The organism is Cytobacillus oceanisediminis (genome assembly GCF_004366035.1).
Taxonomy (GTDB): domain Bacteria; phylum Bacillota; class Bacilli; order Bacillales; family Cytobacillaceae; genus Cytobacillus; species Cytobacillus oceanisediminis_C.
Window position 1 is genome coordinate 115,343 of record NZ_SOEE01000005.1, and the last position, 57,671, is coordinate 173,013.

47 protein-coding genes (2 of these 47 running past the window's edge) are annotated in these 57,671 nt (G+C 42.9%); 4 read left to right on the forward strand and 43 right to left on the reverse strand.

The genetic code is table 11. The features are described from left to right. From codB to DFO72_RS13850, 7 genes are all read right to left on the reverse strand, one after another. Positions 1–34 carry the beginning of a cytosine permease gene (gene codB, locus DFO72_RS13820; RefSeq protein ID WP_113882509.1) on the reverse strand. It extends 1,235 nt beyond the left edge of the window, so 34 of the gene's 1,269 nt are visible here — the first part of the coding sequence; the start codon lies at positions 32–34; its stop codon lies off the left edge, out of view. A gap of 309 nt (positions 35–343) precedes the next feature. Beyond that, positions 344–1,228: an alpha/beta hydrolase gene (locus tag DFO72_RS13825; RefSeq protein WP_113882245.1), complete on the reverse strand. Its 885-nt coding sequence runs from the start codon at positions 1,226–1,228 to the stop codon at positions 344–346. A 645-nt stretch (positions 1,229–1,873) separates the two neighbouring features. Beyond that, positions 1,874–3,304: an amidase gene (locus DFO72_RS13830; protein WP_113882246.1), complete on the reverse strand. Its 1,431-nt coding sequence runs from the start codon at positions 3,302–3,304 to the stop codon at positions 1,874–1,876. Positions 3,305–3,389: 85 nt separating this feature from the next. Next, entirely contained in the window at positions 3,390–4,103 is a 714-nt protein-coding gene (locus DFO72_RS13835; protein WP_113882247.1) for a small-conductance mechanosensitive channel, read from the reverse strand. Positions 4,104–4,118: 15 nt separating this feature from the next. Further along, positions 4,119–4,826, reverse strand: coding sequence for a DUF5058 family protein (locus tag DFO72_RS13840; protein ID WP_113882248.1), 708 nt, complete (start codon positions 4,824–4,826; stop codon positions 4,119–4,121). A 20-nt stretch (positions 4,827–4,846) separates the two neighbouring features. Then, a complete protein-coding gene (locus tag DFO72_RS13845) occupies positions 4,847–6,061 on the reverse strand; it encodes a M20 family metallopeptidase (RefSeq protein ID WP_113882249.1) in 1,215 nt (404 codons plus the stop codon). An 81-nt stretch (positions 6,062–6,142) separates the two neighbouring features. Continuing rightward, positions 6,143–7,399, reverse strand: coding sequence for a Zn-dependent hydrolase (locus DFO72_RS13850; RefSeq protein ID WP_113882250.1), 1,257 nt, complete (start codon positions 7,397–7,399; stop codon positions 6,143–6,145). A gap of 232 nt (positions 7,400–7,631) precedes the next feature. Here DFO72_RS13850 and DFO72_RS13855 point away from each other — a divergent pair, with 232 nt between their 5' ends. Further along, entirely contained in the window at positions 7,632–9,020 is a 1,389-nt protein-coding gene (locus DFO72_RS13855; RefSeq protein WP_113882251.1) for a sigma-54 interaction domain-containing protein, read from the forward strand. A gap of 125 nt (positions 9,021–9,145) precedes the next feature. On the opposite strand, the gene DFO72_RS13860 is transcribed toward DFO72_RS13855, so the two are convergent. The 19 genes from DFO72_RS13860 to DFO72_RS13950 all read right to left on the reverse strand — a co-directional run bounded on the left by DFO72_RS13860 (position 9,146) and on the right by DFO72_RS13950 (position 32,935). Then, positions 9,146–9,502: an STAS/SEC14 domain-containing protein gene (locus DFO72_RS13860; RefSeq protein WP_113882252.1), complete on the reverse strand. Its 357-nt coding sequence runs from the start codon at positions 9,500–9,502 to the stop codon at positions 9,146–9,148. 265 nt (positions 9,503–9,767) lie between these two features. Continuing rightward, the gene (locus DFO72_RS13865; protein ID WP_113882253.1) at positions 9,768–10,658 is read right to left on the reverse strand and encodes an acyl-ACP desaturase; all 891 of its coding nucleotides are present in this window, start codon (positions 10,656–10,658) and stop codon (positions 9,768–9,770) included. 553 nt (positions 10,659–11,211) lie between these two features. Then, positions 11,212–12,261 carry a LacI family DNA-binding transcriptional regulator gene (locus DFO72_RS13870; protein WP_113882255.1) on the reverse strand — a complete coding sequence of 350 codons (1,050 nt, stop codon included), beginning with the start codon at positions 12,259–12,261 and terminating at the stop codon, positions 11,212–11,214. 37 nt (positions 12,262–12,298) lie between these two features. Then, a complete protein-coding gene (locus DFO72_RS13875) occupies positions 12,299–14,422 on the reverse strand; it encodes an ADP-ribosylglycohydrolase family protein (RefSeq protein ID WP_113882256.1) in 2,124 nt (707 codons plus the stop codon). Between the two features lie 32 nt (positions 14,423–14,454). Next, the gene (locus DFO72_RS13880; protein WP_113882257.1) at positions 14,455–15,603 is read right to left on the reverse strand and encodes an ADP-ribosylglycohydrolase family protein; all 1,149 of its coding nucleotides are present in this window, start codon (positions 15,601–15,603) and stop codon (positions 14,455–14,457) included. A 74-nt stretch (positions 15,604–15,677) separates the two neighbouring features. Next, positions 15,678–16,568, reverse strand: coding sequence for a carbohydrate ABC transporter permease (locus tag DFO72_RS13885; RefSeq protein WP_113882258.1), 891 nt, complete (start codon positions 16,566–16,568; stop codon positions 15,678–15,680). Positions 16,569–16,579: 11 nt separating this feature from the next. Continuing rightward, positions 16,580–17,479: an ABC transporter permease gene (locus DFO72_RS13890; protein ID WP_113882259.1), complete on the reverse strand. Its 900-nt coding sequence runs from the start codon at positions 17,477–17,479 to the stop codon at positions 16,580–16,582. Continuing rightward, complete coding sequence (rbsK, locus tag DFO72_RS13895; protein ID WP_113882260.1) at positions 17,451–18,377, reverse strand: ribokinase; 927 nt, start codon at positions 18,375–18,377, stop codon at positions 17,451–17,453. Before rbsK ends, DFO72_RS13890 begins: the two co-directional genes overlap by 29 nt. Before the next feature lie 10 nt (positions 18,378–18,387). Beyond that, on the reverse strand, positions 18,388–18,699 hold the full coding sequence (locus tag DFO72_RS13900; RefSeq protein WP_113882261.1) for a DUF4387 domain-containing protein: 312 nt from the start codon (positions 18,697–18,699) through the stop codon (positions 18,388–18,390). A gap of 12 nt (positions 18,700–18,711) precedes the next feature. After that, entirely contained in the window at positions 18,712–20,070 is a 1,359-nt protein-coding gene (locus DFO72_RS13905) for an acyclic terpene utilization AtuA family protein (RefSeq protein WP_113882262.1), read from the reverse strand. Between the two features lie 272 nt (positions 20,071–20,342). Further along, positions 20,343–21,383: an ADP-ribosylglycohydrolase family protein gene (locus tag DFO72_RS13910; protein WP_113882263.1), complete on the reverse strand. Its 1,041-nt coding sequence runs from the start codon at positions 21,381–21,383 to the stop codon at positions 20,343–20,345. After that, a complete protein-coding gene (locus DFO72_RS13915) occupies positions 21,383–22,375 on the reverse strand; it encodes an ADP-ribosylglycohydrolase family protein (protein WP_113882264.1) in 993 nt (330 codons plus the stop codon). The genes DFO72_RS13910 and DFO72_RS13915 overlap by 1 nt, the downstream gene beginning before the upstream one ends. 69 nt (positions 22,376–22,444) lie before the next feature. Continuing rightward, positions 22,445–23,923 carry an extracellular solute-binding protein gene (locus DFO72_RS13920; protein ID WP_113882265.1) on the reverse strand — a complete coding sequence of 493 codons (1,479 nt, stop codon included), beginning with the start codon at positions 23,921–23,923 and terminating at the stop codon, positions 22,445–22,447. 622 nt (positions 23,924–24,545) lie between these two features. Next, positions 24,546–25,856, reverse strand: a complete 1,311-nt coding sequence (locus DFO72_RS13925) for a hypothetical protein (RefSeq protein WP_113882510.1) — start codon at positions 25,854–25,856, stop codon at positions 24,546–24,548. Positions 25,857–25,878: 22 nt separating this feature from the next. After that, positions 25,879–27,117, reverse strand: a complete 1,239-nt coding sequence (locus tag DFO72_RS13930) for a M20 family metallo-hydrolase (protein WP_113882266.1) — start codon at positions 27,115–27,117, stop codon at positions 25,879–25,881. A gap of 63 nt (positions 27,118–27,180) precedes the next feature. Continuing rightward, positions 27,181–28,455, reverse strand: coding sequence for a M20 family metallo-hydrolase (locus DFO72_RS13935; RefSeq protein ID WP_113882267.1), 1,275 nt, complete (start codon positions 28,453–28,455; stop codon positions 27,181–27,183). A gap of 20 nt (positions 28,456–28,475) precedes the next feature. After that, on the reverse strand, positions 28,476–30,023 hold the full coding sequence (locus tag DFO72_RS13940) for an AbgT family transporter (protein ID WP_113882268.1): 1,548 nt from the start codon (positions 30,021–30,023) through the stop codon (positions 28,476–28,478). Between the two features lie 172 nt (positions 30,024–30,195). Further along, on the reverse strand, positions 30,196–31,623 hold the full coding sequence (locus DFO72_RS13945) for a M20 family metallopeptidase (protein ID WP_113882269.1): 1,428 nt from the start codon (positions 31,621–31,623) through the stop codon (positions 30,196–30,198). Positions 31,624–31,639: 16 nt separating this feature from the next. Beyond that, positions 31,640–32,935: an amidohydrolase gene (locus tag DFO72_RS13950; RefSeq protein ID WP_113882270.1), complete on the reverse strand. Its 1,296-nt coding sequence runs from the start codon at positions 32,933–32,935 to the stop codon at positions 31,640–31,642. 228 nt (positions 32,936–33,163) lie between these two features. Here DFO72_RS13950 and DFO72_RS13955 point away from each other — a divergent pair, with 228 nt between their 5' ends. The 3 genes from DFO72_RS13955 to DFO72_RS13965 all read left to right on the forward strand — a co-directional run bounded on the left by DFO72_RS13955 (position 33,164) and on the right by DFO72_RS13965 (position 37,386). Beyond that, positions 33,164–34,066, forward strand: a complete 903-nt coding sequence (locus DFO72_RS13955; protein ID WP_113882271.1) for a DUF1672 family protein — start codon at positions 33,164–33,166, stop codon at positions 34,064–34,066. Between the two features lie 317 nt (positions 34,067–34,383). Further along, complete coding sequence (locus DFO72_RS13960; protein WP_243856167.1) at positions 34,384–35,256, forward strand: DUF1672 family protein; 873 nt, start codon at positions 34,384–34,386, stop codon at positions 35,254–35,256. 15 nt (positions 35,257–35,271) lie between these two features. Beyond that, on the forward strand, positions 35,272–37,386 hold the full coding sequence (locus DFO72_RS13965) for an SA1320 family protein (protein ID WP_113882273.1): 2,115 nt from the start codon (positions 35,272–35,274) through the stop codon (positions 37,384–37,386). Between the two features lie 104 nt (positions 37,387–37,490). On the opposite strand, the gene DFO72_RS13970 is transcribed toward DFO72_RS13965, so the two are convergent. From DFO72_RS13970 to DFO72_RS14050, 17 genes are all read right to left on the reverse strand, one after another. Then, positions 37,491–37,982 (reverse strand): hypothetical protein, encoded by a 492-nt coding sequence (locus DFO72_RS13970; protein WP_113882274.1) that lies wholly within the window; start codon positions 37,980–37,982, stop codon positions 37,491–37,493. Between the two features lie 144 nt (positions 37,983–38,126). After that, positions 38,127–40,109, reverse strand: coding sequence for a bifunctional metallophosphatase/5'-nucleotidase (locus DFO72_RS13975; protein WP_113882275.1), 1,983 nt, complete (start codon positions 40,107–40,109; stop codon positions 38,127–38,129). Between the two features lie 78 nt (positions 40,110–40,187). Beyond that, positions 40,188–42,968 carry a DUF6359 domain-containing protein gene (locus tag DFO72_RS13980; protein ID WP_113882276.1) on the reverse strand — a complete coding sequence of 927 codons (2,781 nt, stop codon included), beginning with the start codon at positions 42,966–42,968 and terminating at the stop codon, positions 40,188–40,190. A 218-nt stretch (positions 42,969–43,186) separates the two neighbouring features. Next, positions 43,187–43,753 carry a 3D domain-containing protein gene (locus DFO72_RS13985; RefSeq protein ID WP_113882277.1) on the reverse strand — a complete coding sequence of 189 codons (567 nt, stop codon included), beginning with the start codon at positions 43,751–43,753 and terminating at the stop codon, positions 43,187–43,189. Between the two features lie 198 nt (positions 43,754–43,951). After that, positions 43,952–44,569 carry a cell wall hydrolase gene (locus DFO72_RS13990; protein WP_113882278.1) on the reverse strand — a complete coding sequence of 206 codons (618 nt, stop codon included), beginning with the start codon at positions 44,567–44,569 and terminating at the stop codon, positions 43,952–43,954. Between the two features lie 220 nt (positions 44,570–44,789). Further along, positions 44,790–46,526: a methyl-accepting chemotaxis protein gene (locus DFO72_RS13995; RefSeq protein ID WP_113882279.1), complete on the reverse strand. Its 1,737-nt coding sequence runs from the start codon at positions 46,524–46,526 to the stop codon at positions 44,790–44,792. A 650-nt stretch (positions 46,527–47,176) separates the two neighbouring features. Then, positions 47,177–48,484, reverse strand: coding sequence for a M14 family zinc carboxypeptidase (locus DFO72_RS14000; protein ID WP_166672488.1), 1,308 nt, complete (start codon positions 48,482–48,484; stop codon positions 47,177–47,179). Positions 48,485–48,960: 476 nt separating this feature from the next. Continuing rightward, positions 48,961–49,149, reverse strand: a complete 189-nt coding sequence (locus DFO72_RS14005) for a hypothetical protein (RefSeq protein WP_113882281.1) — start codon at positions 49,147–49,149, stop codon at positions 48,961–48,963. Beyond that, entirely contained in the window at positions 49,146–50,339 is a 1,194-nt protein-coding gene (locus tag DFO72_RS14010; RefSeq protein ID WP_113882282.1) for a phosphopentomutase, read from the reverse strand. Before DFO72_RS14010 ends, DFO72_RS14005 begins: the two co-directional genes overlap by 4 nt. 2 nt (positions 50,340–50,341) lie before the next feature. Beyond that, the gene (locus tag DFO72_RS14015) at positions 50,342–51,502 is read right to left on the reverse strand and encodes a YhfX family PLP-dependent enzyme (protein WP_113882283.1); all 1,161 of its coding nucleotides are present in this window, start codon (positions 51,500–51,502) and stop codon (positions 50,342–50,344) included. 27 nt (positions 51,503–51,529) lie between these two features. Then, positions 51,530–52,672 (reverse strand): aminotransferase class V-fold PLP-dependent enzyme, encoded by a 1,143-nt coding sequence (locus DFO72_RS14020; protein WP_113882284.1) that lies wholly within the window; start codon positions 52,670–52,672, stop codon positions 51,530–51,532. Beyond that, positions 52,672–53,589 carry a phosphotriesterase family protein gene (locus DFO72_RS14025; RefSeq protein ID WP_113882285.1) on the reverse strand — a complete coding sequence of 306 codons (918 nt, stop codon included), beginning with the start codon at positions 53,587–53,589 and terminating at the stop codon, positions 52,672–52,674. Before DFO72_RS14025 ends, DFO72_RS14020 begins: the two co-directional genes overlap by 1 nt. A 33-nt stretch (positions 53,590–53,622) precedes the next feature. Next, positions 53,623–54,915 carry a YhfT family protein gene (locus DFO72_RS14030; protein WP_113882286.1) on the reverse strand — a complete coding sequence of 431 codons (1,293 nt, stop codon included), beginning with the start codon at positions 54,913–54,915 and terminating at the stop codon, positions 53,623–53,625. 27 nt (positions 54,916–54,942) lie between these two features. Continuing rightward, complete coding sequence (locus DFO72_RS14035) at positions 54,943–55,302, reverse strand: DUF2620 domain-containing protein (protein WP_113882287.1); 360 nt, start codon at positions 55,300–55,302, stop codon at positions 54,943–54,945. A 1-nt stretch (position 55,303) separates the two neighbouring features. Further along, positions 55,304–55,678 (reverse strand): PRD domain-containing protein, encoded by a 375-nt coding sequence (locus DFO72_RS14040; protein ID WP_113882288.1) that lies wholly within the window; start codon positions 55,676–55,678, stop codon positions 55,304–55,306. A gap of 68 nt (positions 55,679–55,746) precedes the next feature. Next, positions 55,747–56,679, reverse strand: coding sequence for a GntR family transcriptional regulator YhfZ (gene yhfZ / locus DFO72_RS14045; protein ID WP_113882289.1), 933 nt, complete (start codon positions 56,677–56,679; stop codon positions 55,747–55,749). A gap of 408 nt (positions 56,680–57,087) precedes the next feature. Then, positions 57,088–57,671: the 3' portion of a YwqG family protein gene (locus DFO72_RS14050; protein WP_113882511.1), read on the reverse strand. It continues 223 nt past the right edge of the window; the window shows 584 of its 807 coding nt (coding positions 224–807); its start codon lies off the right edge, out of view; the stop codon is at positions 57,088–57,090.

Below are 57,671 nucleotides of genomic sequence, written 5' to 3' on the forward strand. Positions count from 1 at the left end.
CCTCTAACGAAAAATCCAAATCTATTTTTTTCATACCAATTCCTCCATTCATTTTTTTGGACTGGTACCGAAGGATTTTCGATAGTAAGTGGATGGAAAAAGAAAAAGGCTTCTCGCCGTTTTCCGACAAGAAGCCTTTTTTCTGCATGAATAACCCCTGGGCAGGCTGCACCTCACCCATTGGCATCATACTTCCGCTGTCCTTGTCAGCCTCACGGGACTGATTTAAAGGTACCAGTATTTAATTGTTTATTATTATTTCAGAAATATAGGAACCTGTCAACTGTAAATTACCGGTCAGCGCTCATAAAATAAAGGTGCTGACCCTGTCAGCACCCTCATCTTACTTTTGTACAAATTGATACATGTACTCCATCGCCTCAGGCAAGGATTCTCTCCATACTTTCCATTCATGGTCGCCATCTACCACTCTAAACTCAACCAGCTCAGGCTGGTGCTCTCTTAGATTCTGGTAAAGACCAGCAGCATGGTAAGCGATATCAAATGTATCATGGTCTCCGGAGTTGATGTATAAAGGAACCTTAATACCCTTTTGCTTGTAGGCATCGATATATTGTGTATAGTTCAATTCAGCCCATTTCTCAGGGTCAAACTGACCATCCTTTTGGAAGGTGGGGTGCGTTCTTCCTGATGAATGGCTTGGAGGCTCAGGTACATAAACCGCAGGGCTTAAAGCTGCTCCTGCAGCAAACATTTCAGGATATTTTAAAACAAAGTTAACGGTTCCATAACCACCGGCTGATAGACCCGCAACCAGCCGGCCTTCTTTTTCCTCAATCGTTCTCCAGGTTTCATCAATATGAGGGATCAAGTCATTCATGAATGCAGTTTCAGCTGCTTCATTATATCCATTGACCCACCAGCTTTTGCTGCCCGGCATAACGATAATAGATGGCGGGATGACTCCCTTAGCGATCAGCTTATCAGCTGTTTCTTTTACATTTCCGCTTTCAACCCAGTTATGTTCATTTCCGCCGGAGCCATGCAGAAGATAAAGAACAGGGTACTCCTTGCCGGAGGTTTTATATTCGGACGGCAAATAGATATTGTAATTATAGTCACGTCCAAGCGTTTCTGAACTGAAGCTTTGGTGGATGATTTGGCTGTTGCTCGACTTTGGAGGTGTTATATTATCCGCGAAAGAAAGACTAGGAATCAACATGGCTAATAATAAAACGAAAATAAACAATGTTTTTCTTTTAAACATGGTTATGCCTCCTTAAAAAACTTTCGAATTTTCACTGCAAAACGATGAAATTGATAAAATCCTCTATAGAGGTTCATTGTTAAGAGATTCGGCTGATAAAATCCAAGGTTCACCGTGAGATGAATAGAAGGCTGATGTGACGCGAACTGACCGATAAACCTAACAAAGTGACCGATGAATCCACTTACAAACAATCTTGATTTTCTGAACAAACAAGCCAGCCGCAAATAATATGCCTAATAAAAACGATTTGTCTTCATCCACCACCTTACTTTTTGATTATTCAAAATAAATCGAATATTGGATACAATATTCTTTATTCTCTTTTTTCACTCTTCAACCTTTTAAAAAGGGGAAAATAAGTAAGAATAATCAGGGGAAATCAAGACTTATAGTCCTTTAGAACGAGGTTCCAGCATCTTTGACAAGGGGGCTAGCTGATTTATTAATAAAGGCAGAAAATTCGACATAGTCTTCTTAAATTTCCCAGGAAAAGATTGTGTTCTCCAAGGTTTTACAGCAAAGGAAATAAGTCAACAAAAAACAGAGCTAGCCGCCCTAAGACGTTTGCTCTGTTTTCATGCTACGAGTCAAATCACCCATTGCAGCTTTTTAAAATGTGAAAGAAGTAAATTTACCTGGTACTTAATTTATTTTCTGCCCCAGTGCTATGTCAGGGCGTCTTCTCCCGTACCCTGTAGCCTGTTCGAAGGCACGGCCGATTCTTAGGACCTCAAAGTCAGCTCTGTGCGGTCCGACAATTTGCAGACCAATCGGGATGCCTGCTGCAGTAAATCCGCTCGGGATGGAGACAGATGGGTTACCTGCTGCGGAAATGTAATAGCAGGACCTCATCCAGTCAATGTAATTTTCCATCTTCACTCCATCGATTTCTGTTGGATATTCAATATTCACATCAAATGCCGTAACCTGGCTCACTGGGAGGATCAGAGCATCATATTGTTTAAAAAATTCACTCATACGGTTATATAAAAGCGCCCGGAGCCGCTCGGCACGTCCCACTTCCGGACCACTCAGGCTTCTGCCCTTTTCAATATTCCAGATGACACTCGGTTTAATCATTTCCCGGAATCGGTCAAAGATTTCGGAATAAGAAAGCTCGAACTCCCATGCTCGGAGCACCTGGAAAACTTCGTCTGCTTCCTTTAAATCCGGGCATGCTTCATCCACTATGCAACCTAGGCCCTCAAAGACTTTTACCTGTTCTTCAAGGTTGCTTCTTACCTCCGGATCGGTTGGAAGAAGGCCTCCAAAATCAGCAGAATAAGCAATGCGCAGGCCCTTTATATCAGACTGAGCCTGCTTAAGAAACCTGGAGCCTGGCTCCTCAATGGCAAGTGGGGACCGGCCATCAGGTCCGGCAATTACGGAGAGCATAAAAAGAGCGTCATCTACATTGCGTGTTATCGGGCCCTGCACAGCCAGAGGCGAGTAGAGCGCCGTTCTGGAAAATGGAATACGCCCTGGGGAGGGCCTCAGCCCAACCACATTGTTAAAGCAGGCAGGATTTCGCAAGGATCCTCCCATATCACTTCCATCCGCAAAAGGGATCATTCCGCTTGCCACTGCAGCCGCTGCTCCCCCGCTGCTGCCGCCTGCTGTTTTGCTTAGATCATAAGGGTTTCTGGTAGAGCCAAACAGCTCATTGAAGGTATGAGAGCCTGCTGCAAATTCCGGAACATTTGTTTTTCCAATCACGATGGCTCCTGCTTTTCGCAGCCTTTCAACAATCAGGTCATCCGCACTTGGATAATGGTCCCGGAAAATCAAGGATCCGCTTGTTGCGGGAAAACCAACAGCATTGTGAGTATCCTTAATAGCGATCGGGAGTCCGTGGAAAGGGCCGGACGGCTTGCCTGCATCAAGGATTTTATCCGCCTTATCTGCTTCCTTTAGCGCCAATTCCTCATTAAGAGACACGATTGCATTTACCTTCGGATTTACCCGCTGAATTTGTGCCAGGTGTGCTTCCATCACTTCCCGGACGGATAAATCCCGGTCTTGAATCATCCTGGCAAGATCACGCGCAGAATTAAAACAAAGATCTTTCTCCATATCAATAACCGCTCCCCAATATTCATATTTGACTCAGAAAATCCCTCTCCAATCCTTAATCGAAGGGGATTACAGCTGTGAAAGCTTACTCCGGCACACCGCTTTTTGATTTTTCAATAAAGAGAACGACAATAATGGTAATGGCTACACAAAGAACGATTTTGATCAAGCTGAAAATCGGCGCAAACAGCACAGCCATACCGATTACGAAAGCAACCAATCCATACAGAGGCTTTTTAAGGGCGAATTGCCCTAAAACCCCTCCGTAAATTGCAGGCAGAATAAATTGAAGGGCATTTTGAACGGATTGCGGGATGATAGTCAGGATATACGAACCGCTTAACACAACCGCGATGATAATGACAATGTTTGTTAAGGAAGCGACAGCAATTCCCAGCGTACCAGCAACCTCTGCTTTTTTTGTACCGGGCTCTGCTCCTATCGACTCCTGAGCGGCAGCTGAACACGGAAGGCACATATTGGCGATATTACCGGTCAAAAACGCAATATAGGTTCCGGATTTCCCAAGCACCGGATAATAAGTAATGGGCTCGAGAAACCACATGATCCCGATAAAGGCTGCATATCCGATCAATCCCCCTGCAATGGCTCCCCAGCCTGGATGGTAGCCCAGTATGAATGAAAAATAGATCGGCGGCACCAATGACATTACAATCAGCATCCAAAGAGTGGTTTGCCCCCAAAAATCGGCCTTGCCATGGAATCCCTGCATGCTCATGGTTGTTTCTCTTACTTCAAACTTCGCTTCCGTTACTCCAGCTTTCGTCGGTACTGACATAGTACATCCCCTTTCCTAAATAAGTGTTGTCAGATAGCTGATAGTCAATGCGATGACAAGTGAAATGCCCAGCGCCCATTCCTGCAGCCAGCGAATTTCCCGTTTTTTTGCAAATGTAAGAATAACCATCATCGATACACCTGCAGCTATGGCAGCAACCGTCTCACTATACCCCTTCACCATTTGCTGACTGGCAAGGTAAGCAAATGCTCCGAGCATTGCAGCTGTCGACACGATGGTCATCATTTTGGCATTTGTGCTGACAATTTTCTTTTCCACTTTCCCCAGAGATTTTGTCGCAAGAGCAGTAAAAATCAGCCAGCCTGTCCCCCCAAGGCACATGGTCCAAACAACAGTCGTAAATGCCTCCAAACCAAAATTAGGGGAATTCAGTTCTACACCATATGCATTTGCCCCAATACCAGCTGCGGTCAATTCAGTTGCAGCTGAGCCTATGATTCCTATCCTCATCAATGTGAACGGACCGCCAAGGACGGCAATAAGAGAGATAATGACCACTGCAATTCCAAAAGAAGGTCCTAAACTGCTGATAAAGCCTGTTCTCAAAGCCCTTTTTGTTTCATCCTTTGTCATACCGATGTTTGGGGCTGTCTGGGAAGCGATCCGGATGAAAATCAGAGCCTGAAAAATAACAATAGCTACAACTATGCCGGCAAAAAGCCATACCGGAGTGCTATTGGCAAACCTTAAAACATCATCCATATCCATGACCTCCTATTTTTTCAATTAGACTGAACTTTAGCAGGCTTGCGTTCAGCAGCGGCTTCATCAGACAGATAATCGAACACTGCGGAAATAAACACTTTCCCAATATCAATCATGGAACGTTCATCCACATCAAAGCGTGGATGGTGATGCGGAAATTCCTCAATTCCTTCTGAATTTCCTCCAACAAAGAAGAAGGTTCCGGGAACCTTTTGCAGATAATATGCAAAATCCTCCATGCCCATTTGCGCCGGCATGTGAATGACATTTTCTTCGCCCACAATCTTTCCGGCCAGCCTTTCAATCCTTTTTGTTTCATCGGGATGATTTTTTACAGCCGGATAGCCTCTGACATATTCATACTTGGCGGTTGCCCCTACAGCCTTACAGGTCGAGTGGGCCATTTCCCCAATCAGGCTTTCAATCATGCTGCGGACATCTTCATCAAACGTCCGGACTGTTCCGGTAATCCTGGCTTTGTCTGGAATGACATTAAACCCGGTGCCGCTGTTAAAAGCAGCTACAGACACGACTGCTGTTTTCACAGGATCCACCTTCCTTGCCACAACCTGCTGAAGATTTGAAATGAGCTGGCTTCCTGCTGCAATTGGATCAACAGTCAAATGCGGCGTCGCAGCATGTCCGCCCTTTCCAAATATATTAATCTCAAAGGTATCTCCCGCTGCCATGGCATCGCCTTCCCTTACTCCGATCGTGCCTGTCCGATTCGTGGACCAGACGTGAGCGCCATAGATGACGTCAGCTCCATCAAGACAACCGTCTTCAATCATCGACTTCGCTCCGCCTGGAATCACTTCTTCAGCAAATTGGTGAATAAACAGGACATTTCCTTCAAGCTGATCTTTCACTTCTGATAATATTTTGGCCACACCCAGGAGAGCTGCGGTATGAACATCATGTCCGCAAGCATGCATAACCCCAGGAATTCGGGATTTGTATTCCACTTCGTTTTCTTCCTGAATCGGAAGAGCATCAAAATCCGCACGCAATGCAACCGTCTTCCCAGGCTTACCGCCCTTCAATAATCCTGTTACCCCTCTGCCGCCAACGTTCCTTTTCACTTCCAATCCCAAATTTTCAAGAAAGCATGCCACTTTCTCAGGAGTATTCACCTCATGATGGGACAGCTCCGGATACATGTGAAGATCCCTTCTAAAACTCACCATCTCCGGATAAATCTCCTGTAATCTTTCAAAAAGCTTTTCTGACATTTTTTTCATCCCCTTAATAATATTTAATATTACAAATTATCTGTAAAATAAAAAACGTAAAAAGAGAGAAAAGCAGGCATTCTAGATCTTCTGCTTTTCCGTTTTTTTGCATGCCAGCTTTCTCACGACATTCAGCAATAAATCACAGCCTGCCTTAATGTCTTTTTCACTTGTATACTCCTCAGGGCAATGGCTTTTTCCTCCCTTGCTCGGTATAAAAATCATACCTATATCAGTCAATCCGCTTAACATTGCAGTATCATGTACAGCACCGCTATTCAGCTTTAAATGATCAAATCCCTTCTCGATTGCCGTTTCCTCAATCTTTTCAATAAGCCGGGAAGAAAGCTCAACTGTGCTGGATTTGCCAACCAGCTCGATCGTGCTTTTTAACGAGAACTCATCAGACACCTCTTCTACCTTTTGGGCAAGCTTCCCGGAAACAATCTTAACTCCCTTAGCTTCAACATCTCTGATATCTACATAGAATTCGACTTTTTGAGGAATCACGTTTGGAATATTTGGCCTGCACTCTATTTTCCCGACTGTCGCCACTGTTGATGGCAATGCATCATATTTAGCCATTTTTCGAACTTGGGAGATGATTTCAGCTGCACCAGCCAATGGGTCTGATCTTAAGTCCATTGGAGTGGTCCCTGCATGATTCGAATCTCCCTCAATTGTCACCTTATACGTTCTCATACCGGCAATAGCCTGGACAATTCCAATTGATTTTTGCTGGCTTTCGAGTATTTGCCCCTGTTCGATATGCAGCTCAATCATGGCGTCTATTTCCCCTCTTTGGAGAATATCTCTTTCTGCCTGATCAATTTCAAGGCCAAAATCTTTAGCTGTTTCGTAAACAGATTTTCCCTCTGAATTCTTGATTGCCTTTAATTCTTCCAAATTATATTTTCCGGCAAACACTTTACTGCCAAGCATGGTTATGCCGAAATTGGAGCCTTCTTCTTCTGCGAAGCTTACCAATTCAATTGGCTGCTGCAATTCTGCCTTCTCTTCTTTTAATACTCTTATAATTTCCAGTGCTGCTAATACACCCGTTAACCCGTCATATTTCCCTCCATTTTTCACCGTATCGTGATGGGAACCAATCATAATGGAAGGCCTATTCAGTTCTTTTCCGTATGTAGCCCTGATATTTCCGATGGCATCAACCTTTATGTCCATCCCCAGCTCCACCATGCGGGCAAAAAGATATTCTCTGACTCTACGATCCTCTTTACTGTACGAGAATCTCGTACAGCCATTGCCCGGCGTGCTGGTAAAGCCTATTATGTTTTCAAAATCGTTCATCACCCGGCTGAGATTAATCTCCAACCAAACTCCCCCTTTTTATTAAAATGGTTTTTACCCTGGCATTGCTCATGATGCCAATGGTATAATTTTTAGAAAATTAAAAATGGTTATTTAACTTCATCTTGCAAGAAGCGTGCCAGCTTCATTCCATTGATTATCACTGTGTTTATAGGTCTGTCCTATTATTTGTGATGAAAAAAGTCATCAAGTGCTGATGAATTTGGTCATCAACCGAAATGAAGCGGGGGTTTTTATGAAGAGAAATCAGCTGGAAACATATAAGCAAGCCTTTGAAGATTTAAATTTTATACTGGACATTACCCATAGCGCGATCACCATTACCAATGGAGAAGGGATATTTACGAGACTCAGCAAATCCTGTGAAAGAATTTTTGGCGTACCGGAATCTGAACTCATTGGAAAAAACGCCTTTTTACTTGAAAAACAAGGGTTTTTCAGCACATCGGTAACCTGTGAAGTGATCCGCAAGCAAAGAAGGGTCACGATCATACAGAAAACAGCTGCCAATAAAACGGTCCTGGTAACCGGCACTCCCTTCTTTAATAAGGACAAAAAAATCGAAAAGATTATCAATATATCTAAAGACATCACAGAAACCAATAAGCTGGCATCGGACCTAAAAAGGCTTCAGGCAGAACATGAGTGGCTGAAACAGGAATTAATGAAGCGTACCCGGATGGAGCGCGGCAAGGTTGCCTCTGAAAGCCCAGGCATGAAAAATATCATTGAGCTTGTTCATCATATCTCCAATATGGACGCAACCGTTTTGTTATTGGGAGAAACCGGTGTCGGCAAAGGATATATGGCTAATATGATCCACTCTGTCAGCAATCGCAAGGACCGGCCCTTTATCTCCATCAATTGCGGGGCCATACCTGAAAACCTGCTCGAATCAGAGCTCTTTGGTTATGAAAAGGGGGCGTTCACAGGTGCGCTAAAGGATGGGAAAAAAGGGCTGTTTGAAACTGCCGGCAGCGGCACCATTTTCCTGGATGAAATCGGGGACATGCCTGTGAGCCTGCAGGTGAAGCTTCTGCATGTTCTGGATGACCGTACTGTAAGAAGAATCGGGGGAACGGCATCATTTAAAGTAGACTGCAGAATCATTGCAGCCACCAATAAGAATATTAAAGAGCTGGTGAGGGCCGGCCAATTCCGGGAGGACCTCTTTTACAGGCTGAACGTTGTACCCATTACGATCCCTTCATTAAGAGAACGTAAGGAAGACCTGCTTTTCCTCGCCAATATGTTCCTTGACAGCATGAATAATAAATATAAGATGAAAAAGACCTTTTCCGAAGAAGCCATCAGGGCGCTATATGATTACAACTACCCCGGGAATATTAGAGAACTGCAAAATATGATTGAAAGACTGGTCATTAACACTCTCGGGGATACGATCGAAGCCGAAAAAATCCGCGAAATGACCGAAGCCTCAAGTCCCAACATCCAAAGCGAAGAAATCACCCCCCTGAAGGAAGCCGTGGAGCAATTAGAAAGGAACATGCTATTAACCGCTTTCCAAAAGTATAAAACCACCAGAAGAGTGGCCGAAGCCTTAAAGATTGACCAATCGACGGTTGTAAAAAAGGCCAAGAAACTGAAAGTGCATGAACGATAGAGTCTCGGGCATTAATTGTTTTGGATGCACACAAAAGGCCGGCTCAATTGAAACCGGCCCTTTTGACATTTCCTTATTTCATTTCCGGATTGCAAAGGGAATCCATCAAATGTAAGGATAACTCCTCACTCTTTAATCCAAGTCCATGCTTCCTCAAGCTGATGGCCTTCAAAGTATTCAACTTTAATGCCAGGCAGGTAGTCTGTAAGCTTCGATACAGTTCCTATCCAGTCTTTGTCACTGACAACAGCGAATTTATTAAACTGTTTCCATCTTTTTATATCAAATTCCATTCCTTCCGTGGCACCTTGGAAAGTGGTTCCGTCTACATCAGTCATAATGGCCAGAATATTGAACTTCTGGTCATCTTTAAAATTTTCTCCCACGTATTGATCCAGCTTTTCAGCATCTTCCGTGGTTGCATTGCCATTAAAAGCGATGGCGATAGTAGAAGGAGAGCGGGATTCTATGAATTGAAGCATATTCATTACCTCCAGGTTGTTTTTATTGAGGTAATTTCCCGATTCATAGGAATGAAAAACTATCGGTGCGGAGTTTTTTATTGGAAATAGGGTACTATTTGCAGGTTTTTGCTCTCTATTTGCAAGACTGTTATTCTATTTGCAGAATTGAATACTTTATTTGCAAGATTTGCCTTCTATTTGCAGATTGGAAAACTCTATTTGCAGCGTTCACAATTCGGTTCTTTTCAAATAAAAATAGAACCAGCCTCGCCGGTTCTACAAATTATTTCTTGCTGTAAAACCGATCCCTTACCCTTTTTAAGCGAGCATGATACTTTAGGATATCAAGTCTTGCTTTCTCTGCTTCCGGTGCAATCGGTCTCAGCTTTTCTATTTCCCAATACTCTATAATGACATCCAGGACCTGATCAAAATATTCAAGCGGGCCATAATTGGCCTCTTTTGCGATGATAGCCATCCGATCTTCAAAGTCCGGCATGACAGCACCAGGCATTTTAAAGTTCATGATGACATTCCCCAGGTAGTAGCAATAATTAGGTTCTAATTGCAGATGATATTTAATAACGTCCCTGTAAAAAGTATAATGCAGAGTCTCATCTTTGGCCAAACGCCTCAGCATGCTGGACAAATCCTTATCATGAGGCCCTGCCACCTTTGCCACATTATAGTAAAATACCATGGTGGCCAGTTCCTGCATGGAGGTATAAACCATCGTTTCAAATGGCGTATGGAAATCAGGATTCCAGCCATTTTCCACTGTTTGCTTATGAAGCTGGTGAAGTCTGCCCGGATGGACATTACGCGTGATTAATAGATAGGTTTCAAGCAGATTGGAGTGCTGATCCTCTTCCGCTGTCCAGGTATGCACAAATTCCTTAATGACTGTCAATGAACCTTTAAATGTCTGGTCCAAATAAGAGGTGAACCATGGAAGATTCACTTCTGTTAAAAGCGCTGTCTCCACAGCCGTAATGACGGACTCCGGAAGTGTCACCTGACTCTCATCCCAGGGAACACGGCGGAAATCCTGCGCTTTATCCCATGGGAGAAATTCGTGATAACCCCAGTCTATTTTTTCAGCACGTTTTTTATGCTCTTCATACAATTCCCTTACCTTAGGCTCAAGACGAAAATCGAGATGATTTGTTAACAAGTTTAGACCTCCATTACAAATGGTTTACCATTTCAGTATTTATAACTAACTATTATGACCTAGTAATAAGTTAACTATATCACATAAACCCTTAAACTAACTAATTAAAAGTCGAATTTTCAGGAAATTAGGACTTTAAACACTACTCCCTCCCGAGCAATCGACTGCATTCACTTCAATATAGGAGACCTCTGCAAAGCACTACACTTTTCAGAATGTATGATAAGTACAATTAAAAAGCATTTTTGGAGATTAAGAGATTTACTCATGCATCCTGCAGACGCTTTTACTGCAACAAAAAAAACCGCCGATAGAATCAGCGGTCTAATAATTTTTAAATTTCCAAACAAGCTTATTAATCCCTTCTTAAGAAAATACCTCAGATCCCCGCAAAAATTTCTGCATATTATCCGAGAATATCTCCACAAATGAGGAGAGATTAGATGCATGAATTGCATTGCTTTGTGTAGTGAAAAAGTCGTTTTAATCGATAAACCTTAAAAAGCGTTATGGATAGAATAAATAAAGAAAAGCTTTCCTACACTTTTTAGATTCATCTATATTTCCCAAACCCAAGTGTAGATTGTCTTGTAACAAGACGAATATCCAGCGAGGTTTCATCCAGGATCGATTTATCGTTCTCTAATCCCTCAATTTTACGAATAAGTTTGTTAGTGGATACGACCCCGATGTCATAAATGGGCTGTTCAACTGTACTAATTTCCGGTTCCACCATTTCGGTTAGTTTGATTCCGTCAAAGCCAATTATGGCCACTTCCTTTGGAACTTGATAGCCCATTAGTTTAAGAGCTTTGAGACAGCCGATCGCCATTAAATCATTGCCCAAGAATATTCCATCGACATCCTTATGCTGGTTCATAAGGATTTGTGTCAGCAGCTTGCCGCTTTCCAGCGTAAAGTCTCCTTCATACACGATGACCGAATCCTCCGGTGAAGTTCTTCCATCCCTAACGGCCCTATCAGTGACTGTCTCCACATATCCGCGTTTCCGTTCAGAAGATGGAGGGTACGACTTCGGCCCGCTGATATGAGCAATCTTCTTGCAGCCTACCTCAATCAAGTGTTCAACAGCCAGCTTGGCACCTTTATAATTATCTAATCCAATCGAGTCAAAGGTGTTATTTTCAGCTGCCCGGTCAATTCTTACAAACGGTATTTTTAATTTTTCAATAGCCTTTATGACCTTTTCGCTCATTTCAAACGATGCCAGAATAAAACCATCGACATATCGGTTTTGAAGCTGAGTCCAAAAATGATTATCGTCCATATCCCCGACTTGTGTATTTACTAAGATGATGCTATAACCCTTTGATTTCGCCACTTCTTCAATTGCCACGACGAGTTCAGGAAAAAATGGGTTTGTTATATCAGGGATAATCAGAGCAATCGTCCGGGTTTTCTTTTTCGCCAATCCTCTTGCGATTTCATTTGGATGATAGTTTAGGCGCTCCATCACTTCCCGAATCTTCATCTCCGCTTTTTTACTGATATATCCATTATTATTTAAATACCTGGATACTGTTGCTACGGATACCCCTGCCTCCCTTGCAACATCTCGAATCGTTGTTTGTTTCTCTCTCAATAAAAGTTCTCCTTTAAAAGGATTTTTCTGTTTTTAGCTATTCGTTCGTTTCTTTTACATGGAAACGATGGACTTTTGTTTCCCCTTTTTCAAGCAGGCCAAAGCCAATCATTCCATATGCATTTCCCAAGCCATCGAAATCCAGGATTAGCTCGCCATTGATTTCGACCTGAACAGCAGTTCCCTTGCTGACAGCTTTAAAATCATATATAGCTTCAGGTTTCCATCCATATGGAACTGTTTTTAAACGCTTAAAACCAAAATTATTTTCTATTAGCGAGACCTGATTGTTACCATCAAATCCTGCCCAATAATAACGTTCTGTTCCAATTGCTCTAAGAATAACCCCGTGGCTTTTACCAGAAACAGGCTGAAAGCTTATTTCCAGTTCAAGGGCACGGCCATAATAGTTCCCTGTAAAGGAAGAAGCATCTTCCTCACCTGCAGCAGCCTTTATGAAACCATCTTCCAGTGCCCATTCACCACGGTGGTGAGCAAAAGGTGTTACACATTTGAATTCCACGGATTGTTTGGCAAAATCGATGGAGTAATCTGCATTCCCAAAGATTCGAAACTCGCCGATGTAAAACTTTCCAAATGAACGGTTATCTGCAGGAGAAGGGCTCTCGACAATAAAGCCAACCTCGTCAATCAATGCACCATCAGTTTCTGGTATCACAAATACAATATCAAGCCACTGCTGATGGCTTAATGTGACGGGGGCCAGCTTTAAGTCTTCCTTTGTAAAACTATTGCGGATGTAAGGAGTCAAATAAACATCCGCCCCGCCTTGCCATTTATCCATAAAAACCTTTGCAGAAACCCTTTGTCCGCTGTATGCAGTAGGTGCAAAAGTCGGCTTATATTTTTCATCGTTGAACTCTTCACGGCGATAAAATGGCTTGTAAAATACTTTACTTGAATCGCCTTCTATAAATCTGTCAAAAAGAACGGACAATGAACCTCGGGCTTCCTCAATCCCTACATCACTACATGGACGCAATAGCGTCTTAAAGCCATTATTCGTCTTAAGACCATGAGTTGATCCCGGCAAGGTAAAATCTAAGTATACTTCACCGTTTCGAACGCTTTCCGCCAATCGTTGAGGAGCTTCCAGCCCATTCACTTGATAGCCAAGAACGGCAAGCTCCTTACAGAAGGTCGGGATATCCAGCACATTCAAGTAGCCAGACACGCTAGATGTCGCGATCATATCGTTAATTGGCTTACGATAGTGTCCTGGAATTCCATCAAGCCCGGCGAAAACTCCTGCGATGGTTCCAACATTTCCTGCATTACAATCCGTATCCCAGCTGCACATAGTAGCGATTTCAACTGTTCGGGCCAAATCCCCCTTTCCATACATTAGGGCAAGGGCACATACCCCGGCATTGGGGATGATATGGCATACTCCAGTGTACTTGTCATAGCCCCACTCTTTTTCTAAATACTGACGGCACTTTCTGAAATCCTCTTCCTCAGGGTGCTTCTGATAAAAATCAATCACAGCTTTCACGACAGCATAATACGTGGAATCTTTTGGAATCACGGACAATCCTGCTTCGATAATATCATCAATACTTTTAGCTGAAAAGGCTTTCGAAATACACGCTGCCATAAAACGGGCCCCGTATAGCCCATTTTTATCATGAGACACACTTGCGGCTATCTCTGCATATTCAGCTGCCTTTTGAATATTATCCGGGAACAGCAATCCCCATGTATCGATAAAAATCTGCCCCCCAATCTGCTCAGCCATAATAATGCCGTTGACTTCTGCCGAACCAGACTGTGGTGCAGGGATACCCTTTTTAAGATTCAAATAAGCCGTGTGCTCTGTGCTGATCTGGTCTCCACCCCACCAAAACATACCGATTCCTTCACGCGAATAGTTTAACCAAGCTCTTGCAACATCCTGTGGTGTCAGTTCCCGCCCGCGTGCGTCATCAATTAATGCCCGGATAAAATAAACCGGGCCATTTGCATCATCATCTGCAGAAAAGGTTTTATAATCCTTCACATACCCTCGTATATCACCATGAATTTCTAGTATTTTTTCATATGACCATTCATTTGGCTCCAATGGTGCACCAAGCCGGATTCCCACATTCATTCCTAAGAAACCGGCATACACCTTTTCTAAATAGTTTTCAGGTAACAATATATTCAACTCCTGGTCCCCAAAAGTACTTTTTAAAGTATGTTTTTTCTTTTTTCATTTAGCTGCAGGTCCTGCTCAATAATCAGCTTAGCAGTCACTGAAAATTGGTCTGCTGCCTGGATTAAATTCATTTTGTTTGTTTCTTGCAAAAGCTCAACGTCCTCAGAACGAATAACACTGTCTCCATACATGGCACCTAAAATAACACCGGCCATAACTCCGATAGAATCTGTATCACGGCCTGAGTTGATGCCATCTAATATGGACCCGTAATAATCTCCATCGTTTAACACCATAAACGCCAGAGCCATCGGCAGCTCTTCAATGGAGAAAAGCCTGCTTGGCGTATAATGATTTGAAGGAACACCAACCTTCTCAATTTTACGGTGAACATCGTCTTTCATTGGCGAATACTTTTCAATCACACTTTGGAATGTGGCAATGACTGTATCCATATCAGCCTTTTCCGAACGTAATTTCTTAGCAGTGTCGGTTAAATCACGAATCGCATTCTCTGTTCCATCCTTAGCAAAATAGAGGGCTGTCTCGACAATTTCATCTACTGTCACATTCTCTTCAAACGCCTTTGCCACACAAGCTGCCAGTACACCTGCCGCTTCCAAACCGTAGCTGCTCTGATGCCCCATCGCAAACAAAATTGCTTCATCATAGGCAGCCTTCGGATTTCCAGCATTGATAATTCCAACAGGTGCAATATACATCGCAGCCCCGCAGTTGATCATATTTCCAATTCCGCCTTCACGCGGCTCACAATTGGCTAATACATGGCGCATGAAAATATATTTTTCCGGATAGAATAGACGGTCAATAATGAGCGCTTCTCTGCCAAACTCAGGGATATACGTTTTTCTGAAAGCTATTTCCTTCACAAATTCGTTCCCCATGTCATATGCATCTATATGTCTTTTTTCTTTGTTATAGACGTTGATGAGTGCAACAGTCATAAGGGTATCGTCAGTAACTGTGCCGTTGCCCCTTTTCCTGCCTAAATTCATATCAGCCGGATAATCTTCCTTGTACCATTTGGTACGGAGTGTCTCAACCCTCTTATACATTTTTTTAATCTCTTCATAACTTAATTTTTCAACAGGTGCTCCCATTGCATCCCCTAATGCTGTGGATATAACAACACCTCTAACTCGTTCTTTAAAAGTAACCATATGAAGAACTCCCTTTTTTTCTACACACTTCGCTTTTGTGTATTTTTTAATCTATTCCACATAGAGCGTAAAAATCAGTCTTTGACTCCACCCTCAAAAGCACCCTTCGCATAGTACTTTAGAATCAATGGATAAATCAGCAGTAAAGGTACAACCGAGATGATAATTGTTCCTGCTTGCAGGGAAGCAAAATCAAGGGTTGCTATTTGATCATAAGATAGGAAGTTTTGTGCTCCTAACAGGGATGTGTTATCACGTTCTACTACAAATTGCCGAAGAACAAGCTGCAGCGGCCATTTGCCAGTGTCCGTTAAGTAGATTGTCGCCCGGAAGTATTCGTTCCAGTGATAAACTCCATAAAACAGACCCATTGTTGCCAAAGCTGGCTTGGATAAAGGCAGCATGATTTTTGTAAAAATACGGAAGTGCCCAGCCCCATCCATACGGGCTGCTTCCAAAATACTTTCAGGAACATCCTCAAAAAATCTCATCATGATAAACAAGTAAAAAATATTTATGGTCTTATAAAGAATGAGGGACGCATACGTATCCAGCAATCCCAGGTTTTTCACCAGTAAGTATTCAGGAATTAATCCTGGTTCGAATACCATGATGACAATTAAGAAAATCATTACAAAATTCCGGCCGGGAAATTTCGTTCTCGCCAGCACATAGGCTGTCATTGCAGTAAGCAATAGATTCACGGCTGTACCCACAATGGTTATTAATAAGGTATTAAAAATACTTTTTATAATTAGCGGATTTGATAATAGAATTTTATAGTTAATGAGTGAAAATCCTTCAGGTATGATTCCCAGGCCGCTTAGCTTATGGACCTTGAGAGGATCTGATAACGACATTGCTAGTAAGTGAAGAAGCGGAACTAGCACTGTTAATGAAATTAAAAACAAAATGCTGTAAATAATAATGGTTGAAACACTCAATTTTTTTAATTTATTCATCATTGTCCCACCTCCTACCAAACACCTTTACCGGTAAATCGTTTTGAGATAAAGTGTGTACTCAAAATTAAGATAACCCCAATTACACCTTTGAAAAGGCTCGCTGCCGTTGCATAAGCATATTGGCCGTTTAAGAGACCGATCCGATATACATAAGTGTCTAAAATGTCGATTACACTGATGACAGAAGTGTTCATCATATTAAAGACCTGGTCAAAACCGGCATTCATGAAGAATCCAAGATTTAGAATAAAGACTGTCATGATTGTTGAAGTTAAAGACGGCAGCGTAATGTATCTCATTTGCTGTATTTTAGATGCTCCGTCAATTTTGGCTGCTTCATAGAGAGAAGGACTTATTTTTAGTATGGCTGCCAAGTAAATAATGGAATCCCATCCGGCACTGCGCCATATTTCCTGGAACACCAATACCCAGCGGATATGGTCCTTACTTGTCATAAAATCAAGTGAAGGCATGTTGAAAAAGCTGCGAATCACGTTGACTCCGCCATCTTCCGGATTCAGAAATGCGATCCAGATCCCCGCAATAACGACCCATGATAAAAAGTGAGGAAGATAAACAATTGACTGTACATATTTTCTAAACTTCCCGACTCTTACCTCATTGATCAATAATGATAAAATAATCGGAATTGGAAAAAAGAATACAATCTTCATCACGCTAATAATGATGGTATTTTTTAATACATCCAAAAAGGCTGGGGAGCTAAATAGAATCTTAAAATGCTTCCATCCGACCCAAACATTATCACCGATAATCCGGTAATCCTGAAATGCCAGCTTCATTCCGATTAATGGAACGACGTGGAAGATCGAAAAATAAAGGAGGGCTGGAAAAAGCATAAGGTATAGGACCCAGCTTGATTTAATTTGCTTCAGTATGCCCTTTTTCATCTTTATACTCCTTTTCCTTTACAAATTGAGTCACATCATTTCGCTTGGGCATTCCCGTTTGAGCACCCTTTTTAGTGACCGATATCCCAGCCGCTATGTTGCCAAAACGTATGCTGTCTTCAAGGCGATTCCCTTCTGCAATAGCAACTGCGAAAGCTCCTGAAAAGGTATCTCCTGCTCCCGTTGTATCAACCGGAATTACCTTAATGGAAGGAACTAATCTGATTTCTTTTCCATCAAAGAAACGTACTCCCTCTGATCCGCATGTAATGATTAATTTATTCGGATGCTTTTTAAGCAGCTCTTCCATTGAATCATTCGTGTTAAACACCAATTTGTACTCGTGTTCATTTGGTGTGACATAGGTCACCTTGTTAAGCAGCTCTTGACTGAGTGTTTGTGCCGGCGCTGGGTTGATAATAATCGTTTTTCCTTGTTCATAAAGGAGCGGAACCAGATACTCAATCATGTCTAACGGTGTCTCGAGCTGAAATACAATCACATCGTAGTTGAGAAGCTCTGATGCAGTTTTTTTTACATAGTCAACGTTGGTATGTGTATTTGCTCCAGGTACCACAATGATGCGATTTTCACTTTGACAAAGCTCAATAAACGCTGCTCCTGTAGGCAATCCTTTTACAGATTGGAGATTTACAAGATTGATATTCTCCTTTTCCAGCTTTTTGATAATTAGATCACTATTCTCATCATCACCAACCGATCCGAATAAAGACACATCACCGCCAAGACGGGCAGCTGCCACAGCTTGATTGGCCCCCTTGCCGCCAATGGATAAAAAGAAATTCTCACCCAGGACGGTTTCTCCTAATTTAGGCAGTACCTCGCTTTCAATAAAATAATCCATATTGATACTTCCAACAACGGCTATTCTCTGCATGTTCATCATCCTAATCAATCAGTATATTCATTAACGGTGCATGCTGCTGTGCCCCATATACATCCCGGTCTCCGACTGTTCCAGAGGAGATATCTCTTAAAATCGTAATCTTAATTCCAAGTGCCTGATCATAGAAAACGAGATGGTCAATCTGTTCCGCGGTGAGATTATACAGCGCACAAATGGTTTGCTCATTGATTTTCCCTGAGTTTTTGACTCGCTCATAGACTTCCTTGGAATCGAATAAAATATCGAACGTCAGCTCAAATGGTCCTGCATTTTTACTTCGTAATACTTTAGCTAGTTCAAATAAAGCGGCCATGTTTTCATCCCCTTACAAATACTCAATAACAAATGGGCTTTCAGTGATTTCCATTAGGTGATAGAGAGAAAACTCATACACAGGTCCAAACTCTATATCACTTGGTGCAAAGGGAAAGGCTAAATTACCAGCTGTTGATTTCCGATTTTCATATCCGTAATGGAGAAATGTCGATCTTACGCTCGAGCAAATACTGTTTGCAAGTTCCTGTGTTTTGGCAACCACTTCAAACATGACACCAATCTCATGTCCTTGGAATGGTGCACATTCTCTTGAACCGAGTACTCCATTTTTTCCATAATTATAGAAGTGGATAGAATAATCTTCTTCAGGGATGTCCTCGTAATAGTCCTTTACCTGCTCCATCACAAGCTCCTCAATTTCTTCAATATTCTCCACTAAAATGGGGTCACGGACACCTGCGATAACAAAGGTTCTATATGCAACCTTTCGTGCACCTTCCAGCTTGATGAAATATTGATCATTTTTTATCAGTTTGCTATTCTTAACCTCGACAACTCCGTCACTCACTTGTGTGAACTCACATTGACTAAGGTCAAGGATAATGCCTGGCCCATGTAAAATGTATGGATGTTCTTTTTCGTAGAAGGTATGTGCACTCACACTAATCGGCGAACATTTGCGAATTGGATTCAAGGATTGGACGGTGAAGGAATCTTCCTTTAATGTTCCAACGATGCAATCCTTCGTTGTGCCTGGTTCAGCACATAGGGCCCCGCATTCTAAAATTTTGCCAAGATGGTAAGCAAGACCAGAATCTTTACCGTGGTAAATTCCAACTGCCGCAAATGGCGATGGATCATATGCTCTTCCACAGACAACAATGTCTGCTCCGTTTTCAAGAGCCTCCAAAATGGGCTCATGTCCCATCTGCGCAACAATGTTGTTTGTTTCTTGAATGACTTCATCGGTAAGAGCCGGAATGTTTGGCGTTAGAGGGTTAATTCGGCCCTCCTGGTTTGCCTTTATAATTTCTTCCTGTGTAAAATCGGACCAAATCACTGCAATTTTAGCTGTTAAGCAGCGTTCTGCCAGGATTTCTTTAATGATATCCAGCGTCCATTCAATATGCGGCTTGGCACCGGCTCCGCCAGCAGATCCTATAACAATGGGAATTTCCCGGTGTACACCATTTTTAATGATGATATCCAAATCCTTTTTGGTAGCCCGGCGGCTCACAATCGCGACACCCGCTCCGAGCTTATGCGGACCTGCATCTGTCGACCCTGCATCCACAACAATTCCATGAATCTCTTGATTGTTCTCAAAGGCCCTGTTAAAAGACTCTTCCGGAAATCCATATCCTAATATCCCGCACGGAGAAACAATACGTACATCACTGCTAGTCATGTTATAACCTCTTTTAACTGGATTTTTTCTGTTTTCTTTTCGATCAACCTCTTGATGTGTAACCGGTTACATATTTTTTCAAAAAAATAAGACATGTAACCGGTTACACATTATATATTCCTATGTTACCGTTTAACGCCAGTCCGTGTCAACCAAATATTATTTCAATTTGTATAGTTTATATCGCAACGAGGTTAAAGATAAGTAGCACGATCATTTTTTCCTCTTTTCTTAGAGTAAATCGTGCATCTCTCTTTACTTATTGTTAGACGTTAAGCATTGGCATAGCTGGCCAATTTGGCAGCAACATCTTTCAGTGATGTTCCCTGTAAACTAGGAATACAAATTCCCTTAATTTCATCTAATGCTTCTTTCCAAGTTTCCGGGACTGCACTTGCTCCCTGCGAAGCTCCAGATAGAGCACCTACCATTGCAGGCATACTATCGGACTGTTTCGGCAGTAAGGATGCCAGCTGAATTCCTTTTTGGAGATCCCCCTCTGTACTTAGGAAAATGGCATAGGCTACTGCGAGTGTTTCTGGAGCAATATTTGCATAGTTATAGACTGCATTGACTACTCGTTTATGCCATAGCGGTATGGCTGCAAGCCCGTCTCCATTGGTTTCTTCCAGTACATTTAGGGCGATATCCATTTTTCTGCGAATCCAGGAATTTTCCGGTACGTATTTTAATCCTTCTTCCACTATTACCTGCGGGGAAGCACCTGATAGAGCCGAAGCTATACTGGCAGCCATTGCCTGGGCTGCATATACACCATCCTCAGCATTTGTGATGGAAGCCATTTTTTGCGCAATACTTGCCGCTTTTACAGGCTGATTTTTATAGATAAGACCGATTGGAACCGCACGTGAAACAGAGCCATCATCATAGTGATGCGGATTGTCATTGCCAGATGCCGGGGGAAGGATTCCTTTTTTGATGTTTTCAATAGAAGCTCTCTCACTTACTCCACTCCAAATTTCCTGCTCAGCTTCTACTATATATTTCATCCAGCCGAGAAGTAATGTTTCTTCGGTCAGTTCATTTCCGCAATTCAAAATCATTTGGGCTGCAACGATTGCAAATTCTGTATCATCCGTTCCGCAAAAATCTAAGATTTCCTCACTCATTGCATGTGTGAAGGGCAATGAGATTTTATTAATCCGATGCCGATCCGTAATTTGGCTAAAGCTCCATAAACGATTTCTCCGCTTAGGAGGAAGTACGAGTGATCTATGATACATTGCAGCAAAGCCTACCGAATCACCCATTGCTAGACCGAGAAGGGAACCGTAAATTTTATCATAAGACATTACTCTTTTCCTCCTATAATTACGTTTGTTAAATCCTTGGCAATATCACGGACATCTATCCCTTTCGTGGCCAAAACACAACGGCCGCGAATAATATTAATGCGTTCCTGCCAATCCTTTGGTACAGCATCGGCACCATGTAATGCTCCTGCCATTGCACCATTCATAGCCGCAATCGTATCAGAATCTCTTCCAATATTGACTCCGCCAAGTACAGCAGGAATATACTCACCCTTTGCTGCAGCAAACACACCATATGCGAGCGGACTAGCTTCCGGCCCCATATCGGCCCAAGGATAGTAGAAAATGGAGATTTTATTGTAGAGCTCTTCCAAAGCATCTTGAACATTCGTATACTTTGTGCCAATTTCTACAGACTCGCTGATTTTCCGATATGTCCAGGAATCCTTAGGTATATGGTTCATCCCTGTTTCAATTACTTTTTGCCAATCGTCTCCCGTCATGGCATAAGCAACGCTTGCCGCTACAGCTTGACCGCAATATACTCCATCCCGGTCGTGGCTGACTCTTGCCTCAATCTCAGCTAATCTGGCCGCTTCTGCCGGATTACCTGCACAATAAATGCCAATTGGAGAAATTCTCATGGCCACTCCGTCACTCCACATTTGGTGATTATCAACACCTGTGACAGGGGCAGCAAGACCTTTTCGAAGATTAAAGATAGCCTCTACTTCACTAAAGCCGCCGCCTTTAAAGCCGCCTTCCTGAGAAACAAGATAGTTAGTCCATTCTCTTGTCATATCCTCATAGTTTAATTTGTTTCCATATTTTAAGATGATTTTCGCTGTCAGCATTGTGTATTCAGTATCATCTGTTCCAACTGGATCATCATTGACAAAGTCATTGATCCATCCGTATTTTTCCCGTATCTCTTCCAAAGCCAAGCCTTCGGTTGGAGCTCCCAATGCGTCACCCACTGATAATCCTATTAAACAGCCATATACTCGCTTATACCATTGTTCGAAACCCAAATGAGTTCCCCCTATGCTAAAGTTTTCTAAAAAAACAGTGGAGAACGGAGTCTCCACTATTTTTTTGTATTATCTTAAATTTTTATTTGCAAGTTCTGTAATCTGTTCTCCTCCTGCTTCGTTCCACTCTTTAACGAATTTATCGAAATCAGAGATAGGACGCTTGCCAGTAATGATGTCCGTTGTAAATTCCATATACAGGTTTTGCATAGCATCCCAGTTAGCGACATATTCTTCCGGGATTATGAAGCTATTGTCTTCTGCATAATACTCTTCTGCTGATTGAAGTGATTTTTCCGCAGTTTCGCTTAGTAATGGTGTAGTTTCATCCACTGGAGTGGCCGGCGTATAATCTGCTGGCTCCCAGAATCTAGCAAACCATTCACTGTAATATTTATCAGTCAGCTGGAGCTTTCCATCCACTACGTTATAATGATCGCCTTCGAATCCGAAGCGGTCGATCATTTGTCCTTCAGGGCTTGCCATATAATCTAGAATCTTAAACACAAGTTCCTTATTCTCAGAATTAGCAGAGACTGCAATACCCCTTGATTCTTTTGTAACATCCGTAGCTCCAAAGCCTTGGTATTCGCCTTTCGCAGGCGGCAGCATGACTAGTGAAGCTTCTTCTCCGCTCACTTGAAGCATTTTGCCTTCATAAATATCGATAACTTTACCAGCTGTACCAGGGATGATCGCAGCTTCCCCATCAAAGAATGCTTTTTCTTTCGTATCCCATTGCTTTGTTAAGTATTGAGGATCCAAAAGTCCTTCTTTATATAACTTATTATAAAATTCAAGCTTTTCTTTTTGCTGCTTTGAAACTCTTGCGTATTCATAAGAGCCATCTTCTTTTTGCAGCCAAGTCTTATCGATCCCAAAAGCCATATCAAACATATAGTCTATTTCTGCAATGTCACCAGCAACTGTAATGGCATATTTAGGTTTATCGCCACCGGGCTGTTTTTTAACTAATTCTTTGAAAAATGCATAGTAATTGTCCACAGTTGGATTTTCCATTAGTGCTTTGGAAGTTTCCATTTTGTTAAACCAGTCTCCTCTAATGACAGGAACTTTAGGAGCAAGCGGTTTAATCCATAGTAAGTAAGGATAATTTTCAAGTCTTTTTTCGTTAAATGGATGAACGATATCCTTTAGATATTTTGATTCCTTGATATATGGTCTTAAATCCTCTAATAAACCTTGATCTGCCATGGCTTGATCCCCGCCCTGGAAATAAATCATATCAGGAATATCGCCGCTATTGAGCAGTAAGTTTAACTTCTCAGCATAGTTACCTTGCGGGAGGTCGACTAATTCAAAATTCACTTTAATATTTTCATCTTCAAGGAGCCCTTTTTCAATCGCATCATAATATTTTTCTGATACAGGGTTAGAGCTGTTATCATCCTTCATTACAATACGGATTGTTGTGGCTCCCCCTTTTTCTTTTTTATCTTCCTGACCTGCTTCTTCTTTGTTCGTACAAGCCGCCAGTAAACCCAAAACCAAAATGAGACTTAATATGGCTAAAAAAGATTTTCTCATCACTTTTCCCCCTAAAAAGTTTTTTTATATACTAATTGAATCGATGAATGATTACTCCCCCCTTGCCATTCAACATATATTAGGAAATTGATAGTATAAAAGATAACCAGAGTCACAATAGTATGGAACCGGTTACATAAATGACTATAAAAGGTTGTCACTAACAATTGTGAATTAAAAAATTATGTTAAAGCCTGATAATCAACCTTTGTATATCCTTATGTAACCGGTTACATATTATATTCCCTTTTAGAATAATTGAAAGTAGTTTTAAAGTCAACAACTAAAAATTCAAATTACTTTGGAAATTTTTTTGTTTCTATCGACGCGAAATTCTGCACAGCAACTTGGAGTTGATCATTTCCTTTTGATTTGGGCGGGTGCGGAAGTATAGGATTTAGGTGCAAGAGGCATTGAAGGTTCTTGCTATTTCTCTTGTTTTTACAAATTCAATCAAACGTTTGATTGAAATGGCCATTTTATATATCTCTCCACTTCCCTTTTCCCGAAAAATCAAAGTCCCCCATAATTCAGAGGATACTCTGGAAATTAGGGGGAACCTTACTGAAAGTCAATCATTTTCGATTCGCACGTTCTCTTGACTTCACCTTAAAACAGGGGCTTAAAGCTTCAACTCATAAACCTTCCGCGGCCGCCCGCGCTGCCCAGGCTGTTCTTCGCCCGTCACTTTGGCAAGCCCGAGCCGCTCAAGCTCCGCCATAATCCTCCTCGAGTTGCGTTCGGTGTTCTTCAGCCATCTTGAGACTTCCTGCGCAGTGACAACCTTTTTTTGATAGTGCCTTGAAAGGTATTCGATTTTGGATACGATTGCCGGATTGATTTTGGCGCCCTTAAAGCGTTCTTCCCATTCCTCTCCCCAAATGCGCTGCTGGTAGGAAACCGCCTCTTCGCCGCTTTCCGAAAGGTGTTCCTTAATTTGCTTGTTTTCATCAATACTAACCACAGGCGAAGCTTTCTGATCCCGGGCATATTGGAGGGCGAGACGGACATTCTGCTCTGCATCATATGCCGTCAGCCCGTAGCCGACACCGATTCTTACCTTTAGCTTGCTGTGGATTTTTGCTTCTTCTATAAGAGAGTACATGGAGGCTTCCTGAAAATGCATTTCCATTTCGCCCCGGGTTGTATAAATAAAGAATAGACCATCCCCGATCTGCACAAAGGAGCCTTGCACTTTTTCTGCATAATCAAGCATGACCTGCTTGATTTCCAGCTCGTGCCGCTTCATTTCATAGGTGAAATGCTGCTCTTCCAGTGAGCTTGCAGAGTGAACGACTTCCATTCCCATAATCGCTATCTGGGAGCGCTTATACCAATTGGACTGGCCTCTTTCCCTTAAGTAGCGGAGTACAAGTTTAATGGCGACAGGAGAAGGGACGACCCGGTAGCATGGGATTCCCTGTTCCCTCAGCCGGTCATGGACCTCCTGGACACAAGTCAATGCTACCTCCGTTTTTCCTTCCTCAAAAAGCCTCTTATGAAAACGGATGATTTCCTCTGCTGGTTCGTACTCATTATAGGAAAAAGCCTGAATGTTTAAATCTCCTAAAAAATATGTATTCTTTAGAATATCAAGCTCCGATTCCTGAATGGTGTCCAGGCTTGCCTGCTGAAATCCTCCTTCCCTGATATGCGCTTCCAGGAGTGTTCCCAGCAGACTGGAGCCATATAGAGGGGGATAATGGGCGTTTTCCTCCCCGATCAGCCCTTTTGAACGGGCGTAATAATAAGGGGCCTGTCCGGAGAAAAACCACAAATCGATTTCCGTTTTATGTTCCCTGATAATTTTTTCCGTTTCTTTTGTTTCCTTATAAATGTATGGAATCATCTCAAGCTCGCTGTATTCACGCGACAAGGCAAGAATGTGTCCAACGGAGTCTCCCGGTCCCACTACCCCAACGCGAATCTTCATTTCTTTTCCACCTGCTTTTTCTTTATATGCTTGTTTCATTTTTTAAATATTGAGCGATAATCTCTGTTCCCATTTCCAGATCTTCAATAGAGGCATATTCCTCAGGATGATGACTGAGCCCATTTTTGCAGGGGATGAATAAAAGCCCTGATGGCCACTTAGCCGCCATGTTCATGACATCATGTCCTGCACCGCTTTCAAGCACCAATGCCTTATACCCTAAAGATTCACCTGATTGCTGTAATTTCCGCATCACTGCCTCATCCAGCTGAACGGATGGATTATGAACAAGCGTTTTTACTTCTATTTTAACACCAAAAGATTCAGAAAGCTGATGACATTTTTTACGTATGAGCTCCTCCATCTCTTTTTTCAGCGAATCGTCCACACTGCGGATATCGACTCCAAGCTCAACTGTTCCGGGAATCACATTCATGGCGTTCGGCTTTAGTTCAAAGGTGCTTGCTGTTGCCACAATCGGCACCGCATTGGAATCCGATAAAGAAAGAGCTGTCTCTGATATAAATGGAACGAGTGGTGCAGCCGCGACAAAGGCATCCTTACGCTTGCCCATCGGCGTCGTGCCTGTGTGCCCCATCTGTCCCTTGATGGTTATCTTTAAACGGATTGGACAGGCAACTGCCGTCACTGCTCCAAAGTCTGCCCCTGCATCTTCAATTCTGGTCCCCTGCTCTATGTGAAGCTCAATAAAACTTTTTATTGCTTTCTCCGGCCGTTCAGCCTTTTCAATAGCTTCCCACGACAAACCCATGCCCTCGACTGCCTGGCGGATGGTGATGCCATCCTCACCAGTTACATCCTCCACTTCTTTCTTATTAAGAAGGCCGCTCATAGCCTTGCTGCCAATGGTTGATACGCCAAAACGGGAGGATTCCTCCGATGCAAAACAAATGACTTCAATTGGTATAACAGGTTCGAATCCTTCTTCTTTCAGTTTCTTTACGGCAGCCAGACCGCAAAGGACACCGGCCACTCCATCATAGCCTCCTCCACCTTTTACGGTATCCACATGAGAACCTGCGGCAACAGCAGGTGATGAATCTTCGGCCTCCCAGCGGGCAATTGCATTCCCAGCTTCATCTCTTTGAACCTTCAATCCGATATCCTCAGCAATGGAAACAAATACATCAATGGCCCGCCATTCTTCTTCCGTGTAGCCTAACCGGCAGAACCCTTCAGCCTGGTTCATGCTGTCTGTTAAATTTAACGCTTTCAGATGCTTATCCAGCCATTCTTTCATTTTCAACACTCCTCCCTGATCTCATGAAGAAAATGAGGCAGATAGCTCTGCCTCATCCATTCCTTAATTCAATTTTTTTATAGATTCAAATAGCAGCTGGACGGCATTCATCATCGTGCCTTCATTGATATCAAACTTTTCGTTATGATGGCCTGCTGCTAGCTCTGTACCGAAAATGCAGTATGTCGCCTGTCCTCCATTTTGCTGAACACGCTCCATGAAAAATGTTGCATCCTCAGAGCCTGCAGGTGAATTGTCTTCAAGGATGCTTTCCTTTATATAGGAAGCTTCTTGTGCACAGCCATGCAAGACGGAAGCCAGCTCTTTTGTTCCATGGGCACTTATGGCCTCGCCCACAGTCTGAATCTCGTATTCTACTCCGTACATTTGGGCTGATCCCGCGATAACAGCTTCGGCCTGGGCTTTAACATATTCGTTAATTTTAGTCGTTTCCCCGCGTGTTTCAATTTTCAGCAAAGCTTTATCTGCGATGATATTGCGGCCTGAACCTGCATGCAATTCACCCACGTTGATGCGGGTTGCCCCTTCTGAATGACGCGGAATAGCGTAAATATTCAGGGCAGCAGAAGCGGCGGCAAGCAAAGCGTTTTTACCCTCTTCCGGATTTCCGCCTGCATGGGAAGAAACTCCTTTAAACGTTACATCAAGCTTTGACGTGGCCAGGAATCCGTTCTTTGATGCTACAAAATGTCCATCTGGAACTCCTGTGCCGACATGTGAGGCAATTAAATAATCGACATCATCGACAACTCCGGCTTCAGCCATTGAACGAGCCCCGCGGGTGCCTTCCTCGGCAGGCTGAAAAATCAATTTGATTTTCCCCTTAAGGCTGTCTTTATTTTCAGCAATCAAGCTTGCCAGGCCAAGTCCGATGGTTGTATGGGCATCATGTCCGCAGGCATGCATAGTGTTCGGAACTGCAGACCTAAATCCTTCTTTTTGCGGAAAATGGCTGTCTGCCTCTGATTCATGGATCGGCAATGCATCCATATCAACACGGAATGCTATCACCGGGCCATCCTTTTTGGTATCCATAGTCGCGACAATGCCTGTATAACCGTCTGTAAAAGCTTCGATATACTCTTTTTTCGCACCATTTTCGAGAGCCCATTGATAATGTGCGGCTGTTTCCTCTTGATTCGGCTTACCCATAAAATAATCAGATGCCATTACCTGCCTGCCCATCTCCAGCTGGAAGCCAAGGTCATCCAGGATCGATGCAACAATGGAGGCTGTCCGCATTTCCAGGAACCCTCCCTCTGGATAGCGGTGAAAATCACGACGCCACTCTTTTAATTGATTTTCGAGGTTACTCACTTTTTAACCACATCCTATTCTTATAGATAAGGGCCGATTCCCGGACCAAACGGGATTCCAAAGAAGACGAACACTAGAATCATAATAATCCATGTCAGCAAGAAACAAATTGAGTATGGAAGCATTAAGCTGATAAATGTCCCGATACCGGCTTTTTTGTCATACTTCTGCATGAATGACAGCGCAATAACCATATATGGCATCATCGGTGTTACGATATTTGTAGATGAATCCGCCACACGGTAAGCCACTTGCGTAAATGCAGGATGGTAGCCAAGCTGCATAAACATCGGTACAAAAACAGGTGCTTCAAGTGCCCACTTGGCTGAACCTGAAGTGATCAGGAAGTTCAAGGAGGCGGTAAAAATAATATAACCAATAATCAGTCCGATTCCAGTAAACTCTACGTCTTTCAGGAATTCAGCTCCGTTAACCGCTACCCAGGTTGCAATATTAGACCAGCTGAAGTAAGCGATAAATTGGGCGATTGCGAAGATTAAGACAATATAAGATGCCATATCCTTCATAGATTCAGCCATAAAATTGGCAACATCTTTACTGCTCTTAATGTTTCCAACTGTTATACCATATACAGTACCAATAATGATGAAGAAGAACAGAATAATTGGAATAATGCCATCCAGGAATGGAGATGGAACTAGTCCGCCATCTTCATTGGTTAACGGGCTATTTGGAATAAGGATCGCTCCCACAATAAGGGCAATATATGCAAATCCAGCAATGGCTGCATTCCGTAAGGCTTTACCTGCGTTAGGGGGATCTTCTTTTACAGCTTCCTTAACCTCAGCCCCTTTATACTCTCCAAGACGCGGTTCAATGAATTTCGTCGTGACAAGTCCGCCGACAATGGTTAAAACAAATACGGAAACAATATTAAAATACCAGTTATCAATTGGTGTTACGACAATACTCTCGTCAATAATCTTGGCAGCTTCTGTTGAAATCCCTGCCAAAAGTGCATCGGTTCCCGCGATCAGCAGGTTTGCCGTAAAACCGGCACCGGCGGATGCATACCCTGCAGCCAAACCGGCAATCGGGTTTCGGCCAATTTTATAGAAGACCATTGCGGCAAGCGGCGGCACCAGAACCATCGCAGCATCTGATGCGATATTCCCCATGATCCCAACAAACACAACGGTGTACGTGATTAATGCCGGCGGTGATTTTAAAATCGTTTTCTTAATGGCATAATCCAGCATGCCGACCTTCTCGGCAAGCCCGATCCCGAGCATCATGGACAGAACCAGGCCAAGAGGCGCGAATCCGGTGAAGTTATCGAGCATGGATGTCAGAATAAAATTCAGGCCTTCTGCAGATGCCAGGTTCTTAACTGCAAGCTCCTCTCCAGATCCTGGATGGACAACAGTAGCCCCAAAAGCGCTAAAGATTGCTGAAACAATAATGACAAGCACTGCGAGCCCGGCAAATAATATAAACGGATCCGGGAGCTTGTTGCCGACCTTCTCGACTCCATTGAGAAATCGCTGGGCAATCCCTGGTTTCTTACTATCTGTTACCACTTTCTTTCCTTGTTTTTCTGTTTTCATAAACTCCCCTCGCTTTTCTATTTTTTATTGGATTTTCTTACTTATGAGTGCCGCTGCGGCGGCCAGGTTCGGACTTGCTGATCCCGAATTCTGCTTCTTCTGTCCGAAGTGGTGCCTAGTTCGGACTGCTTCTCTCCGTTTTCTGCGTCCCCTGTCAGTAGTAAGCGAGCACTTATTTTAAAACAGAGGGCTTTACCTCTGCAGGAATTGGACATGTGTAAGGATTGGCTTGCTTGAACTCATTGAATTCCTGTCTGACAGCTTCCAATTCTTCCTGGTTGGTCAGCAGTTTAACAGCTGTTAAAGCCATTGCTTCTGCTGCCCGGAGCATACCCTTGTGGGCATAGCTGCTGATGCCTTGTGCAGTCATCTGCCATGTATGCAGCGGTGTGCCCAGTGCTGATGTTGAGGCTGTCAGCTGTGCGGTTGGAACAACCCAGCTTACATCGGAAACATCAGTAGAGCCGGCAAGAACTTCTTTGGAAGGTTCATAGGCTGAGATTGTTTCTGCCAGGTATTTTCCTTCAAACTCAGTTCCGTCCCCTACATAGCCAAATCCTCTTAAAATATCCAAATAGCTTTCTTTCTCACCATCTGATAGGGTTGTCCAAAGCTTTTCGGCAAAGGCCTTTTCTTCTTCGTCCGGTTTTTCAATGCCGGATTCCTGAAGGCTTTGATAGAGAATTTTTTCAAGGCTGCGGTTTGGAATATAATTGGAACAAGCCTTGTCAAACTCAATGGTAAGCTCTGTCTCTGTCATTAGAGCTGCGCCCTCCGCGATTTTGCATACCCGTTTGTAGATTTCATCCACCTGCTGAACCTTTGGCGCGCGAATCAGATACAGGACTTCGGCGTCTGCTTGTACGACATTTGGCGATATGCCCCCAGTGTTGGTGATGGCATAATGCATTCTGGCTTCCGGTACGACATGCTCGCGAAGGTAATTGACACCCACGTTCATCAGCTCAACCGCATCCAAAGCACTTCGTCCAAGATGAGGCGAGTTCGCCGCATGTGAGGATAAGCCTTTAAATCTAAAATAAACCTGATAGTTTGCGAGACTGGAAAGGCTCATGATGCTGTTGGCCGGAGATGGATGCCAGGTTAAGGCTGCGTCCACTCCTTCAAATACTCCTTCGCGGACCATGAAGGTTTTTCCGGAACCGCCTTCTTCACCCGGACAGCCAAAAAATTTTACAGTTCCAGGAAGATTGTTTTCTTCTAAATACTTTTTTGCTGCACAGGCTGCCGCAAAAGCTCCGGTACCCAGCAGGTTATGCCCGCAGCCGTGACCGACCTTCAGCTCGGTTGGCTCGTACGAAGTCTTGTTTGGCACCTGCCCCAATCCGGACAGAGCATCAAACTCACCGAGAAAGCCAATAACAGGGGCTCCGCTTCCATAGGAAGCTACAAACGCGGTTTCAATGTTTCCGGATTTGCGTTCAACCTGAAAGCCTGCTTTTTCGCATTCAGAAGCTAAAAATTCTGCCGATGCATACTCTTCAAATCTAGTTTCCGGATGGTGATAGATGTACTCGCTGATCTTTTCAAACGTCTTCTTGTTCTCTGTCAGAAATGTTCTTGCAAAGTTGTTCGTCATGATTTCCTCCTTTAATTTAAATGGCCGATCCGCCATTTAAGATATGAATATAAGCATCGACCGCAACCAGTAAAGCTTCTTCCTCGAAATCGAATTGAGGATGGTGGTGAGGATAATCAAGCTTCGTTCCAAACAGCATAAACGTAGCTTTGCCGCCATGCTTCTGGACCCTGTTCATCATAAAGCTGACATCTTCCGATCCGGAGACAGAGACAGAAGGCAGCACTTCTTTCACAAGCTCGCTTGATTCACACCATTCGGTGATTTTCGGAATCAACGCCTCATCACATACAACCACTTCTGTAACTCCGACTGCTTCGATCGTGCAGGAAACATCATGCATATCTGCTGCCGCCTGAATAATCCGGGTCGCTTTTTCAGCCATATATTGAGCAATCTCCGGTGTTTCGCCCCGCACTTCTATTTCCATATAACTGTCTCCCGGGATGATGTTCCGGCCGCTGCCTGCAGAAAGCTTCCCTACATTCACCCTGGTGACGCCATCATGGTGGCGGGGAATGCCGTAAAGATTGTTTGCAGCCGTCGTCGCCGCCAATAAAGCATTTTTCCCAAGTTCGGGATTGATTCCGGCATGTGAGGAAACTCCTTTAAAATAAGCATTGTATTTGGTTGAAGCCAGAAACCCCGGCGTTGTGGCTGCGATTGTTCCAACGGGCAGGGACTTAATGCCGATGTGGCCTGAATAAAAATAATCGACATCATCAAGCCAGCCTTTGTCTGTCATCGCCCGGGCCCCTCTTCCACCTTCTTCAGCCGGCTGAAACAAAAGGGTAAAGCGTCCCTTAAGTTGATCACCATGGGAAGAAATATACTGAGCTACTCCAAGTCCGATGGCAGTATGTCCGTCATGTCCGCACGAATGCATCACATTCTTTTCTTTTGAGCCAAATTCGAATTGAGCTGGACGATGGGCAGGATCTGCAGATTCGTTTATCGGCAGTGCGTCAATATCAAATCGGAATCCAACATGGTCTCCGTTTCTGCCAGTATCCCAGACTGCCACAAGCCCGGTATTGCCGCCGCGCATTTGATCGAGCCAGGACTCTTCAACACCCCAATCCCTCGCCTTTTTCTCTTGGGCTTCAAGATCAGCTTGTGCAGGAAGCCCCATGCGGGAATTCTCGTCAAGCGCGTCTTTCCCTAAATAAAGCTTGAAACCCATCTTTTCCAGTTCTTTTCCGATTCTGTATGTAGTGATATACTCCATGAACCCCAGTTCAGGCAGTGCATGCAAAGTGCGCCGCCATTTGATCAGCTGGGGAGCTATTTCCTTTAAAAAGCTGCTGCCCATCATGATTCCTCCTGTTGAATGTTATTTCGGACATTTTCCGTTTCATTACCTTAAATCCATTATACACGTGTTATCAGAAAATTCAATTTGATTTTTATTAAAAAAATAATCTAAATACAATACTTTCTTCCTAATTTACATATTTAGTGTAAAATTTCACGTTTATTGCTGTAATAAAATTACTTCTTACACTAAAATAAAAGCAACCATCTAATTTGGAGGAAAAACATGCGTATGAAAAGAGTATTCCTACTTGGACTAATTGGGGTGTCTATTTTTCTTGGAGGGTGTTCTAGTCTATTTCGTGATAGTGAAGAGGAACATATTAAAAAGGTGTATATCCGTGTTCAGGATTATACTGGGGAAGAATACCGTCAGCCTTTTGGAAAAAAAACCGATAAAATTGCTGAAGCAAACCGGGATGTGATTGAGGAAGCCACTATAAAGTATTTTCAGGAAACATACAAAACCGATGTGAAGGTACATAATATGGTCGGTGTTCTGAAGGGTGTTAAAGTGTTTGTGGAATCTATAGGTGAACCGCATTTTTATACTTATGCTTATGTGCAGATTCAGGATAATGAGGTGTTGACCCACCTTATTGGGGCTGAGGATTATAAAATACAAAGTGCTATTCAGGGAGGTTTGTATCACATGATTTTTGAAGAGGAATTTCGAAAGCTTGACGACTATTTAGAGTCCCTTGCAGAAGAAAGGCGCGTAACAGGCATTACAAAGGAAGCCCTTCAGAATGCAGGGGGACTCGGTTTTATGACTCCCTATTATTTTATTAACATGCTCAGTACTGAGGCAGCGATTAAACCAGTATATGACCTTTACTTAAGAGATCCTGATGCTAGTAAAAAAGAGTTAAGGAATGCTTTTGATAAAAACCTATTTGACGCAGAAAATCTCTTTATCAATATTCAGCTATTCATGAGCGATAAAGGTGATGAGCCGAGTGAGGAGATTTTCAACCGGGTCACAAAGGATCTTGAAGAAATGAGCGGCATTCCAAAAGCGACTTACAGCTTTACTCTAAATGATAACCTCATTCAAAAAGAAACGTCAGTAGGGAGTAAAGAAAATTCTCTAAGCAGAGAGTTTCCGAATGAAATAATTAGAAAGTAAAGACATGACGTCAAAAGAGGATCTCCCCTAATTTTCATTATCCGGAGTCAGATACAGAATTTTTACAGAAAAAAATAAATGAGTCTGCAACTTTTTATCTATTTTACACTTTCACACGCCTGACTTTATCCCTATTTTTACCTAAAAAGTGTAATTTTCCACGTTTAAACTGTAAAAATATAACTGCATCCGCTAAAATAAGGGATATATTCTGAATGGCACATTCCTTTAGGGAGGACATTTATATAATGCAAAAGAAAACAAAAATTTTACTCTGCAGTGTTGGAATTTCATTAATGCTTGGAGGATGTTCTGGTATGAATAGTACAAATACCAATCAAGACAGTGGAAAAGCAAAAGAAGTACAAACCTTGCCTTCGGGTGATACGTTTATCAGTGTACAGGATTATACTGGGGAAGGTTATTTTCTTGCGAATGGGAAAGAAACGGATAAAATTGCTGAAGCAAACAGAACTCAGATTGATGAAGCTGCCAAAAAGTTTTTCCAGGAAAAATATAAAACGGAAGTGAAGGTCCATAATGTGGTTGGTGCCAAAGATGGCGCAACTGTATTTGTTGAATCTGTTGGAGAACCGCATTTCTATACTTATGCAGTAGTACCGATTATAGAAAAAGAGAATAAAGCAGATATAGACAAGATTTGGGCGGATGATTATCAAGTGCAGAATGCTATTAAAGGCGGACTCTATCATATGATTTTCAAGGAAGAGTTCCAGCAGCTTGATAAGTACTTCGAATCGCTCGCTGATAAAGGCGAAATTACAGGAAAAACAAAAGAAGCCCTTCAAAATGTTGGCGGGTATGGCTTTATGACATCTTATTACCTAATATCAACATCCAAGAACGATGAATCGATTATTCCTGTATATGAGTTATATCTAAGTAATCCTAAGGAAAGTATTGAAAAACTAAAAACCGCATTTGATGAAAGTAAATTTTCGGCAGAAAATTTAACAATCGGCATTCAACTATTTATGAAAGACAAGGATGCTAAGCCAAGTGAAAAGATCTTTAATCAAGTTGTAAAAGATCTGGAGGAAATGAAAAACATTCCAAGAGGCTCTTATGGGATAGTTCTTAATGATAACTTAATCCACAGGGAAACTTCTGAGGGTTTTAAAGAAAATTCCTTAGAGAGAGATTACCCTAACCAAATTGTAAAAGAATAAAAGAAGGTGTATATAATGGATAAACTGGAGAGCCCTCCCCCTATAAATCAAAATATCACCGTAAATAATGATAAAGATTTAGTTGAACTCGCAGGGTACCGTGCTTATACACACCCCACTAAATTTACCAAATTTTATGTAAATGATAATGAATATCGTGTACTTAATACTCGTTATGAAGACCCAACGGGCCTTGATGCCATGACAGTCATGAATACGGAAACAAAAGAAATATCCATCATTTATGTGGGTACAGATGCTAAAGCAAAATATGGAAATGAGGATATCATTACAGATGTTCAGCTTTTAAGTGACCTGACCCCAGAACAAATTACAGCTGCACGAGAATACTACAATCAGATGAATGAAACGTATAAGGACAATGGCGGTGTTAAGTATGTTGCAGGAAATTCTCTTGGAGGCGGCTTAGTAGGTGCCGTCGCAATTGAAAATCCGGAGGTAAAGGCAGTTACACTTAACCCCGCACTCCTCCCTGAGGGAATGATGGATCCTAATAAAACGTATGACAACATCACAAATTATTTCAGCAGCTATGATGTGCTGACTCAGACTTTGATTGCATTAAATCTACATGGCAGGATTCCAGGCAAACAGTATGAAATCTTCAATGGGATCCCAGAATTATCAAAGCTTGGTACAAACCACACAGGCTATTTGAGGAATGAAGATGGCACTCAGTTCTATGTCATTGGTGAAGTCGGCAAGCCAGGCTATGGCAAAATCTACATCGATGCTGATGCCCATATCGTATCCAGCATCTGGACGGGAGTACCGCTGTATGGCGGGCACTCAGACCGCATTGAGATCAACAAGGAGAATCTGGATCTCCTCGCTTCTTCCCTGCAAAGCCATGTGATGGAAAGACTGAATCTAGCTCACGAGTACCTGGGCAACTCGGTTGCCATTGTAGACGATGAGGCAAACCGTTATTATGAACGGCTCAGCCGCCTCCAGAAGATTTTCGAAGAGATGTTTGAAAATCTGATCAGCGAACCGCTTTTTATGGGGATTACCTCCATAAGCAATCGATTAACGGCTGAAATTGATCATTTGGTTTCTTTGTTAAATGTGGCGGAAAGTCATGCTAAATCACTGAATTATATACTGAATTCCCCGCCTGCCGAGCTGCTTGAACATATTTTCCGGACGAACGTCAGTGTGGAAAGCATCTTTAATGAAATTCGCAGCTTTTTGTATGATTTGAAAGCGGATGTTCAGGATCTTTCCAAAAGCCTTATCAGGATTATTTCCAATAAGATCCCGGAGCTGTTTGAGGGTGGAAAAGAACTCTGGTATGATGCTGTGGTCAGTGAGTTAAAAGCCCATTATGGGATCGTAAACAATAACAGGGATAAGCTTCTTTCACATATCAGCGAATACCAGAAACAAGTCCAGGACGCTGCCGCTAATTTTCATGACAGGGATCTTTCCCTCGGACAGTCCATCAGAAGCAAATCCTCTCATTCCAATTCAATATCCGTACAGGGAACGAACACGTATAAACTGGAAGATTCCCCCTACATGGAGCTGAGAATGAAGATTAAGGAATTTCAGATGGATACCGCTTATACTGCCTTTACCAGATCAACTCATGCACTCCTCTTGCCTTTATTGCATAAAGCATGGGTAATCACTTTGAACATTGAAAATGCATTGGAACTCCTGTCGAGCACCATCAAAGGCGCAACCAAATTCGCATTGGATTATACCATCCCCGGCAAGTTATTTGGCCTGTTTTCGGACTTTGATGATAAAATCAGAAACAGTGTCAACAACGCGCTGGAGCCTTTGGACGAATTCGCCGGCACTATTGAAGGCATCCGTAAAGGGTTAGACCGATTAATGGCGGAATACCCTACTCTACTAGAGAATTTTAGGCCTTATGTCGAGACAGCCATTTTCAACAATAGCGGCTACTATAATGTCCACCTCTACAACCTCGCATCCATCGCTATTTTAAGAGAGATGGAAATGCTGTTCGATGATGTGGTTTATCAGCTGGGAAGCCATAAAGCGGAAGCAATCGAGGCATTGTGCGAGGTATCGAAAAAGGTGAAGAGTAATATGGGGATTCTGTATGAACAAGTAGATCGCGGGACGATTAATTAATTGGGACATTGGGATAGGCACCTTGTCCCATAGTCAAAAAGAACAAAGCCGAGCTAAGCCGCCAGCTCGATTTTGTTCTTTCTTCTTTTAAGCGACCTTTTCGATTATTTCTCCATATATTCCTCTAACAGCTCTTTAATTAGCTGATTCAATTCCTTATTTTTCTGCTCCTTTAGCCATTCCACCTGGTTAATCGGCAGGTTTAATTTAAGTGTGATTCTTTCATTCGGCATTTCTACTTTTCGAATTTCTTCTAATGTAATGCCCGCTTCAATATCCGGAAAGTCCAGATGATCCTCACTTATTCTTAAAACACCTTCGTATGACTCCTCCGGATCAAGTTCGCAAAATAAGCTTAACCTTGGCAGCTTGCCCGGTACAGATTTTAGAAACATAAATGAACTTAGTGTTCGCCCATCTTCCAATTCAATTTCCGTGATCAGACTTTCCCTGTCTTGATATTTTCTTAGAGTAACCTCGCTCACAATCAGATCCACTTCCAGCGTACTTCCTGCAGACGATTCAAAAATATAGATGGCACTGTTAAACACATAGATTTCTTCCCCATCGAGGTTTATTGATTTTATACCAGCCATACCTGCTCCTCCAAAATTTATTGCCATTTATGAATAAATCCATCCTATCAAAAAGATCAGCAAAAGGGCGGAAGCATTTGAACCATTAAAAGAAAACTGCACACTATCTACGGTGTGCAGTTTCCTCTTCGATACAATTTTCTATTACTTACGATAACTTATCTTTTTAATGTTTTCTGCCCCTCTGAGTTCCACTAAATCACTTTTCTCAATAATAACTTCTTTCACTTCTGCACCGCTAAAGTCTACGATGATTGGCTCTTTCTTTGGTGTTACACGGACACTCACATTCTTCAGTCCTTTGCCCTGCAATACAGCAGAGTTTTTGAGCCAGATGCCGTTTTTGATTTCTGCGGATTCTTCTACATTAATAAAAGAAATCTTGTTCACTACTAGCTTCTTCTTTTTATCATCAGTAAGAGTATATTCCTTTTCAAAATCCAGCTCTGTTACTGGCGGCAGACTGTCAACATCTACAATACGCCCTTCCACTGCTGGTGTGATTGTACCCAGACTGGTCAGGTGTTCGGCGAAGTTTTCCCAGTCAGAAAGTCCAAGGTCTGTTACTCTGCCCTCCTGATATGCTTTTGCGAAGACTGTATATCCATCTCCGCCCTTGGCTGTGAAAGCATTGGTAGCGATTGTGTATGTTTGATTATCCTGGATTTCTGTGTAAGTGCCCTGATCATTTTTATAAGCGATCGAAACCATTCGCTCACCGGCAGGCTTTGTGGAATCAAATTCTACTTTTGCACCGGACACATGCAGGAAACCGCCGTTTTCTGCTGGATACTGACCCACGCTGATTTCAAAAGCCTCTTTTAGTTCAGCTCCCGTTAGTTCCATAGTTGCTAATGTGTTGCCAAATGGAAGTACAGTAATCACTTCCCCAACAGTGATTGGCCCTGCATCAATTCCTGCACGAATGCCGCCTCCGTTTTGGAGCGCCATGATTACGTCGTTGTTATACTGCTTGGCCTTTGCAAGCATGCCGTCTGTAATTAGGTTGCCTAGCGCTGTTTCATTTTTTCGTACACTTGGTCCTGTGCTGTCTCCGCTTGTCCTCGGATTCTCGAGTGCAGTCACAGTTTCTGCTCCAATTTCCGTGTTCTTTAATTCCTCTATTTGGGAGGAGTATTTTTCAAGCAGCACTGCAGCTTCGGGATCCTCTGCTTTATCCGAAATTTTAATAAGCTTGCCTGCTTGCCCAACTACTGTTCCTGCCTCATCAAATTGTACATCCAGTGTTCCAAGATAGTTATTGTACTGGCCGGCTTGAACAATGACAGTAGGGTCCTTTGCTGCTCCTGTTTGATCAGCTGCCACAACCACTGGCTCATTTAATTGCGTATGGCTGTGTCCTCCAACAATCACATCAATACCATCTACCTGTGCAGCCAAGGTTAAATCATTATCCACATTCGGATTATCATCATAACCAATATGAGTTACAGCCACTATTTTATTGATTCCCATATCCTCGAAAGCTTTTACTGCTTTTTCTGCCTCTTCGATATAGTCCTCGAAAGTAACATTACCCGGACTGGAAATACTGGCCGTTTCAGCTGTAGTCAAACCAAAAAATCCTACTTTTTCTCCATTAACTTCTTTGATGATGCCATTATAAATTTTTCCATTTGCAGGTTCACTCGATATTACATCGCTAAACAATCCCTGCAGGTTAGCATCCTCAGAAAAATTCACATTTGTACTAACGAATGGGAATTGTGCACCTTTTACAAAGTCAGCCAATGCTTTGTGCCCTTCCGCGCTTGAACCCAAGTCGAACTCATGATTTCCGAAGGTCATAATGTCATAGCCCATCAGATTCATAAATTCAAGGTCAGCTTGTCCAAGGAATTTATTAAAATATAATGTTCCTGAAAAAACATCTCCTGCATCAACAAGCAGGGCGTCCGGATTTCCTTCTCTTACTTCCTTTACAGCCGTCACTTTTTTAGCGGCGCTGTCCATATTGGCGTGTGAGTCATTGGTATGCATTAAGGAAAGCGTGAAATCTGCAGCTGATGTCTCATTTGCTGAAACCAAACCTGCCGGAACGGCTGTAGAGATGGTTAATGCTGCTGATAAGGCTACTGTTGATAATACTTTAATAGGCAATTTCATGAATTGCTGCTCCTTTCAGATGCTAATTTTTTAAAATGAGGATTGAAAGCCGAAGTAGTTATACTCCGGCTTAAAATGCTATGCTGCTTCCTCTTCCTCATATGGAGAATCTATTTCTTCCCCATCCGAATCTTTGAAAATAATATGAGACGGATCCGCTTTTTTCCCAAGAGTCCATTTCTGGACATTTTCGGCACCGCGGATTTCTACGGCTTTGCTGCTTTCAATCATGACTTCTTTAATTTCTGATCCTGTTAGATCAACAACTGCCCCTTTGTTGGCAGAACTGATGACCACTTTCGTATTTTTTAGGCCCTCCCCTTTAACAGCGGCGGATTTCTTCAGCCACAAACCTTGCGAGAGGCTGGATGTTCCATCCATTATAACCAAGGCATTATGTGGTCCAACAACGAATTTCTTCGCATGGTAGTTTACCAGATTGAAAACATGATCATATTTAGGCTCTTCCGGTTTAACTGCCGGCTTTAAGCTTGTCTGTATCATGACAGGGTCATGGTCACTTGCACGGCCGTGTTCCTCCATGAAGCCTGAGTTAATATGAAGAATATCAACCTCTGTTTTCTTGGCAAGGTTGTTGGATACTAATATATGATCGAGCACCTGCGCATTTCCCTGGTAGTTGTACGTATAGCGCTCTTCTGCCGGAACCTTTTCAATCATGTTTGTTAATTCATCGCCCTTTAAAGCCTTTAAAGGATTGGAGAATTCAAAATCATTGAAGTCGCCAAGCAGGACAATATTGGCATTTGGATCTTCTGCTTTAACATCCTCTACGAAACCATTAACCACGTTAGCGATTTTCATGCGCTGAATTTCACTGTTTAAGACAGGGGGCTGAACTTTGCCGAATAAAGGAAGATCTCCGCCTTTCGAGTTAAAATGGTTAGCTACGACAATGACGCTTTCGCCCTTAAATTCGAATTGGGCCGCCAATGCTTTGCGGCTATCCTCAAATGCTTCATTGGCCGGATCAATACGTCCTGGGTTTAGCGTAAGTTTACCGTTTTCAAAATCAACTGCATCCGTTGCTGACCCTTTTTCGCCTTCCGATAATGTTACCCTTTCAGCGTTATAAAGGAAGCCGACACGGATGTTTCCTCCCGGCTGGCCGCCATCCTGTTTATCTTCTGGAGCGATATCTGTGTAAGTGTAAGCTGGACCGCCAAGTTCTTTTATTTTTTCAATTAATAATGCTGCACTTAGATCCGCCTCTGTTGTGCCGCTATCTGTTGGTCCGTCATTATCCTGAACTTCTGTCAGACCAATGATATCCGGCTGCTTCATATTATCAGCAATGGCTTCTGCTAATCTCGTAACCTTTTCCGCATCCGTTTTTGTTGAGAAGTTTTCAACATTATAAGATGCGATGGTTAATTGATCTTCTTCAGGGATAAGACTTGTTTCTTCTCTTGCCGCAGGACCTTCTACAAATTCCGGCAATGAATCTGCGTCACTTAATACTTTATAGTTGCTGAATCCGTAGCTGACAACCCCCTGGATGCTGCCTTTGAAGCTGTCGCCCATTTTGGCAATAAAATCATCATCGTTAATATCCAATGTAATTCTCTCAGGATTATAATCATTTTCTGAAATGCGCAGTCCGCCTGCCGCTGTGTTTGTATCCACGTCTCCCGGGACGACTGCAAGTTCACCGTATTTTTGAGGCGCAACTACTTTAGGGTTGTCTACTTGAACAAGCATCCCTTCCAGACTTTCATAGAAATCAATTCCATCCTGTTCTGGATCAAACTCACCAAAGCTGTCATTATCGATCACTTCAGTCGGCAAGTTCTCTTTACTTAGAATGACTGGAGCCGGAAGCTCCTGGCCTGACGCTATTTTATTGATTGCTGAAGCATTAATTTCGGTGACAGGCAAATCCGTCTCCAGTTTCTCAGCATAGCCGTCAAGCACCCATTCTTTAATTTGCCCTGTTACTTCAACCACATCACCCGCTTGTGCACCGTGATTTTTCTTGTAAACAAGAATTCCTTCAGAAGTATTAGGATCCTGGTCAGGCTGCAGGTCCTGCATATAGAAATTGTTTGCATCTGCCACTTTTGTGACGATGCCTTCCACATCCGCAGCATATTGGTTGGCATATTCGGAATAATGCCCTGCACCTTGAATATCATGAATGCGAAGTCCGCCTAATGCAGGCGTATAAGTAAATTCAGCTACTCTGCTGTCTGTTAAGCCTTCTTTGACAGCTAATGCTTTAATGGTCGTTTTTTCATTAATGACAATCGGATCAGTATATGTATCACTTTGAGAAGTTGGCTCTGATCCATCCACCGTGTAATGAATTACTGCTCCTTCCGTTTCTGTCGATAAAACAACATCTGTTCCCTGCTTAACTGGACCTGCTCCAGGGGAAGCTGTTACAGCTGAAACTTGTGTTGGGTCTGTTTCTTCCACCCAGGAATAAGCCGATGAGTTCTTTAATCCCGGAACTGTAAAGTAGGCTTCCAGTGAACCGGTAATTTGAACTTTCTTTCCAAGGTTATCAGGGTTGTCCACCAAGTTTAATCCTGATCTCACATACCCGCTCGGAAGCTGAACCGGCAGTATTTTACCGGGATCCGTTTCATCGGGTGAGTCTGCGATGGCAATATTTGTTGCAATTGTAAACGGACCGCTATGGCTATAGCTTGAAGTACTTTTCGTAACTCCAACAATATAACCTTCGACTGTGGCAACTCCGTTATTATCCGCAATAGCTTCTGCCACAGACTTCACTTCTTCTGCACCTGCCGTGGCAAAAGGACTAATAAGACTAAGAATCAAAGCAAAGACACTAATAAAGCTAAGCAACTTTATTTGCTGCTTTCCAATCATGTAATCCACTCCTATTTACTTATTTTAAACGTTTACATGACACTACCATTCTAGTAAATCACTCTTCTTTTTGGCATACAATCTGATATTTGTAAAAATTGAGTAAATAAGTAAAAATGAGAAAATACTCCCACTATGCAAATAGGCTTAAAAGCCCAGGCACATTATTTTTCCAAATAAAAAGAGAATCCCCGCCAGGAAGATTCTCTTAATTTCTATTATTTATAAACTTTAATAGTAACCGTTTTGCTGCCCCATTGCAGGGCTTTTTGTTTGTTTGGAATGAAGACGTCAATTTTATTGCCTCTTACTGCAGATCCTTTGTCACCTGCAATTGCCTCCCCATATCCAGGCACATATACTTTTGATCCCAGTGGAATAACCTTCGGATCCACTGAAATCACCTTGGCTTTCGGATTCTTTTTCAGATTGATTCCTGTATAAGTAATGCCGCTGCAGCCTTTGCAGCTGGCAGTGTAGGCAGTCGCTTTCACTTTAATTTCTTTATATGCTTTCGTTGATGCAGCCTTTACAGCTGTCTTTTTAGGTGCCGCAGCTTTTGCCGATGAAGCAGTAACTTTAAGCACTTGTTTTGGTTTGATTGTATTTGATTTTAATTTATTCCAAGATTTGATCTGGTTAACGGTAACATTATGTTTTTTAGAGATCGCCCAAAGCGTGTCCCCTTTTTTTACTGTATACGTATTTCCTGCGGCTGAAGTGACATTGGAAAATCCAAACGATAGAAAAACAGCTGTGATTAGATAGATTACTAATTTCTTCATGATATCTCCTTTATGTCCCTTGATAGGAACATATTAACACCATGAGATAACAGAGAGATTTCAGTAAAACTCTTTTTATGTTACAAATTATAGTGATTTTAATATATTTGTAATATAAATTACCAGATTTCAATTCAAACTTACTAGCAAAACTAAATAAGGCACCTCTTCCGGCATGTGCAGGAGAGGTACCCTTTTTTAATAGGCAAAATTGTGGCTTCCGATTTGTTTAATGACGGTTCTAGTAAAAATCCATTGGTCTGTAGCTGTATAAGGATTGTAATAGTAGACGGCACCGCCGGTAGGATCCCATCCATCAAAGGCATCTCTTACTGCCTGATATGCTGCAGCATCAGGCTGAAGCCAATATTGTCCGTCATTCACAGCTGTAATGGCATTCTTTTGGAAAATCACATTGGAGAGAGTATCCGGAAATTCATTGGACTCCATACGATTGAGAACGACAGCTGCAACTGCCACTTGGCCTTCATAGCTTTCCCCTCGCGCTTCTCCATAAACAACATGGGCAAGCATGTCCACATTCCTAAGCATTTCTGCCGTGTTAACTCCCACGATTCCATCAGCTGCTAAACCGAAATCATATTGAAAGTTTTTTACTGCATTCTCTGTTACCGTTCCATAATACCCTGTATTGTCTGTATTAAAATAACCAAGCTTTTGTAATGCTGATTGAATATATGTAACTTCCTGGCCTGCTGAGCCATTCTTTAGAACAGCAGCATCTGCCTTGGGCTGGCTGAAGCTCAGCACAAATACCATTGCGGCAACGGCCGCAATCCACTTTATGTAATTCATTTGAACACTCCTCTTTATGTATTATGTTAAAGCTAGGCTGCCCTCCTTTACTAAGTTAATAAGTTCACCTTTGCTTGTTTCCCTATAAAACAATTTAGAAAACTCGATCAAATGGTTTAATTTCTAGAATGGGCCAAAGGGACAGGTCAAGTTCCCTTCGTTCATTGAATGGTGGAAATCCAAACAAAAAGCCGCTCTCTAATAGAGAACGGCTCCCATTTTATATTTTAAACTTCTCCACCGACTGTTCCAGCTGTTTAGAAAGCATACTCAGCTGAACGGTAAGCTCTGATATCTTTTCTACCGCATCCTCCTGCTGGTCTGTTGAGGCTGCGACCTGGCGGGAAATTTGTGCCGTGTCTTTAGATAGACCCGCAAATTCATCAATGGATGCAGAAATCTCTTCGGACCCGGCAGAGAGTTCTTCAGTTACGGCAGAAACCTCCTGTATTTCACCAGTAACTCCTTCAACAGCATGCAATATCTGATTGAATTTCTCACCGGCACTATTGACTAGGGCTGTACCTTCTTCAACTTTACCAGAGCTCGCATGCATATTACCGACTGCCTGTTCAATGGATGATCTGAAGTGATTCAGCTTTTCGGCAATTTGTGCTGCAGATGCTTTCGAGCCTTCTGCCAGCTTCTTAACCTCCTGGGATACAACCGCGAAGCCTTTGCCATGTTCACCTGCTCTTGCTGCTTCAATGGCTGCATTTAACGCAAGCAGATTAGTTTGCTCTGCGATGCCTGAAATCAGGTTCACAATATCCTCAATTTCAATAGCCTGCGTACCCAGCTCTTCTATAAATAGAGAAGAATCATTTACAGTCTTTTTAATCTCATTGATCTGCCGGATGATTGATTGGATTTCATCAAATCCTTCTTTTACCTGATGTGTAACTGTATTGGATTGTTCGCTCACATCTGTCGAAGCTTCCGCAATACGCTGTATGCCTATGGCCATTTCTTCTATTGCTTTTGCAGATTCCTCACTTCTGATCAGCTGTGTATCAGTAGCCCCTGCCACTTCCTGAATCCCTCTGACAATCAGGGTGCTGGCCTGGCTGATTTCTTCCATCTTGTTTTCTATTTTACCCGATGAGTCCAGGAGTGCTTCTGAAGATGCTTTTATATCTTCAACCATCGCTTTTGTATGATGCGTCATTTTTTTGAATGACTCTGTAACAAAACTAATTTCGTCCTTCCCTTTTACCTTAATAGAATTAGCCTTCTCTTCTGCTCCCCGAAGGTCTCCATCAGCCATTAATTGAGCTGCTGAACTGATATTCTGCAGAGGGTGCAGTCTCTTTTTGACGAACCAGGCCAGAATGGCAACAACTGCAAGGATTAACAGTATATTTATCACCAGGTTCATAGGGAGCTCTTTTTGCAGTACTTGATCTGCAATGCTATTCACATCCTGGGCATTGATGTCGACACCTAATATCCCGATCACTTTTCCATCATTTTCAATGGGCACAAAGGCAGAAAGATAATCTCCATATTCCGGATCGTGAACGATTGGCGAGCTTGATTCTTTTCCATCCAGTACAGAAGAAATATCTTCATATTTTGCAGCCGTCGTCGGTGTTTCAATATCTGCTGCCATATCCGAGCCTTTGGGCATACCATCAACCATTATAAAGACTTCTTCCTTTTCAGAATCAGCCATTAATGTATAAACGTAAAACGCACCTGTTTTATCACGAAAATCATTCAGCTGTTCCCGAAGTTCCCAATAGGTTTCCGTCTGATCGGGATTCTTCAGAAATTCCTCATATTTATCTGTTTCCATTTTTGAAGCTATATTATCTGCAATATTTATACTAAAATTTTCAATAGAGGACTCTACTGAATTTTTCGTGCTTAAATAGAGCATTGTTATATTACCGAGTAAAACCGCTGCCATTCCAAGGGCCATTACGATTGCAATCCTAGTGCTTAGTTTTTTCATATATTTCACTCCATTAGTAAATATTTCATAAATGGATTATAACTTTTAACCCAGTAAAATAGTACTAGTAAAATCAGGAAACTGGATAAAGAGAAAGGTTCCTTATCCCTCCAAACTTTTTACGGTGTTTTGATGCCGGTTAATGTTCTGGTTCTTATCACAAATAATTATAAAATGGCTGTAAGTGACTCTTTAAGGTAGGTACAAATTTTTCTTCCACATGTGAAGGTTAAGAGTTTGTTTAGTTGCCTTATATAACGAATGATGAAAAGAAGTCTAATTCATTAAAGAGGTCCTTCAAAACGGAATTTAGCTAAAATCGCTTAATTGTGGAGAGGCACTAAAGAAGGTATTCCTATCTTTCTTTTGATTCTGAGCCAGTTGCTTTATTATTTTCAATATATGAAATGGCTCCATCTGAACTTGCTGCTTCTAATCCGCAGAGAATAATAACTAATCGTCACTCAGAGCTTAAGCAGCGTTCACAGTTCGAATTTGGACATTCTAAGAAAGGGGATATGGGAAGGGCCGCTGACTCAATAGAATTCTAAAATAGCCTTTTTAAACAAATTGAAGAATAGATGATAAACTTAATAAAATAAGCCCCATTCGATTGAACGAAGGGGCTTTTTCAATTAAAAATTTCACTCTTAATCTCTTGTAGACGGGTCTGAAATACTGTTTGAAGCTTCCGGGATAGCGTCATACACAGCAGGATCTACTTCATCGATCGATCCATCTGCAAGTGCGTTGAATAAATCGTAAAGAGGAGCCTTGACTGTTTCTTTCAGCATACCAGCCTGTTTTTGGCCTAAAGTCTGGCTTTGACCTTTAATCTCCATTAGCATTATCGCTGCATCATTTAATGCAAAGGCGCCAAGTGCAGTACCTGGAAGATTTACATCAGGATATTTCTGAACTGCACCATAGTGGGAAAATCCTCTCTGCAATGTTTGAGAAGCAAGAGCATTTACCTGTTTGCCTAGTTTAAGAACATCTTCATCAACTTCGTACTGTTGTCCTGTGAATGGATCTGTATATGGATCTGCCACTACAGCAGCCAGCTGCATTGGAACAGAGCGATTGTCTTCGTCAGAAACGGTATTGAATCCGCGGTGATGTACATCAACATACACATCAGGCTGTAAATCCTGGAAGACACTTGTTACTGTTCTGGATTCAGCTGTTACAAAGAATCCGCCGTAGTTACTATTATTTGTTGCTCTGCTATTTAGGAAACCTGCAACTTCTGCTTTATCCTGGTCTTCCACTCTAAAATTCAAATTCGGATTGTAGTCACGATTTTGATCGTATCCCGGAATTCCGTAAACTACACGCCCATTATTATTTTGAGCTCTTTCGCTTCCATCGCTGTTATAATACCATGGAGCAGCAGTTCCTTCTGGAAGATCAATGTTTTCGGGCAGCCACGTTTGATGAGTATACCTTGTTGGGTACCATTTTCCTTCATACAGATTGTCTGCTCCTTCAGGATTGATACGAGGCATAATCCAGATAGACACTTTGTCCAGCATTTCATTTACATCTTTCGCACCTGAAGATAATTTTTGAATAATATCGATAGCAGCTTCTGTGCCGATTTGCTCGTTCCCATGAATTTGTGTCGTAATTAGCACCCGTTTTTTATTGGGATCAGCATCACCAAACTTTACAACATATAGAGGCTCACCTTTATCTGCTTCAGTTTGGTAGCCATCAGGAGACTGGTTGGAGTAACCGGCAATTTCAAGCTTCATTTTGCCTTTAGATTGTGCTTCCAGATTTTGAAGCTTTTTAAACAGCTCTTCATTTGACATATAGCTGGATAAAGAAATGTTTTGCTCATTCTCGATGTAAGGGCCATTCGGATTTGATTGCGGGTCTGCAAAAGCTGTTGTAGATGCAACCATTGATAATGCAAGTGCAGCAGGTATTACGGCTTTTGAAATCTTTTTCATTTTCATCCTCCTAAGATAAATATTATTATGTAGAACGAAACTTTCGTGTTGCTTAATAAATAGTTTAATAGACAAAAATCATAAAGTTAATTGAAAATATTTTATTTTTAGAAAAATAAATCAAAAGACATAAATACAGTTTGTTTTTTTAAGGAAAAAGAAATAGAGAAAATAAGTGATTAGAACCATATGGCCATAAGAACTGCGCAAGCTGCCAGCTATTTACACAAAGAGTTTTGGGAGTTGAAAACTAGCCACGCATAAGACCATATAGCAGAGCCTGCAGCACCTCCTCTTAAAAGCCACCCCTTTTCGCCGTACGAAATAATTTCTATCGAATAATACTTATGGAGCTGGACAGTTATAAAAAGTCTAAAGTTACATTCTAATCTTGAACATGAAAAAGGCTTCCAATCATCTGGACGCCTTCCTCTTATAAAACATATTTATTTCAAATTAACTTTAAGTCTCCTCTATCAAGAGTATTCAATTTGTTCTAAAAGATTGTCCTGTTCAGAATTAAGTAAGCTATTTTTTAATGAGTCATTAAAAAATAGACCTTTTTCGCTATCTCCATGATCATCTGATAAAACAGTTGCTTCCACTATTTTGTCTAATCCTCTATAATTTGAATTTATAACCTCCAAGGCTTTCGCCTCTCTCAAGCTACAACCATCTTCAAAAAACTCTCGCCTTCCTCAGTCGCAGGCAATCCAAAAAACTCGCTAAATGTCGCCCCAACGTCAGCCATCGAATGGCGTTTACCAATGTTAACCGGTTTTACCCGCTTCCCGGCAGCGAGTATTGGAACGTATTCCCTCGTATGGTTGGAATGGCCGATGGTCGGGTCGTTGCCATGGTCGGCCATAATAATTATCAGATCCTCCTCTGCCATCTTGGGCAGGAATTCTGCAAGCCACTGGTCGGTTGTATTCAACAGTCTGGCATACCATTCGGCATCCTCAGCATGTCCGGCCAGATCTGTCTCCTGTACATTAACCAGAAACGCCGCGTCCTCTTTTTCTTCCAAATAAGACTTCTCTAAAACGCGCAAAACCTTTTCAGTATCCACAATCGGATCTGCAGGTCCTTCGCCATGCAGGACATCTGCCGTTTTGCCAATCCGATGGACTTTAAGGCCGTTCCGGGCAGCGATCATCGGAAATTGTCCGTCTATGTTTACGCCGTAGCCCATGTGATAAACTTCATAGCCTTTGCCGTACACCTTGGCCTTCGGGGCATCCACTCCCCATTGGCCGGGATTTTTTTCATGGACAACTGAGAGAATATGTTCAATGGTTGTATAGGGTCCTCCAAATGCAATGACACGGCTGGTGTCTACATTCTGGCGGACAATTTTTCCGACTTCCTTTAACTCAAGGAAAGGCATTTTATTAAAATCAGCGGTTAAATTAATGATGTTTCCTAATGAAGATTCAAGATTATCACCAATGACACAGGCACCGTTTACCAGCAGAACCGGCCGGTCTTCCCATGGGTATTCAACCTGGCACCCTGCTTCTGTTAATGCTTGTGCCAGATCTGGATGAATATCTTTCATCAGCCTTTTATTTGAGCGCTTCGGGCAGCTTCCGGCAATTTCCTGATGCCCGAGGTACGTATCTGCCCCGTGATGGGCCAGTGCCGAGCAGCCGTAAGCATTGGCAGGGGCTGCCTTGCCATCGACAAGCGTTCCCAGCCCAAGCTTATATAGAGTTGGTATTTTTAAAAAGTCAACCGATTCCCGGATATGCTTATAGGTATTGGCCCTGCAGTCAGCAGGGCTGAACTCGCTGCAATCCTCCATCGCCCCGATGCCAAAGCTGTCTATCACCAGCAGAATTGCTTTTGCCATCCTTACCACTTCCTCTCAAAGTGAACCAGTTCCGGCTTTCCGCTTTGAATTCCCTTTACCAGGGCAATATGGGCCCTTGTGACGAACACCTGGGTGCGGAAAGAGAAAACGGCTGTATTGCCTTCAGAAATCTGAAAGCCATCAGGTTTCTCTATCGCACCATAGTAATCAATCGCTTCCGGAGCAGGTTCGATTGCTTTTATATATTGGTTTAATACTTCTTTTTCATCGCTTCCAACCAGGCACCCGGTTAAATGGGAGCGCCCGTAATAGCCGCCGCCAATGACGTAATAATGCTCCTGATCCTGGTGGGACACTTCCGTTACATATACAATGGCAGGTTTCTCGGGGAGATCCCGGTAAGCATGCAGCGGGGTAGTTCCGGTGAGGGCATGCCCTGGTTCTCCATGTGTTACTCCCTGTTCTGCCAGGAAGGGTATGGTTTCACAGCTGGTCGCACTTGGACCGTTTACCTGTTTTACTGTAATACCCTTTTTCTCCAGAACCTCTTTTGCCTTTAAAAGGGTTTTAAAGTTAGGCGTTGGCTCCATGCTTCTCCTGTCCTTAGATAGCTGAAAGTTCGGGAAGGTTGTGACGCCTGCGATATTAATCCCAGTAAGCCCGGCCAGTTCCTTAAGCTTTCCATCCAACTCTTCCAATCGAAAGCCGCCCTCCTGTCCGGGATAAATCATATCGCCTTCTGCATACACCCTTAGAAGTACATCCTGCACCGTTCCTGATTGAACTGCCGCATCGGAAAGCTGTCTGGCACGTGCAAGGGAAAATAGGGTAATGACTTCCGGATTCCACGACAGCACTTCCGCCCACTGATTTTTCCCCGGCTGAACCAGGTGGCCGACATTTCCTATTTTAACGCCGCCTTCTGCCAATGTTTTGGCTTCGTCGAATTCAACAGCAACCGCCTTTTCGATGCCGTGTTCTGAAATAAACTGGCCTATATACGGAACCCTTCCAAGCTGCTTACTCATGAAATAAAGCGTAAAGTCATGATTTTTTGCCGTTTCTGCCAGAACTGCTGCATTCTCTCCGAGTATATCGAGGTCAATCACGTACGTATTCGGGGGTATTTGCCCGCTTTGGTGCAAGGTGACACCTGATTGAATAAGCTTAGGATTTCTGCGCTTTGTTACATCTAAAAACATTGAAGTTTCCCCCTTTATTTACGGGTATCAACGATGCTGCACTTCTTTTGCAAGAGGTATCACTTTTTCCAGAATTCCGATGATCGTGCCCGCTCCTGATTTCATCGGATTTATGCGCAGTCCATATTCCTTCAGCTCAGGCTGTGCTTCCAAAAAGCTGCCGGAAACGCGGTAAATCATCGGGATGATTTCATATTTTGATTCCGCCCCAACCGGATGAGTGGCCGCCCCATGCTCGTCACTTATACTGATCACATTTTGGGCAATCGGTGCTTCAAGCTCTACAATGACATTTTTGGACTGGGCATTCGTCATGTAGGCGGCGCGAATCCCGTTCACAGCTCCTTCATTCAGACGGCGGCAGAGCTCTTCCACCTGCTCGTTCTGAATAGCCAGCGATACAGGTGCGAAGGTCATCATTCTTAAAAGCTCCATGGCTTCGTAGCCCTGAACCTGGCCGCCGCCCGAGTAGTTATAATGGTGCACCCGTTCGATGGCGTCTTTTTTGCCGGCAATGACAGCAATTCCTTCCGGCCCAAGAAGCTTGAACCCGGAAAAGGTTGAGTAATCCGCTCCTAATTCCACTCCAATTCCCTTTGTCTTCAATGCACAGTAATTGTCATCTACCACGATCGGAAGATCCGGGCGTTCTTCCTTCACGGCTTTGATGACTTCGGCCAATTGATAATGATCTGTGGGCTGCTGGCGTGCATGCTGAATATAGAAAACTTTAGGATTTTGATTACTTCTGATGGCAATTCTGACTTCCTCAAGATGGTTGTAATCTGCCTGGACTGTTTTAATGCCCAATATTCTTAACGTTTCCTTTGTCGTCGTATAAACAGGGGCCGTGTGAATGAACATTTCATCCCCAGCAGACAGAAGCATGCTTAGAATATTGCGGATCGCTCCTGTTCCGGCTCCCCTGACGAGGGCACAGTCTTCTGTTTCAAAGAAATCCGCCAGAACCCTTTCCACAAGATACGTCTGTTCCGGACGCTTATATGTTGGAGAAACACCAAGGTCTCCCATCGAGAGAAATTGCCTGCCTTTGAAATAGCGGCTCATTCTGTCTACCAATTTGAATTGTTTTTCCTGTGCTTCCTGTATCGATAAGCTTGGCAAAACTGAATTTGCGTACTTTAATTCAGCTCGGTTGTATGTGGACACTATGATCGCTCCCTTATAGAAAAAGCTCTGGATGGATTAACGGTCAGGAATTGATGAAGAATGCTTTCAGGAACTCCGGATTCTTTCAATGTTGGTATAAAGGTCTCCAGCACAAGTCCGTAGCCTGGGCCTCCGTGCTTCTTCCAATGCGACTTGCGGGTTAAGTCTGCTGATAGAAGAATTTGCTTTTCAAACCCGAGGCTTATGAAATCCAGGAGAAAAGCAGCTCTTTCTTCATCAGGACGGTAATTATTTTTTCCGATTGTATCAAAAGCGATATAGGCTCCTGTTTCCAAAACAGAGAGAACTTCGTCTTTATTCGGGTTGAGGTCCTGATGGCCGATGATGATCTGATCAGCAGGAAGGCCATGCTTCACCAGCAGCTGCACCTGTTCAAGCCCGAGTGTTCCGAGCGTTGTATGAGTGGTCACCGGAAGGCCGGTTTCAGCACCGGCAATAGCGGCACCAATTAGAAGCTCACGTTCAATCGGCTTCATTTCATTTTTGCTTGTGCCCACTTCCCCGATGACACCCGGGAGAATACCCGTTTCGGCAATCCCTTCCTTGGCTTCTTTTATAAAATGCTGTGCAAACTGCTCTGCTTTCCAGCCGTCTGCAAAATGGGGGATATAAGGATCTTTATAGAAGCCTGTGCAGGTAATAAGGTGAACCCCTGTTGCCGCGCTCAGCCTTTTTAGCACATGAGCATCCCGGCCCATGCCGTCATTTGTCACTTCAACCATTGCCCTTCCGCCGAGACGGTAAAAATCCTCCAGTTCCTCACGCATGCCCTGTTCATCATCCAGAATCGTATCCGGATCTTTTTTCACTCGCGAAAGATCAATGGAGAGATGCTCGTGAGCCGAGCAAATCCCCAATTCTTCCGGAGCAATTTCCCCAAGTACGGTTTGTATCATGGCAGTTCACTCCGTTCTCTTTATTTGGTTTCTTTATTGAGGAATGTTCATGATTCCAAGTGCAACCAGGATATTGGCAATGATTCCGACCGCAATGGCACCTACAGGTCCTACCGCAATGCGGACAATTGGACGTCCCGCCGCTTCATTCAGCAAATAGAATCCTGCGATGAAGAAGAATCCGAACCCCGGTGCGATCGCATTGGCCGCGTTTGCTCCACCGATTAATAGTGCCACTTCCAGAAGCTTGGTCATCGCACTGCGGATATTTTCTCCGGAATTACGCACACCGGGATATTTATCAAGGAATCTCGCAATCGAGCTTAATAGCATAACTTCAATAAAAATAATAATGACACCGCCGATTAAGGCTACCCAAACATTCGGGGAGAAAAATCCGACGACGAAGATGAGCGTGAATCCGACCGGGCTGTATACGCCTGTTGCGATCGCTGTACTAGCTACAAGCGGAATAAAACCGAGCGCACGGGCAGCCGCTGCAATTCCTGCATCTGTTGCTTTGCCTTCCGCTAATAGATTTAGAGAAATCGGATCTCCCGCCATGATCCATAGATTCGTAGCAGCCGCAATAAGACCGCCAATTATCATAAAGAACACGACATTTTTTCTGATTTTAGCCACTTTATCACTGAATACTGCGGCAAGGTCGATGGAAGAGCCTTCCTCTGCCTTTTCCTTCATGGCAAATACTAGAAGGAAGATCATTCCTGTAATAAGGGCCATTCCTTCCTGGTTCAGTGTTACTGTGGTTCCTGAAATCGTAAGGACTCCGCTTTCATTCAGCCAGACAGCGAGCTGACGGATTAATGCTGAAACGATAAACGTTATGACCCCTTTTTTAACGCTGAACTGCATAGCAACCGCAAGCGCCGGGAATGCCATAAATGTTACGACAACCGGTGTTCCAACCGCTCCCATAGCTTCAAGGAAATTAAGCGGCAGATAATCGAACAGCTTCACAAAGCCTTCTAGTCCGATTAACAGCCCTGCTCCATAAGCACCGCCAATCACTGCCGCAAGCGGTGTTCCCCATTTATTTTTCGGTGTCAGCAAACCGATAATATCTGTTCCCAGCAGGATACTGTGTACGAGGATGATACTGGCCGAGAGTGTAAAAGGTATTCCAAATCCGATTACAAGGCCGAAACTCATCGCAAAGGAAGTGAAGGCAAGATCCCGTCTCGTCATCCGTCCCTCCACGTGTTCAGAGACAATTGGACGAAGCCCATCATTGAAAACCGCAATGTTCATATTGGCCAAAACAGCAGCAACGGCACCGATCAGGATAATTAACGTCATTTCCATTTCTATTTCCCCCTCAATTAAAATGGATTAGCTTTTATTCTTTAAAGCTTTGATAATCATAGGCACTGCGGTCTCTTTGTGGTCAGCTGTAAATCCAAACGCTTTCTTCCCTTCATTGACAGCGATTACAATTTTCTCCTCAACAGGCTTTTTTCCTGGCATGGAGACCGTCTCGCAATCAGGCTTGCCGAGAAGGGCAATCGCCATGGCTAAAGCACCGCCGCCTCCTGTGTGGCAGGCTCCTACATAATAATCTGCCTGTCCCGTCTTAACAGCCATCGCAGCCTCCAGATCCGACTTGACCATCGTCGTTATGCTGCTATCAATCTCATTTATTAAACTCTCAATCTCTTTTTTATCAACCTGTCCGCCAACTACAATTTTCATCTTAATTTCCTCCTTTGTTGATTTGCAGTACATTTGTGTAATGTATGAGCAGAAAATCGATTTCCTCTTGGGGGAGCTGATTCTTCCATTGCTGCTGTATATATCCGATTTCCTTCATGGCTATGGATGCTTCCGGTGACTGTTTGACTTCATCCAGCAAATTAGGATGGGGAGCCTCAACCTGTTCACCCTTTTCAATTCTCGTCAGAGCTGTCGGCAAATGGGTGAAAAGCATTTCAGCTCCATCTATGGCATCTTTTTTCAAGTGTGACTGCAAATGCATAAATGCTAGCGTGCTTATATCAGCTGCTTTGGTACTGACAACAGATGAAGCTAAAAGGATATCCATTCTTTCTTTCAATTGATTTAAATCCATATTTAAATTCCCTCCAGAATACAGTATTTAGTATATTAATGCTACTAAGAAACTAGAACTTTAGTTTCTTAATAGTGAGGATACTTTTTTCCTTCCTCCACCAGCCTTTGGGTCTCTTCCACTTTATTTAACTGGAGGATCTGGATTTGTTCCATGATATTTGTTCTTTCACTTTCTATGACAATAGATGCTCTGGTTGCTTTTATGGCCAATTCCTTTGCCTTCTTTGATTTAAAGTCAGAGGAGGCAAACGTTTTTAGTGCCCTCGCTTCATCAGCATTCCAAACCGCTGCATCAATACTGCCATTCTTCAGCATATTGAAAAGCTGCATATAGTCCACCTTTATCAGTTCAACCTGGTGCTTTTCACATTCAAGGAGGGTAATATTTGCCTGGTCGGCAGATGAATAGTCAATTCCAATTTTCATGCCATCAGTAATCTCGCTGTTTTTGCTATCTGAAAAAAAGACTTTATGGGACGTTACATAGGTCTCCGGCCCAAGTGTATGGAGAATTTCCAGGCCCTCAAACTCCTGTACTGCCTCTTCTGCCGCCAGCTGGGACATAATCGCAAAATCGTAGCGCCGGGTTTTTAATGATTCGATCCGCCTTCTGGCTCCTCTCATATAAGCAAGGCCAGACTTCTTGTTGATTTCCTCAAACCCTTCGACAATACCAGTTGCCAATCCCTCATACTTGCGGGAATAAGGCAGCGGCATTACGCCCATCACTGGTCCGATGCCGGCAATCTCATACAGCAGGTTGATGTCCCTCTTCTTCAGAAAGGTCCCAAGATGCCCTCTGGATTCAAGAGCTATTGCATGCAAATCCTCCAGCACTCTTAATGCACCCTGCACAGTTCCCCGGCCCAATGATAGCTTTTCTGTAAAATCACTTACCCGGGGGATTCTCTCTCCCTCTGAAAACTGAATGAGCTCCTTCGCAATAAACTTTGCTGCCAGTCCATTCTTTGAATATAAACTTTCCCAAATACGGCTCATATTGTAATACCTCTTTACCTTTGATCAATATACGAAAAACTGTATATTATAAGTGTAGCGGTTATTTTTTATTAATTCAAGAGTTTTCTAACTTTTTCGCAATTTAATATTGCTAATTTCTTTTACTCTTCTTAGGCAGGGGGTTTCGCTTGTCAATGAGTCTGTTGATTTCCACCGCGGACACATGTCTCCCCGAGCGGGCATTGAAAAGCAACCATCTTTATTTTTCTATTAGTTTCCTGAGCTTCTTCTGTTCGAAGGGGCTTCTAGTTCGGACTCAAACTCTCGGATTTCTGCATCTCCTGTCCGAAGAAGCTTCAGGTTCGGACTCGACCGCTCAGGTTATCCTTTTTCTGTCCAAATGCGAACCCCTTCATTCAGTTATCTCCTCTAATTGGAATTGGTACTTTAGCAGCAATCCCAATTATAAAGAACATCTGTAAAATTCATCTTCCGCAAATCCTCTTCCTTAATAAAGAAGTTGGCAACACCGCTGTCCCCAAACATCAGCTCAATATCATCGTCCGTATCCGCCTGGAACAGCAAAATCGTATAATCACCTGTTGGGTCACCTTTTTCTCTAGGGTCCTGCTGGGTGAAGTAGGGATAGCCGCCCATTTTATGGCCCTCAGCACCTAATTCCTCGAAGTAAAGCTCATGTAAATCCTCATAGTCTGGATGATCGATGGTTTCAAATAAGTCAATATTGACCAAGTCCTCAAATCGAAAATCATCAGCAGGTACAGGAGCGATCTTAAGGCTGAAAATCATCTTTGCTTCCTGCACTATCGGATCAAATTCATCACCTAAGCCAGGTATATACGAAAAATCTGTCACAAGATCTGACTCATCTTTCACGCCATTTGGATGATAAACAACCCGGAAATTCTTTTGAGCAGCCGGGTTATCAAAATCAAGTCCGTACATATCATCAACCGGCGAGAGATAGAATTGAAGAATTCCGCTCTCAGGCATCGGCTCAATGTGAGGAA

What these genes read in the sequence shown, in the direction of transcription:
- DFO72_RS13905 (WP_113882262.1), bottom strand. Translation starts at nt 20,070, where the DNA reads ATGACTAGCAGTGATGTACGTATTGTTTCTCCGTGCGGGATATTAGGA.
- DFO72_RS14040 (WP_113882288.1), bottom strand. Translation starts at nt 55,678, where the DNA reads ATGGATTTAAATCAATTGAAAGAAAGAATGGATATCCTTTTAGCTTCA.
- DFO72_RS13835 (WP_113882247.1), bottom strand. Translation starts at nt 4,103, where the DNA reads ATGTCAGTACCGACGAAAGCTGGAGTAACGGAAGCGAAGTTTGAAGTA.
- rbsK (WP_113882260.1), bottom strand. Translation starts at nt 18,377, where the DNA reads ATGCAGAGAATAGCCGTTGTTGGAAGTATCAATATGGATTATTTTATT.
- DFO72_RS13830 (WP_113882246.1), bottom strand. Translation starts at nt 3,304, where the DNA reads ATGGAGAAAGATCTTTGTTTTAATTCTGCGCGTGATCTTGCCAGGATG.
- DFO72_RS13825 (WP_113882245.1), bottom strand. Translation starts at nt 1,228, where the DNA reads ATGTTTAAAAGAAAAACATTGTTTATTTTCGTTTTATTATTAGCCATG.
- DFO72_RS13860 (WP_113882252.1), bottom strand. Translation starts at nt 9,502, where the DNA reads ATGCTTCAATTCATAGAATCCCGCTCTCCTTCTACTATCGCCATCGCT.
- DFO72_RS13955 (WP_113882271.1), top strand. Translation starts at nt 33,164, where the DNA reads ATGCGTATGAAAAGAGTATTCCTACTTGGACTAATTGGGGTGTCTATT.
- yhfZ (WP_113882289.1), bottom strand. Translation starts at nt 56,679, where the DNA reads ATGAGCCGTATTTGGGAAAGTTTATATTCAAAGAATGGACTGGCAGCA.
- DFO72_RS13970 (WP_113882274.1), bottom strand. Translation starts at nt 37,982, where the DNA reads ATGGCTGGTATAAAATCAATAAACCTCGATGGGGAAGAAATCTATGTG.
- DFO72_RS13880 (WP_113882257.1), bottom strand. Translation starts at nt 15,603, where the DNA reads ATGGTTACTTTTAAAGAACGAGTTAGAGGTGTTGTTATATCCACAGCA.
- DFO72_RS13930 (WP_113882266.1), bottom strand. Translation starts at nt 27,117, where the DNA reads ATGAAAGAATGGCTGGATAAGCATCTGAAAGCGTTAAATTTAACAGAC.
- DFO72_RS13940 (WP_113882268.1), bottom strand. Translation starts at nt 30,023, where the DNA reads ATGAAAACAGAAAAACAAGGAAAGAAAGTGGTAACAGATAGTAAGAAA.
- DFO72_RS13885 (WP_113882258.1), bottom strand. Translation starts at nt 16,568, where the DNA reads ATGATGAATAAATTAAAAAAATTGAGTGTTTCAACCATTATTATTTAC.
- DFO72_RS13920 (WP_113882265.1), bottom strand. Translation starts at nt 23,923, where the DNA reads ATGAGAAAATCTTTTTTAGCCATATTAAGTCTCATTTTGGTTTTGGGT.
- DFO72_RS13890 (WP_113882259.1), bottom strand. Translation starts at nt 17,479, where the DNA reads ATGAAAAAGGGCATACTGAAGCAAATTAAATCAAGCTGGGTCCTATAC.
- DFO72_RS14025 (WP_113882285.1), bottom strand. Translation starts at nt 53,589, where the DNA reads ATGATACAAACCGTACTTGGGGAAATTGCTCCGGAAGAATTGGGGATT.
- DFO72_RS13990 (WP_113882278.1), bottom strand. Translation starts at nt 44,569, where the DNA reads ATGAATTACATAAAGTGGATTGCGGCCGTTGCCGCAATGGTATTTGTG.
- DFO72_RS13945 (WP_113882269.1), bottom strand. Translation starts at nt 31,623, where the DNA reads ATGACGAACAACTTTGCAAGAACATTTCTGACAGAGAACAAGAAGACG.
- DFO72_RS13965 (WP_113882273.1), top strand. Translation starts at nt 35,272, where the DNA reads ATGGATAAACTGGAGAGCCCTCCCCCTATAAATCAAAATATCACCGTA.
- DFO72_RS13840 (WP_113882248.1), bottom strand. Translation starts at nt 4,826, where the DNA reads ATGGATGATGTTTTAAGGTTTGCCAATAGCACTCCGGTATGGCTTTTT.
- DFO72_RS13995 (WP_113882279.1), bottom strand. Translation starts at nt 46,526, where the DNA reads ATGAAAAAACTAAGCACTAGGATTGCAATCGTAATGGCCCTTGGAATG.
- DFO72_RS13845 (WP_113882249.1), bottom strand. Translation starts at nt 6,061, where the DNA reads ATGTCAGAAAAGCTTTTTGAAAGATTACAGGAGATTTATCCGGAGATG.
- DFO72_RS14035 (WP_113882287.1), bottom strand. Translation starts at nt 55,302, where the DNA reads ATGAAAATTGTAGTTGGCGGACAGGTTGATAAAAAAGAGATTGAGAGT.
- DFO72_RS13855 (WP_113882251.1), top strand. Translation starts at nt 7,632, where the DNA reads ATGAAGAGAAATCAGCTGGAAACATATAAGCAAGCCTTTGAAGATTTA.
- DFO72_RS14030 (WP_113882286.1), bottom strand. Translation starts at nt 54,915, where the DNA reads ATGGAAATGACGTTAATTATCCTGATCGGTGCCGTTGCTGCTGTTTTG.
- DFO72_RS13985 (WP_113882277.1), bottom strand. Translation starts at nt 43,753, where the DNA reads ATGAAGAAATTAGTAATCTATCTAATCACAGCTGTTTTTCTATCGTTT.
- DFO72_RS13925 (WP_113882510.1), bottom strand. Translation starts at nt 25,856, where the DNA reads ATGAAGATTCGCGTTGGGGTAGTGGGACCGGGAGACTCCGTTGGACAC.
- DFO72_RS14000 (WP_166672488.1), bottom strand. Translation starts at nt 48,484, where the DNA reads ATGAAAAAGATTTCAAAAGCCGTAATACCTGCTGCACTTGCATTATCA.
- DFO72_RS13980 (WP_113882276.1), bottom strand. Translation starts at nt 42,968, where the DNA reads ATGATTGGAAAGCAGCAAATAAAGTTGCTTAGCTTTATTAGTGTCTTT.
- DFO72_RS13975 (WP_113882275.1), bottom strand. Translation starts at nt 40,109, where the DNA reads ATGAAATTGCCTATTAAAGTATTATCAACAGTAGCCTTATCAGCAGCA.
- DFO72_RS14015 (WP_113882283.1), bottom strand. Translation starts at nt 51,502, where the DNA reads ATGTTTTTAGATGTAACAAAGCGCAGAAATCCTAAGCTTATTCAATCA.
- DFO72_RS13900 (WP_113882261.1), bottom strand. Translation starts at nt 18,699, where the DNA reads ATGGCCGCTTTATTTGAACTAGCTAAAGTATTACGAAGTAAAAATGCA.
- DFO72_RS14010 (WP_113882282.1), bottom strand. Translation starts at nt 50,339, where the DNA reads ATGGCAAAAGCAATTCTGCTGGTGATAGACAGCTTTGGCATCGGGGCG.
- DFO72_RS13950 (WP_113882270.1), bottom strand. Translation starts at nt 32,935, where the DNA reads ATGGGCAGCAGCTTTTTAAAGGAAATAGCTCCCCAGCTGATCAAATGG.
- DFO72_RS13960 (WP_243856167.1), top strand. Translation starts at nt 34,384, where the DNA reads ATGAATAGTACAAATACCAATCAAGACAGTGGAAAAGCAAAAGAAGTA.
- DFO72_RS13910 (WP_113882263.1), bottom strand. Translation starts at nt 21,383, where the DNA reads ATGTCTTATGATAAAATTTACGGTTCCCTTCTCGGTCTAGCAATGGGT.